Below are 55,358 nucleotides of genomic sequence, written 5' to 3'. Positions count from 1 at the left end.
GACGAGGGCGCACCCCAAAGGTCTTCCTCCTCGTGCACGACCTCCGGTGGCATGTCCTCGCCCCGGCGCGGCAGTGTGCCCAATCCCCCGCCTGCGTAGCGATCGCCGAACATCGCCGCGGCGTACTCGTCGTCGGTAGTCACCCGATCCGGAGCGGCCGCGGTGCTGTACGCGGCATCGGCGTCGCCGCTGAATCGGACGTCTTGCATCGCAAGAGATTCGTCGGACGCAAAGGGATCGGCCTTGTTGCGGCGTCGCAGCGCGATCGCGAGCACGACGGCTCCGATCACTGCCACCAACGGTACGAGCGCCAGCAGCCACCACACGTTCGGTTTCAACCACTTGTTGGTGTCGTTGGAATCTGACGCCTGGGGGCTGCCCGGCGCCTCGGCCGCCGGCTGCTGGCCCGGCACCTCGAGGCCGGCCAATTCGGCGGCCAGATTGGCCGGTTCGGTGCTGAAGGTGTCTTTCGCTCGGTCCCACGAGATGACGCCACCGGTGAAGCGCTGCGTGACGACGTCGCCGGCCTCCGTCTGGTCGGCCATCGGCGCACCCAGCTCGCCCTTGGCCCCGCCGAGCCGGTCCCAGGCTGCCGCCATCGCACCCCGCACGATCACCGCACCGTGATCAGGCGTCCAGAAGATGACCGGCTTGTCCTCGGCCGCGAAGCTGGACATGCGGCTGGCAGTGGGCAGGCCGCCGTCGACCTCGCTGGTGAGCGGGAACCCGAGATCGCCTTCGGGCCCGCCGACGCTCTCGTACTTGGCCAGCACCTGTCCGGTCACGACATTCGCACCGGTGGCAGGTGTGTAGAAGATCGCGCCACCGGCGAAGTTCTGCCTCAGTCCGTCCTTGCCGACCGGGAAGGGCGCTCCGTCGGCGGCGCCCAGCGGCCCGAGCGGTCCTCCGGCGGCGCGCCGGGCAGCATTGATTGCCGCAGTCGGATCCTCGGGAAACTGCAGGTCGCCCAACTGAGCGGCAAGTTCCGGCGGCACGGTGGTAAAGGTCTTCTTGCGAACGTCATACGACAACTCGCCACCGGTGAACTTCTGCGAGACGACGGCACCCCTGTAGACCTCGTCCTCCGCTGGTACGCCGAGTGTGCCCGACGAACCCCCGAGCTTGTCCCACGCGCTGTTGAGCGGCCCACGGACCACGCGTGCCCCGGTTGCAGGTGTGAAGAAGATGACCGGCTTGTCCGTCGCGCTGAACGTGACGTTTCGGCTGTCCGGCGCCCGTCCGGGCCCCTCATCGATGGTGGGGAAACCGAGATCGCTGTCAGCTGGCCCGCCGAGCGACTCGTACTTCTCCAGGATGGCACCCTGGACGAAGTGTGCGCCGGTCGCAGGCGTGAAGAACATCTTGCCGCCAGCGAAGTTTTGACCAAAACCGGGGCCGGCCGGGTAGACGTCGCCGTTTCTGGGTCCCAGCGTGCCCCCGTCACCGCCGCTGGCCTCCCACGCCGCAGTGATCGCTGCGTTCGCGTCGGCGTCCGGTTGCGCCGCCGTGATCGGTGCCAACAAGACAGCCATCGACGCTGTCAGCAAACTGATTCCGAGCCGAGTGCGCACCATGCGGCGCCGACTCTTCTGCCCGCTCATTGACCCTCCCACAGTCGGCGCAAATTCCATGAAACGTATCGCGCCCGTCAACTGTCCGTCAGAAGACGTTAATAACCAAGGAACACACGCAAACTCTGAAAGAGAAAATACCCCGGCGATGTGCAAAATCCTCGGATCTTGCGCAGCGAAGCGCCGAATCGAATTGCCCGACGACCGGATACACGAAACTTCACATCGGAATGAAATCGGGGATTATGCACACCCGACGTCGACGGTCACCATGCGCAGCCATTGCTCTTGACTCCCCGGCTCGTGAGTTCTGTTGCCGCGGCAGCTATACCGCGATCAATCAACGTCAGACGCAATGTGACCTCAGCCACCGTGGTGCGGAATGGGTTTAGCGAATAGCCCAACCGGGGAATTTATGGGCCCCCTGACCCTCAGCAAGGAGGACAACGAATGTCGGACAAGAACAGCGGACCCGAAGAAGCCATCAAGGGCGTCGTCGAGGGCGTGAAGGGCAAGGTCAAGGAGGTCGCAGGCGCGGTCGCCGGACGTGACGACCTGTACCGCGAAGGCCAGGCTCAGCAGGACAAGGCCGAGGCCCAGCGCAACGCCGCACAAAAGGAAGCCGAAGCCGAGAGTGCACGGGCGGCAGCCAAGACCGCCGAGAAGAAGCAAGAAGCCGAGCAGAACTAGCGCTCAATCGAAAGGGTCCCCGAATCCCATTGGTTCGGGGGCCCTTTCGGCTGTCATCACGCGATCATCTCGGCAACAACGACCGCGGGCGCGTCGAGCGTCAAAATGTGGCCGGCACTGGGGACAAGAAGCGCGTACGCATTCGGAATCAGCGTCTCGGCACGCGCGAGCGCGGCATGCGGTCCGTCGCGTGGATGACTTCCCGGTCGCCGAGTGAAACGGTCGTCGGTGCGCCGATTCCGCGCAACTCGTCATCGGTCAGCGCGGTCGGCGCCACGAAATCCAATGGACATCGCCATGCGCGGACCGGGACTGGCCAATTACGCATGACGGCGTCGTACTCATCGAACAGCTGCGCCCGTGCCTGCTGGCTGCGAAACGGATCAAGCTTCGCCATGTGCGAAAGCGTAGCGATGCCGCGGCCTAGAACGTTGAGTACTCGGTCAAGCTGGCAGCCAACGGAACCGGCACGCGCGCCTTGATCCTCGTGCCCTCGGCGGTGTGCTCGGTCGCATCGACCCGGCCGTCGGCATGCACCTTGTTGACCAGATCGCCGCGGTCATAGGGAATCGTCACATCCACCACGGCGTCCGTCGGAGCGATGAGTTCGGCCATCCGCTGCTGAAGTCGCCCCAAACCGTCACCCGTGTGCGCGGAGACGAACACCGCATCCGGGAGAGCCCGCCGAAGCTGCGCCAGCGCGAGGTCGTCGGCTGCGTCGATCTTGTTGACCACCACCAACTCTGGTATCGGTTTGCTGTCATGGTCGGCGATCACCTCGTTGACCACCTGGCGCACCGCGTTGATCTGTGCCAGCGGGTTGACGTCGGAACCGTCGACGACATGCACGAGCAGGTCGGCGTCGACGACCTCCTCCAGAGTGGACCGAAACGCCTCGACCAACTGGGTCGGCAGGTGCCGGACGAACCCCACCGTGTCGGTCATGACGAAAGGCCTGCCGTCGGCGAATTCCCCACGGCGCGTTGTCGGTTCGAGGGTGGCGAACAACGCGTTCTCCACGAGGACACCGGCGCCGGTCAGTGCGTTGAGAAGACTCGACTTGCCCGCGTTGGTGTAGCCGACGATCGCGATCGACGCCACGTCGCTGGCCAACCGGCGGCTGCGCTGGGTGTCGCGGATCCTCTTCATGTCCTTGATTTCTCGGCGCAGCTTGGACATTCGCTCACGGATGCGCCTGCGGTCCGTCTCGATCTTCGTCTCGCCGGGTCCGCGGGTACCCACACCGCCACCGGCGCCGCCGGCCCGGCCACCGGCCTGCCGAGACATCGACTCACCCCAGCCGCGCAGCCTGGGCAGCATGTACTCCATCTGCGCGTACGCCACCTGCGCTTTGCCTTCGCGGCTCGTGGCGTGCTGGGCGAAGATGTCGAGGATCAGCGCGGTCCGGTCTATCACCTTGACCTTGACGGCCTTCTCCAGCGCGTTGAGCTGCGCGGGGCTCAGCTCTCCGTCGCAGATCACCGTGTCGGCCCCGGTCGCAAGCACCACTTCACGCAGTTCTGCCGCCTTGCCCGAGCCGATGTACGTCGACGGGTCCGGCTTGTCGCGGCGCTGCACGAGACCTTCGAGCACCTGCGAGCCGGCGGTCTCGGCGAGCGCGGCCAGTTCGGCCATGCTGGCTTCGACGTCCGCGGCACTGCCCTCGGTCCACACGCCGACCAGCACGACGCGTTCCAGCCGAAGCTGGCGATACTCGACCTCGGATACGTCGGAGAGTTCGGTCGACAAACCCGCCACGCGGCGCAGCGCCGCGCGGTCTTCGAGGGCGAGCTCACCCGCGCTGGGTGTCTCGTTGACTGGGAATTTGGGATACGTCATAAGCGATTACAGACTGACACGTCCAAAGGTGCCGATGCACATGAATTAACGCTGGGCGCCACGCCACCATTCCTCGGATAGTTCGCCGTTGGCCACCAGGACGGACGGGCCACGGAGGTAGCTGGACGCATCGGTGATCGTGACGGCGACGGCGCCGCCGGGGATGTGCACCCGCAGTGAGCCGGTGCCCGCACCTCCGTATGCCAGCGCCGCGACGGCAGCAGCGACGGTTCCAGTGCCACAGGACCGCGTCTCGCCGACACCACGTTCGTGCACCCGCATCGACACGGCCCCGTCCACCGGAGCCGTCAGCACCTCGATGTTGACTCCTTCGGGAAATTGCCCACGGTCGAACGACACCGGCGCCGCGACGTCCAGCGCCGCCAGTTCGCCGAACGTCATGACGGGGTCGACGCACGCCAGATGCGGATTGCCGACATCGATGGCCAGGCCCGCGAACGGTCTGCCGCCCACGATCGCCTCGCCGACACCCAGTTGGTTGGTCTTGCCCATTTCGACGGTGACGTCCGCGGCCGTGGCGTCCCAGTCGTGCAGCACGACCGGCCGCGGTCCCGCCAGGGATCCGACGACGAACTCGTCGCGGCTCTCCAACCCAGACGCGCGCAGGTAGTGCGCGAACACCCGGACCCCGTTGCCGCACATCTGCGCGATCGACCCGTCGGCGTTGCGGTAGTCCATGTACCAGTCGTCTGGGGCCACACCCTCGGGAATCCGGTCGAAGACGCCCGCTGAATGCGCCGCGGCGGCCTTGGTGACCCGCAAGACGCCATCGGCGCCGAGACCCTGGCGGCGGTCGCACAGCGCGGCCACCGCGACCGGCGACAGCCGCAATTCGCCCTCGGGGTCGGGCAACACGACAAAGTCGTTCTGGGTGCCGTGCCCTTTGGCGAACTTCACCTGCTCAGGATACGTCCCGCCAGATGCGCAGCGTTTCCTCGACGGTGCCACCCGCTGCACCGTCGAGCCAGCTGATGCGGTGGTCGCGACGAAACCACGACCGCTGCCTGCGCACATAACGGCGGGTTCCGAAGAACGTCGGTTCGCGTGCCGCCGTCCCGTCGCCGCCGTCATCGAGGTCGGCGATCACCTGGGCGTACCCGAGTGCCCTCGCGGCTGTCACACCGTCGCGCAGGCCGCGGTCCAGAAGTGCGCGGACCTCCTCCACCAGTCCATCGCGGAACATCTTGTCGGTGCGCTGCATCAGACGTTCATCGAGAACCGTTGTCTCCCAGTCGAGTCCGACAATCGCGGTGTCCCACCGAGGAGCACCGATCGCCGGGAAGGATGCGGCGAACGGCTGGCCCGTCAACTCGACCACCTCCAGCGCGCGCACGATGCGGCGTCCGTCCGTGGGCAGGATCGACGCGGCGGCGTCGGCGTCCGCCGCGGCCAGCTCAGCGTGCAGGGCGCTGACACCGACCTCGGCGAGGCGTTGCTCGTACTTGGCGCGCACCGCCGGGTCTGTCGCGGGGAAGGTCCATTCGTCGAGCAGCGATTGGACGTACATCATCGACCCGCCGACGACGACCGGCACCGCGCCACGGTTGGCGATGGCCTCGATGTCGGCGGCGGCGGCCTGCTGGTAGCGCGCCACACTCGCGGTTTCGGTCACCTCGAGGACGTCGAGCTGATGATGCGGGATGCCGCGCCGCTCGGCGACCGTCAGTTTCGCGGTCCCGATGTCCATGCCGCGGTAGAGCTGCATGGCGTCGGCATTCACGATCTCGCCCCCGACGCGTTCGGCCACCGCCAGCGCAAGCTCGGATTTTCCGGTGCCGGTCGGGCCGACGATCGCGATCGGTCGCGTCATGGAAGCCAGACGCCGGCGAAGTATCCGACTCCATAGGGCGCGCCACGGTACAGCTCCTTGACCGACCGCGGCTCCGGCTCGAGGCCGGCCAGCACCTGATAGGCCACCCGGCCGACGATCGTGGCCGGCAGCCGAGTGAGCGCCGCCGCATCGCCCGTGGCCAGCGCGTCATCGAGGGCGGCCTGTACGGGGATCGAATCCGGGTCGTAACCGCCGGGCGCGGGCTGGGTCAGGGTGTTCGCGCCGTCGGCGACGACGAGAACCCCGGCGGGGTCGGCGGCTTCGTCGATCTCGGCGCGCAGCCGCCGACCGAGATCCAGCGCCGCGTCGACGCCGTGATCGTCGGCGAAGATCCGCACCTCGGTGGTCGCGTCGGGGTTGACCTGCCCGCGCAGCCAGCCGGCCGCCAACGCGCACAGCGGCAGTTCCGTCGGCGCGCCGGAGTCATCGGCCGACAACGCGACCCGCACGTCGACGCCGTACCCGGCGAACGTCCCCGTCTGCGGGGGTGTCACGACGCCGTCGGCGCGTCCGACTCCGACGGCGATCCACCGTGCGGGCAGTGCAGCCGCGGATGTGAACAGCGCCGCACGAAGCTCGGCCAGCTCGGCAGCGCCGCCCGAGGCCAGTTCGGGCACCATGACGGGCGCCGACGGGACGATCGCGATTGCGCTCAGCACGTTGCCACGCTAATGCCGCGTCGCGCGCTGCCCTGCGTCGGCCGCTTCGCCGCGGGCGAGCGCACCGGTCGCGAAGACCATCACCGCAAAGGCGGCGATCAGGGTGAACCAGCCCGCATCTCCCGGGCGCAGCGACTCGCCGAGGATCACCACTCCGAGGGCCGACGCCACCACCGGCTCGGTGACGGTCATGGTCGGCAGCGACGCGGTCAGCGAGCCCGCCCGGAAAGAGAACTGCTGCCACGCGGTGCCCGCAACCGCGACGATCGCCCACGCATAAAGCTCCGGTGTGCTGAGCAGGGCGAGAAGCCCGTCATCGAGCCGATCCACCACGCCCTTGGTCAGTACCGCGAACACCCCCCACAACGCGCCCGACACCACCGCCAACAGCACGGCACTGATCGGCCCCTCGAGCATGCTGCCGGCGATCACGCACACCACCAGCACCGGCCCGAGCACCGCGACCACCGCTCCCCAGGTTTCGAACGAGGCGCGGGAATGGCCTGCGGTCGGATTGCCGACGGTGACGATGACCGCGACCGAGGCGGCCAGCAGCGCCGCCCACGTCCACTCCCACCTCGTCACCCGGCGGTGTGACAGCCGCGCGTTGATCGGCAGGGCGAACAGCAGCGAGGTCACCAGCAGTGCCTGCACCAGCAGCACGGAACCGAGGCCCAGCGCCGCGGCCTGCAACGTGAAGCCGACCGCCGCGACCAGGCTGCCCAGCCACCACCGGCGATCGCGCAACAACTGCAGAAACAGTGCCGCGTGACTGACCTGCTCCTCGGTCACCTCGTGCGCCTGACGTTGGTGCATGACGTCACCGATCGCGATGAACAGAGCAGCGCCGAGGGCGAGCAGGACGGCGAAATCCGCCTTGACCATCGGGCTCCTTCCGTCGTCGTCGATCAGAGCGTAGGCAGATGCATCGTGAAAGCCGTGCGCACACGGCGGGGCGACCTGTTTGAATAGCGTGCGGAAGAGACAGCTATTGGGCGCCGCGTCGCGCGGCAGGTGCGCGGAACACCGCGCGGAGGGTACGAGAAACGAACATGACGATCAGCGAGCCAGGAGGCCAGGCCTCCTCCCCCGAATCCGCGTCCGGGCCTCTCCCGCCCAAACCCGCGCCCGGGGCTCTCCCGCCCAAACCCGCCCCGAGGCCGGGACCGCCGCGCCCGACCCCTCGCCCCGGCAAGCCGGCAGCGACGATCGCGGTGCCCGCCTCCAGCGACCCGCACCGGTTCGGCAGGGTCGACCCCGACGGAACGGTTTGGCTGATCACCGGTTCGGGTGAACGCGTCATCGGCTCGTGGCAGGCGGGCGACACAGAAGCGGCATTCGCGCATTTCGGCAGGCGCTTCGACGATCTGCACACCGAAGTCGCTCTCATGGAGAGCCGGCTCGAGTCCGGTACCGGCGACGCCCGCAAGATCAAGGCGGCGGCCGCCGCGCTGGCCGAGACGCTGGCCGACGCCCACGTGCTGGGCGATGTCGACGCCGTCGCAGCGAGGCTGGCCGCCATTGTCGAACATGCCGACGAAACCGCACAGGCCGACAAGGCCAAGCGCGAGGAGCATCGTGCCGCCCAGATCGCACGCAAGGAAGCGTTGGCGGCGGAGGCCGAGGAGCTCGCGGCCAATTCCACCCAATGGAAGGTCGCCGGCGACCGCTTGCGCGAGATTCTCGACGAGTGGCGCACCATCACCGGTCTCGACCGCAAAACCGACGACGCGCTGTGGAAGCGCTATTCAGCGGCCCGTGAGGCGTTCAACCGCAGGCGGGGCTCGCATTTCGCCGACCTCGACCGCGAACGTGCCGGCGCCCGGCAGGCCAAGGAAGCGCTCTGCGAACGCGCCGAGGCGTTGGCCGACTCCACGGACTGGGGTCCGACGGCTGCGGCGTTCCGCGACCTGCTGACCGAGTGGAAAGCCGCAGGGCGGGCGGCCAAGGACGTCGACGACGCGTTGTGGCAGCGGCTCAAAGCGGCCCAGGACACCTTCTTCTCGGCGCGCAACGCCGCCAACGCCGAGCGCGACACCGAGTTCCGCGCCAACGCCGAGGCGAAAGAAAGGCTGCTCGCCGAGGCCGAGAAAATCGACACCAGCGACCTCGACGCGGCCAGGGCTGCGCTGCGGGTTATCGGCGACAAGTGGGACGCGATCGGCAAGGTGCCGCGCGAGCGGGGCGCCGACCTGGAACGCCGACTGCGCGCGATCGAGAAGAAGGTGCGCGACGCTCCCACCAGCGGTGTGGATCCCGAAGCGAAGGCGCGCGCCGATCAATTCCGTGCTCGCGCAGAACAATACGAGCGTCAGGCTGAGAAGGCTGCGGCTGCCGGGCGGGAGAAGGATGCCGCCGAGGCGCGGGCCAACGCCGAGCAGTGGCGGCAGTGGGCCGACGCCGCGGCCGAAGCCCTGGGCAAGCGCTAGGGCACTCCAGCCCGCGCCACCGCTCGTTTCGGTATCACCCGCCGGAACAGAATTGGTTGTGCTGCAACACCGTTCGACTCGAAGGTGGCCAGTACGAAACGTCGGAACGACGGCCGCAGGATCAGGTGCGGCAGGAATGTCCGAAAGTTCGGCCAGCTCGCGTGATTGATGATGCCGTAGTCGTCGCATTCGCCGGGTAGCGGCTCGAAAACGGTCGAGTCGGGCAACGCGGTCTTGGCAACGAACCATCCCGCCGTGTCCTCCCACACGCGCAAGAGCCGGCGCGGATCGTCCGCGTAGAAGAAGTTGAACAGGAACACCGACGACTTGTCGTGGTCGACATCGGCGATTCGCCGGACGTTGTGAGCGGCTAGCTCGTAGGTCCTGGCCGCCGCCGAATCGAGCCGATCCTTCAACCGACGGTAAGAGTCACCGCCCTTTAGTGTCACCGCGGTTTCAGGGTCGAGAGTCTCTATGAGAACCACCACGTCGAATCGCGCAGGCGTGATCGCACGTGCGCGAAGAAGGTCATGGCCCATCCCGGGCGCGACCAATCGTGCGTCGAACAGGAGCGCCTGCGTCGCGCCGTGTATCTGCTCGAGCTGGGCGATGTCCTCGGAGAGCGCGGACAACAGCGCGGCCTTGCGTCGGCTGTTCGGCAAGAGCGGCAGCCGACGGTCCACGGTCGCCGCCAGCATCAGGTATCCGTGGTCGGTCGGTGGCACCAGCCGGGCCGGCATCGTTTCCGAGCGAACAGGCATTTCGAGTCCCTTCATCAGGTATTCAACGGTGATGAATTGAGATTAGATCGGCTGCGGCTATAATTCAACTGTGATGAATAAAGGGCCTGGGCGGCGCGGTCCCGGGCGTCGCGCAGGCGGCCCCGACACCAGAGCGCAGATCCTCAACGCCGCCCGGGCACGTTTCGTCGAGATCGGATTCCGCGCGGCGACGATGCGCATGATCGCCGCCGACGCGGGTGTGGATCCCGCCCTGATCAGCTACTTCTTCGGGTCCAAGCAAGAGCTTTTCGGGGAGGCGTTCGCGCTTCGGGCCAACCCGGTGACTGTCATCGAAGAGCAGATCGCCGGTCCGGTCACCGATCTGGCGCGTCGACTGCTGACCGCTTTGGTACGGACGTGGGACGACGCTGAGAACCGCGCGACTCTGGTGGCCATCGCGCACGCCGGCGGTGGCGGGGAAAGCCCGGCACTCACAAGGGGTTTCGTCGAAGCGGCACTCGATGCGCCGGTCGTGGCGCGGTTGACCGAGGAAGGCATGCCCACCGCTCAGGCGCAACGGTGCTCTGCCGTCCTCGTCACGCAATTGGTCGGCGTGATCTATGCGCGCTACGTGCTGGAGGTGGCGTCAGTCGCCGCACTGTCGACGGAGGAGTTCATCGACGCATACTCGCCCGCGGTGTCCGCCGCGCTGGAGGGAGACCTGCCTCGGCGCGACTGACGCTCGTCCAGGCCAGATGTGCGCCACTCGGCGGGTCAGTCCTTGGGGTCGTCGTCGAGTCCGTCGAGCAGACCTTTGCGCTGCTGTTCGGCGACATAGCGGCGGCGCTCTTCCTCGGCGGCGAGGTGAACGGCCGTGCGCACCCACACCGCGCGCGCCCAGTGGTACGTCACCACGATGACCGCCAGCCAGGCGACGATCAGCCCGATGCCGGGACCGGGATAGCCGCCGGGGGCGGTCTGGCGGGACCACACCGCCAACAGGCCGACTAGCGACGCCACCGTCGACCCCGCCAGGGCGATCCATGCCAGCGCCCACCGGCGCGTCAGCAGCGCCAGCATGGAGAATCCGACGCCGAACACCAGTGCCAGCCAGATGAACACCCGTGACGGAAGGGTGATCCCTTCGCGGACCGCCACATCGCTGCTGATGAGCACGTCGAGTCCCTTGGCGCCGCCGGTGTGCGGCAGGACGAACGACAGCAGCAGCACGAACACGCCGATGGCAATGACCAACGCCCTTGCGCCGGGGTCGATTTCACGCGCCACCCGGCGCTCGGCCGCCTCGATGTCGCCCTTGAAACTGTCGAACGCGCCGTTGTCTGGCTTGCTCACCGGCTGCACCCGGTCGACATCTGCGGCTCGACCGGGGCGCCGATACCGGGCATCCCCAGCCCGACTCCCGTGCGCGGCCGTACCCCCGCAGCGTGGGCGTCACCCGCGCGGGTACGCCGGTGGCTGCCGATAGCGGAATCGGCGATGAGGTGATGCGGCGCGGCGCCGGTGATCGTCGTCGTGACGACGTCTCCGGGCCGAATCGGCAGACCGCCGGGGTGGAAGTGCACCAGCCGGCCGTCGCGGGCCCGCCCTGACATTCGCGCGGTGGCGGCGTCCTTGCGTCCCTCTCCCGTGGCGACCAGCAGCTCGACGGTGCTCCCGATCAACGCGGTGTTCTCCTCGAGTGAGATCCGCTCCTGAAGTTCGATCAACCGCCGATACCGCTCGGCCACAACATGTTTGGGTATCTGTTCGTCGAGTTCGGCTGCCGGTGTGCCAGGCCTCTTCGAGTATTGGAAGGTAAACGCGCTGGCGAACCGTGCCCGCTCGACGACGTCGAGCGTGGCCTGGAAGTCCTCCTCGGTCTCGCCGGGGAAGCCGACGATGAGGTCGGTGGTGATCGCGGCGTGCGGGATGGCGGCGCGCACCCGGTCGATGATGCCGAGGTAGCGCTCGGCGCGATACGAGCGGCGCATCGCCTTCAATATCCGGTCGGAACCCGACTGCAGCGGCATGTGCAGTGTGGGGCAGACATTCGGTGTCTCGGCCATCGCCTCGATCACGTCGTCGGTGAACTCGGCGGGGTGCGGCGACGTGAACCGCACCCGTTCCAGTCCGTCGATGCGGCCGCAGGCGCGCAGCAGTTTGGCGAACGCTCCCCGATCGCGCGGTTCGTCAGTGTCAGCGAAGGAGACGCCGTACGCGTTGACGTTCTGGCCGAGCAGGGTGATTTCCAGGACTCCCTGGTCGACGATCGAGGTCACTTCGGCGAGCACGTCACCGGGCCTGCGATCGACCTCCTTGCCGCGCAACGCGGGGACGATGCAGAACGTGCAGGTGTTGTTGCAGCCGACGGACACCGACACCCATGCGGCATAGGCGGACTCGCGCGCTGCGGGCAACGCGGACGGGAACTCCTTCAGCGCATCGACGATTTCGACCTGGGCCACCCTGTTATGGCGCGCGCGGTCCAGCAACGCGGGCAGCGATCCGATGTTGTGGGTGCCGAACACGACGTCGACCCACGGCGCCCGCTTCAGCACCGCATCGCGGTCCTTCTGAGCCAGGCAGCCGCCCACGGCGATCTGCATCTCGGGGTCGGCGTTCTTGCGCGGCGCGAGGTGGCTGAGGTTGCCGTACAACTTGTTGTCGGCGTTTTCGCGGACCGCACAGGTGTTGAACACGACGACGTCGGCGTCCGAACCGTCGGCCGCCTTGCGATACCCGGCCGCCTCCAGCAACCCCGCCAGCCGCTCGGAGTCGTGGACGTTCATCTGGCACCCGTAGGTGCGGACCTGATACGTGCGCGCTGACGAGCGTTCACGTGTGGCGGTGAGCGCGGCCGTCTGGCGAACGGCACTGTCGGCCACCGCCTGTTGCGTCACCGTCGAAGTCACGCGCCCCATGGTACGGACTGGTCAGCATGGCGATCTGAGCGGATTGACGAGTTCTGAGCACGCACGGGTTTACCTGGGTAAGGTCTGCACCCATGGAAGCCAGCGGGCCGGAGGTGAAAGAGGTCGATCCGGGTCCGAGCGGCGTGCCGATGGTCTCGATGGAGGCCGTCAACAAGCACTTCGGCAGCCTCCATGTGCTCAAGGACATCAACCTCACCGTGGACCGCGGACAGGTGATCGTCGTGCTGGGACCGTCGGGCTCTGGAAAGTCGACGTTGTGTCGCACGATCAACCGGCTCGAGACCATCGACTCCGGAACCATCGCGATCGACGGCGAGGTGCTGCCCGCCGAGGGCAAGAAGCTGGCGCAGCTCCGTTCCGACGTAGGCATGGTATTCCAGTCCTTCAACCTGTTCGCGCACAAGACAATCCTCGATAACGTCACGCTGGCGCCGATGAAGGTGCGCAGGGCGTCCAAGGCGAAGGCCCGCGAGGCCGCAATGGCGCTCCTGGAGCGCGTGGGAGTGGCCAATCAGGCCGACAAGTACCCGGCGCAGCTGTCGGGCGGTCAACAGCAGCGGGTCGCGATCGCGCGGTCGCTGGCGATGAACCCGAAGGTCATGCTGTTCGACGAGCCGACCAGCGCACTGGATCCCGAAATGATCAACGAAGTCCTCAACGTCATGACCACCCTGGCCAAAGACGGGATGACGATGATCGTCGTGACCCACGAGATGGGTTTCGCACGGGGCGCGGCCAACCGCGTCGTGTTCATGGCCGACGGGGCGATCGTCGAAGCCGCCGAGCCGATGGAGTTCTTCACCAACCCGAAGTCCGACCGCGCCAAAGACTTTCTCGGCAAGATCCTCAAGCACTGACTCGAAAGGAACGACGAATGCCATCCATTTCGAAGCGAATCCTGGGGGCGATCGCGCTCGCCGTCACCATCCCCCTATCTCTGAGCGCCTGCGGCGGTGGCGATTCCGGCGGCAGCGCCGCATCGGGTGACAAGGAGAAGATCGCCATCGGGATCAAGTTCGATCAGCCGGGTCTGGGTCTGAAGAACCCGGACGGCACCTACAGCGGATTCGACGTCGACGTAGCGACGTTCGTCGCCGAGCAGCTGGGATACACACCCGACAAGATCGAGTGGAAGGAAGCAGTCTCCGCCCAGCGCGAGAACCTCATCGACAACAACCAGGTCGACTACATCGTCGCCACCTACTCGATCACCGACGAGCGTAAGAAGCGCGTCGACTTCGCGGGTCCCTACCTCGTCACCGGGCAGAGCCTGCTGGTGCAGGCGAACAACACCGACATCACCAGCAAGGATTCGCTGGCCGGCAAGATCCTCTGCTCCGTGAAGGGCTCGACCCCGGCGCAGAAGATCAAGGACGAGTTCCCCACGGTGCAGCTGCAGGAATACCCGAACTACTCGGCGTGCGTTGAGGCGCTCAAGACGGGCAAGGTTGCGGCAGTGACCACCGACGAGGTCATCCTCGCCGGTTACGCCGCGCAATCCCCCGGTGCGTTCAAGCTGGTAGGCGGCACGTTCTCCGAGGAGAACTACGGCATCGGCCTCAAGAAGGGCGACACCGAACTGCTGAACAAGATCAACGACGCGCTGAAGAAGATGGAGGCCGACGGCGCCTGGGCGGCCGCGTTCGAAAAGAACCTCGGCCCAGCCGGTGTCGCGACGCCGGCGCCGCCCGCTATCGCCGCCACCAACTGACCGGCGGTCTGCCAGCGGAGCGAGTATGGAGGTCTTCAGAGCCGACGCGTTCTTGAACGCGTTCTGGGTCACCATCCAGTTGACGATGTTCTCGGCGCTGTGGGCGCTGGTCATCGGCACGGCGCTGGCGGCGATGCGGTTGTCGCCGGTGCCGGTGCTGCGCTGGCTCGGCACCACTTATGTCAACATCGTGCGCAACACGCCGTTGACGCTGATCATCCTGTTCACCTCGCTGGGGCTCTACACATCGCTCGGTCTGGATTTGGCCGATCCAAATTCGCCAACATTCCTGGTGGACAACAACTTCCGGCTGGCGGTGCTCGGCTTGTCCGTGTACACGGCATCGTTCGTGTGCGAGACGCTGCGGTCGGGGATCAACACGATCCCGTTGGGACAGGCCGAGGCTGCCCGGTCACTGGGCTTCACGTTCAGTCAGAACCTGAGGGTGGTCCTGCTGCCCCAGGCCTTTCGGGCGACGATCATTCCGTTGGGTTCAGTGCTCATCGCGCTGACCAAGAACACGACGATCGCCTCGGTGATCGGCGTCGCGGAAGCGTCGCTGCTGATGTCGGAGTGGGTGGAGAATTCGTCGGCACTGCTACTCATCGGCAGCCTGTTCGCCGCCGGCTTCGTGGTGCTGACCCTGCCGATGGGTCTGTTGTTCGGATGGCTGGGTAAGCGATTGGCGGTTGCGCGATGATGAGCGCTCGCGCGGAGAAAAGAGGGCATCGGTGACGGGATCGTCCGTCCTCTTCGACGCGCCCGGTCCGCGCGCGAGAGTCCGCAATCACATCGCGACCGCCTTCACCGTGCTCGTCGTCATCCTCGTGCTCGTCTTCGTCGGTCTTGAACTGTGGGCCAAAGACCAACTGGAGTGGGCGAAGTGGGAACCTTTCATCACGCCCAACGTCTGGGAGAACTACATCCTTCCGGGTATCGAGGGCACCTTGAAGGCCGCCGGGCTGTCGATCGTTCTGGCGGGAATCCTCGGCGTCGCACTCGGGGTCGGACGTCTGTCCCCGCACAGGTGGATCAGTTCGCCATGCGCGGTGTTTGTCGAGTTCTTCCGGGCAGTGCCCGTGCTGATCATGATGATCTTCGCGTACTTCTTCTACTCGAGGTACGACGTTTTCGCCTCTGAATACTCGACCTTGGCCGGTGTCGTGACCGGCTTGACGCTGTACAACGGTGCCGTCATCGCGGAGATCGTCAGAGCGGGTGTCAACGCACTGCCCCGCGGACAGTCGGAGGCCGCGTCGTCACTCGGTATGCGGTGGGGTCAAACCATGCGGTCGATCCTGCTGCCACAAGCGATTACGTCGATGCTGCCGGTGCTGATATCGCAGTTGGTCGTTGTCCTCAAGGACACCGCGTTGGGTGTGGCCATCACGTATCCCGAACTGGTGTCGCAGGGCACGAACATCGGCGCGGCATTCACGAATCTCTTGCCGGCCCTCGTCGTCATCGCAGTACTGATGATCGTCGTCAACTTCGCGCTGTCATCGTTCGCGACATGGCTCGAGGCAAGGCTGCGCCGGTCACGCCGCGGCACGACGCCGCTGGACCCGGAAACGATCGAGCAGGAGGGTGCGCCCGGCGCGACGGTGAAGGTGGCAGAACCCGGCGCCGGCTAGATCAATTCCGCGCAACGCTCCAGCTGTGCCGACGACGGCGGTTGGTAAAACGAAAGCACCGCGTGGTCGCAGCCGCGGCCGGCCAGCTCGGGGAGACGGGCCAGCTGCTCCTCGAGGTGGCCGCCCTTGGCGGGTAGGACGAACAGTTGAATCGAGCGACGGATCTCGGCGGGATCGCGGCCGACCTCGGCGCACGCCTCGTCGAGCAGGGTACTGGTCTTCGCCCACATCTCGACGTCACCGTGGCTGGGGACGTTCCACTCGTCTGCGTGACGGGCGATGACGCGCAACATCTTCGGCTTCTCCCCGCCGATGACGATCGGCGGGTGCGGCCGCTGCAGCGGTTTCGGATTGGCCAGCGCGTCGGTCAGCTGATAATGGCGGCCCTCGAAGGTGACCGAGTCCTCGGTCCACAGTCGTCGAACGATGGTCAATGCCTCGTCGAGCTTCTCCACACGCACGCCCGCACTCGGAAACTCGATCCCGTATCCGCGGTGTTCTTCTTCATGCCAGCCCGCGCCGAGGCCGAAATCCAGTCTGCCGCCGCTGATGTGGTCAACCGTCACCGCCATCTTCGCCAGGATGGCCGGGTTGCGATAGGTCACACCGGAGACCATGCAGCCGATGCGGGCCCGCGACACCACGCCGGCCATAGCGGCCAGCGACGTCCACCCCTCGTACGTGGGATCCGATAGATCCGACAGCCCGTAGAAGTGGTCGTAGTTGGCGACCGAGTGGAAACCCAGCTCGTCGGCCTGCGACCAAAACTCCCGGAGCACGGGATAGTCGAACGTCGGGGCGATCTTCGCCGATAACAGCATGAGCGCAACGTACCCGGCGGGGCACGCCGCCTTCGACGTCTACACCCGCCGTCGCTCCCGCTCGCTGGCCAACTCGACACTGACCACGTCGAACGCCATCGTCTGGGGGTAACCACGGCGGGCCAGCATCCCGACCAGCCGGCGTGTCAGCTTGGTGTCGTCATCGTCGCCGAACCTTTCGCGACGCAGCTTGTCACGGACCAACTGCTCGGCGCGCTGACGTTCCGCACCCGCGTCGATGTCGGCCAGCGCAGCGGTGATCACCTCGTTGTCCACACCCTTGTTGCGTAACTCGGCAGCCAAGGCGCGCTTGCCTTTTCCGGCGTTCACGCGTCGCGAGCGGACCCACTGCTCGGCGAAGTCCACGTCATCGACCAATCCGACTTGGGACAGCCGGTCAAGCACCGTGGCGCTGACGTCGTCGGGGTAGCCCCGCTTGGTCAGTTGCGCCTCTAACTCGGCGCGCGTGCGTGCCCTCGCGGTGAGCAGGCGCAGACACAGTGCGCGCGCCTGCTCCTCGCGAGAAGCCTCAGAAGTCGACTGGGGCGGGCAGGACGTCATCGATCGAGCCGTCGGACAAGTCAGCGGTCACGTCGGCGCCGATACCGAGCTTCTCCTTGATCTTCTTCTCGATCTCGTTGGCGACATCGGGGTTCTCCAGCAGGAAGTTGCGCGCGTTTTCCTTGCCCTGGCCGAGTTGCTCACCCTCGTAGGTGAACCAGGAACCGGACTTGCGGACAAAGCCATGCTCGACACCCATGTCGATGAGCGAGCCCTCCTTGGAGATGCCCTTGCCGTAGAGGATGTCGAACTCGGCCTGCTTGAACGGCGGCGACACCTTGTTCTTGACGACCTTCACCCGGGTGCGGTTGCCGACCGCGTCGGTGCCGTCCTTGAGGGTCTCGATCCGCCTGACGTCCAACCGGACCGAAGCGTAGAACTTCAACGCCTTTCCGCCCGTTGTCGTTTCGGGCGAACCGAACATCACGCCGATCTTTTCTCGGAGCTGGTTGATGAAGATCGCGGTGGTGCCCGAGTTGCTCAGGGCGCCGGTGATCTTGCGCAGTGCCTGGCTCATCAGCCGGGCCTGTAGGCCGACGTGGCTGTCCCCCATCTCGCCTTCGATTTCGGCCCGCGGCACCAGCGCCGCCACCGAGTCGATGACCAGGATGTCCAGCGCGCCGGAGCGGATCAGCATGTCGGCGATCTCCAGCGCCTGCTCGCCGGTGTCCGGCTGAGAGACCAGCAGTGAATCGGTGTCCACGCCCAGCTTCTTGGCGTAGTCGGGATCCAGCGCGTGCTCGGCGTCGATGAACGCCGCGATGCCGCCTGCAGCCTGCGCGTTGGCGACCGCGTGCAACGCGACGGTGGTCTTACCCGAGGATTCCGGGCCGTAGATCTCGATGACCCGCCCGCGCGGCAGCCCGCCGATGCCGAGCGCCACATCCAGGGCGATCGAGCCGGTGGGGATGACGGAAATCGGCTGGCGGACCTCCTCGCCGAGCCGCATCACCGAGCCTTTGCCGTGGTTCTTCTCAATCTGTGCGAGCGCCAGTTCGAGGGCTTTCTCGCGGTCAGGGGCCTGCGCCATGGGGTTGATCTCCATCCTCGTCCGTGATCGGTTTTCGATCGGTTGGCCGTGACGCTAGGGGTCGGTACCGACAAGTCGGCGTGACCAGCATCCCGCGCTGTCACCACAGTAGACGAACACCTGTTCGATTCAAGCTGACACGCCGAGTGCTGATCAGTTGTGCCGAATCGAGGATTCTGCATCTTCCTCGCCGGAAGACGCACGCGCGCCTATGGTGGGGTCATCCCGGCCGAAACGGGGCAATCTTGCACGAAATGGCGATAACCCAGAGCGTCGTCGAGGCAGTGTGTGAGCACGCTGCGGGCCGTCGAGTGCACAGCGTCAAACTCGAAGTCGGTGCGCTGTGCGCCGTCGTCCCCGACGCGATGATGTTCTGTTTCGAACTCGCCACGGAGGGCACCGCCGCCGAAGGCGCCAGCCTCGAGGTCGAATTGCGTTCAGGCGAGGCACGATGCCGTACCTGCGACACCGATTTCGCACTGAACGACTTGATCTTGTTGTGTCCCTGCGGAAGTGCCGATGTCGACGTGGTCGCCGGCCGCGAACTGAAGATCCTGTCGATGGAAGTGAGTTGAGCATGTGTGCAACCTGCGGGTGCGGCGAGGACGGAGCAACAGTCACGCTGTCCGGCCACGATCACAGCCACTCCCATGACCACCCCCACGACCACCCGCACACTGAGACCATCTCGCTGGAGCAGAAGGTGCTCGCGAAGAACGACATGCTGGCCGAACACAACCGACAGTGGCTGGCCGACCGCGAAATCCTGGCGTTCAACATGACCAGTTCACCGGGCGCCGGGAAGACCACCCTGCTCGAGCGCACCATCCGCCACCTGGGCTCGCAGCATCAGGTTTCGGTGATCGAAGGTGATCAGGAGACGCTGCTCGACGCCGATCGGATCACCGCCGCCGGGGCACGCGCGGTGCAGGTCAACACAGGTGCGGGTTGCCACCTGGACGCCGAGATGATCGACCGTGCGCTTCATGTCCTCGAACCCGAGAGCGGTTCGTTGCTGTTCATCGAGAACGTCGGAAACCTGGTCTGCCCGGCGCTCTTCGACCTCGGCGAGCACAGCAAGGTCGTCGTCATCTCGGTGACCGAGGGAACAGACAAGCCGCTGAAGTATCCCCACATGTTCGCCGCGGCGGGACTTGTCCTCATCAACAAGATCGACCTGCTGCCGTACGTCGAATTCGATCTCGATCTTTGTGCGCAGCATGCGCGTTCGGTCAATCCGAACGTCGAGATCCTACCCGTCTCGGCTACCAAAGGAGACGGAATGGACGCCTGGTTCGAGTGGATTGACGCGCGCGCAAATGAACTGCATATGACCGTCGCTTGATGTGATTGACAACACACTTTCGCGGGAGTAGACCGAGAACTAGCGACGCGCAAGTGGGCCGAAGGGCGACTCCTGCGCCGCAGGGACCCCAGCCCGGTCCCGGAAAGCCGTAAGCATGCTAAGTGAAGCTGCCAAAAAAGCGGAAGACACATTGATCCATGTTCTGTGGATCAACGCCGGCCTCAGTTGTGACGGCGATTCCGTGGCATTGACAGGCGCCACCCAACCCAGCATCGAGGAGATCGCGCTCGGAGCACTTCCCGGTTTACCCCAAATCGCAGTGCACTGGCCGTTGATCGACTTCGAGTGCGGCCCGACGGGTGGCGCGGACGACTTCCTCGAATGGTTCTTCAAGGCCGACCGCGGCGAGTTGGAACCGTTCGTCCTGGTCGTCGAGGGGTCCATTCCCAACGAGGACCTCCATCAGGAGGGATATTGGTGTGGGTTCGGCAATGACCCGGCGACCAATCAGCCGATCACCACCAGCGAGTGGCTCGACCGGTTGGCGCCCAAGGCGACCGCGATCGTGGCCGTCGGCACGTGCGCGACGTACGGCGGCATCCACGCGATGGCAGGCAATCCGACCGGCGCGATGGGCGTACCGGACTACCTCGGCTGGGACTGGAAGAGCAAGGCGGGCATTCCCATCGTGTGCGTGCCGGGCTGCCCGATCCAAGGCGACAACCTCTCCGAGACGTTGACCTACCTGCTGTACATGGCCACCGGACAGGCGCCGATGATCCCGCTCGACGACGCGTTGCGGCCCCAATGGCTGTTCGGCAACACGGTGCACGAGGGGTGCGACCGCGCTGGGTACTATGAACAGGGCGATTTCGCCACCGAGTACGGCTCGCCGAAATGCATTGTGAAACTTGGCTGTTGGGGGCCGGTCGTCAAATGCAATGTCCCCAAGCGCGGCTGGATCAACGGCGTCGGCGGCTGCCCGAACGTCGGCGGCATATGCATCGGATGCACGATGCCGGGCTTCCCTGACAAGTTCATGCCCTTCATGGACGAGCCTCCTGGCGGAAAGCTCTCGACCGCCGCGTCCGGCCTGTACGGCTCGGTCATTCGCAATCTGCGCCACGTCACCGGAAAGACCGTCGACAAAGAACCGAAGTGGCGGCACCGGGGCAAGGAACTGACCACAGGAGCGAAGCGCACCTGGTAGGTGCGCAACGCAGGCGAAAGGCAAAACTCAATGACAACCACAGTTCCGGGCCCCCAGCACACCAAGAAGGACCCGAGCACGCTTGTCGACATGTCGTGGGATCCGATCACCCGCATCGTCGGCAGCCTCGGCATCTACACCAAGATCGACTTCGAGAATCGCGAGGTCGCCGAGTGTCACAGCACGTCCTCGATCTTCCGCGGCTACTCGATCTTCATGAAAGGCAAGGATCCCCGCGACGCGCACTTCATCACGAGCCGCATCTGCGGCATCTGCGGCGACAACCACGCCACCTGTTCGTGTTACACGCAGAACATGGCGTACGGCGTCAAACCGCCCAACCTCGGCGAGTGGATCGTCAACCTCGGCGAAGCCGCGGAATACATGTTCGACCACAACATCTTCCAAGAGAACCTCGTAGGCGTCGACTACTGCGAGAAGATGGTCTCCGAAACCAACCCCGGCGTGTTGGCCAAGGCCGAGAACACGTTGGCGCCGAACTCCGACGCGCACGGCTACCGCACGATCGCCGACATCATGCGGGCGCTGAACCCGTTCACGGGCGAGTTCTACAGGGAGGCCCTCGTCGTCAGCCGCTGGACGCGAGAGATGTTCTGCCTCATGGAGGGCAAGCACGTCCATCCCTCCACGCTGTATCCCGGTGGAGTGGGCACTGTGGCCACCATTCAGCTGATGACCGACTACATGACCCGGCTGATGCGCTACGTCGAGTTCATGAAGAAGGTCGTGCCGATGCACGACGATCTGTTCGACTTCTTCTACGAGGCGCTTCCCGGCTACGAGCAGGTCGGCTTGCGTCGCACCCTGCTCGGATGCTGGGGTTCGTTCCAGGATCCGGAGGTCTGCAACTTCGCCTACAAGGACATGGAGCGCTGGGGTAACGCGATGTTCGTCACTCCGGGTGTCGTGGTCGACGGAAAGCTGGTCACCCACTCGCTGGTGGACATCAATCTCGGCATCCGAATCCTCTTGGGCAGTTCGTATTACGACGACTGGACCGATCAGGAGATGTTCGTCCGCAACGACCCGCTGGGAAATCCCGTCGATCGCCGGCACCCGTGGAACCAGCACACCAACCCACGGCCCCAGAAGCGCGACATGGAAGACAAGTACAGCTGGGTGATGTCGCCGCGCTGGTTCGACGGCAAGGATCATCTCGCGCTCGACACCGGTGGCGGTCCGCTCGCCCGGTTGTGGAGTACAGCGCTGGCCGGGCTCGTCGACATCGGTTACGTGAAGGCGACCGGCGGCAGCGTGCAGATCAATCTGCCCAAAACGGCGCTCAAGGGCCCGGTTTCGCTGGAGTGGAAAATCCCGCAACACGGGAGCAACACCCTGGAACGCAACCGGGCGCGGACGTACTTCCAAGCCTACGCGGCGGCGTGCGCGCTGCACTTCGCCGAGCAGGCGCTGATCGAGATCAGGGCGGGCCGGACGAAGACGTGGGAGAAGTTCACGGTGCCGGACGAGGCCATCGGCTGCGGCTTCACCGAGGCGGTGCGTGGTGTCCTCAGCCACCACATGGTGATTCGGGACGGCAAGATCGCGAACTACCATCCCTATCCCCCGACGCCGTGGAACGCCAACCCTCGCGACAGCTACGGCACCCCTGGACCGTATGAAGACGCCGTTCAGGGGCAGCCGATCTTCGAAGAGAACGATCGGGAGAACTTCAAGGGCATCGACATCATGCGTACGGTGCGCAGCTTCGATCCGTGTCTGCCGTGCGGGGTGCACATGTATCTCGGTGAGGGCAAGACGCTCGAAAAGCTGCATTCACCGACCCAGTCCGTTACTGGGGAGTGATATATGGCCTCGACTGGACAACAGAGCCCGGAGGCACTCGACGACGAAACGCGATGGCGTTCAGCAGGTGATCGGATTCAGACCCTGCTGGACGCCAGTGCGGGCAGCGGAACGGTCGTGCGGGAGCGGACCGAACAACTCGCCGCCGAACTGACGGACCTCTACGGGGCCGCGCTCGAGCGGATCGTCGCCATGACTTCCGAATCGACACCGGAGCTGGTCGAACGGTTCGCCGCCGACGAACTCGTCGCCAGCCTCATGCTCGTGCACGGGCTGCACCCCCACGGCGTCGAGCGCAGGATCGAGGATGCCCTGGACAGTGTTCGACCGTATCTGGGCTCGCACGGTGGCGACGTCACGCTGCTCGGTGTGGTCGACGGCCAAGACGGGCCCGTAGTTCGCCTGCAGTTCGCGGGCAGCTGCAAGAGCTGCCCGTCATCGGCGGTCACCCTCGAGTTCGCCGTCGAGGACGCCGTGCGTGCCGCCGCGCCCGAGATCGCCTCGATCGAAGTCGTGGCTGCGGCGGAGAGCACGTCGGGCGTGATCTCGGTGGATTCGTTGATGAGCCGCGTCCACACCAAGGACACGGTGGACAGCGCAGGCGCCGCCTGGCACCCACTTCCCGAGATCGCGGATCTCGAGCCCGGCGAGGTCGGCGGCTTTCTGGTCGCCGGCGTGCCGATCCTGGCCTGCCGAATCGGTGACGACCTGTTCGCGTACCACGACCGGTGCGGTCGGTGTGAGGACTCGATGGCCGGGGCTGTGCTGCACCGTCCGATGGGCGCACCCATCGGCCAGGCGGTCCTCCGCTGTCCGCGCTGTCACGCACATTTCGATGTGGTGCACGCAGGTGCGGGGTTGGATGACACCGCGCGCGGTGCGCGCAATCGGGCCAACGCCGAAGCGTCCGCTCGAACGCACCTCGATCCGATTCCCCTGCTCCCTCGCGATGGCGTCCTGTCGATCGCGGTGCTCGCCGAGGCGACCGGAGTGACGTGATGGCAGATGCGAGCGCTTTCGACGTACTGACGCGCATCCGGGCCAACAAGCCTTCGGTGCAGCCGGCCGGTGAACGATGCGAGATGTGCGCCGAACCGATCGCCGACGAGCACCAGCACGTCGTCAATGTCTCAGCGCGCCAACTGATGTGCACGTGCCGCGGCTGCTATCTGTTGTTCACCGACCCACACGCCAAACTCCGGTACCGGGCGGTGCCCGATCGATATCTCAGCTTCGCCGATTTCTCGCTGGACCGTCGCGCGTGGGAAGCGCTCCAGATACCCGTCGGCTTGGCGTTCTTCTTCCACAACTCCGACTTGGACAAGACCGTGGCGTTCTACCCGGGCCCGGCCGGTGCCACCGAGTCGGAACTGGACCTCGACGCCTGGAGCGAGATCAGCGGCGCCGACGGTCGACTGGACATGCTTGCCGACGATGTCGAAGCGCTACTGGTGCGGGTGCCCGATCGAGACCACGTGGATCCGGAACTCAACGCCCCCGCCGAGTGCTACCTGGTCCCCATCGACGCATGCTATGAGTTCGTCGGCAGACTGCGAATGTTGTGGCGGGGCTTCGACGGCGGCCACGAGGTCCGAGAGTTCGTCGACGAGTTCTTCGAACGGGTCAAGGCCCGGAGCAAGGTGGCGTCCCCGTGAGCAGTTTGACGTTCACCGTCGTGGACGTGGTCGCAGAACAGTTCTCGGTCACGCCACGACTGACCGCGCGCGTCGGTATCACGGCCGGCGGGCCCGACTCAGATACCGAGCCGATTCAGGCGATCGCCTTGCGATGCCAGATCCGCATCGAACCGCTGCGCAGGCCCTACTCCGACGAAGAGGCCGCTGGCCTGCTCGACCTGTTCGGGCCGCGCGAGCGATGGGTCAACACTCAACGCACGTTCCTCTGGCAACACAGCACCGCGATGGTTCAAGGCTTCACCGGTGTCACCGAGGTGTCCCTGCCACTGGAGTGCACCTACGATTTCGAGGTTGCGGCGTCGAAATACCTGCATGCATTGCGCGACGGTGCCATTCCCCTGCTCTTCCTGTTCAGCGGAACGGTGTTCGTCCCAGGCGAACGTGGCTTCTCGGTTCGTCAGGTGTCCTGGGAATGCGAAGCCCAATACGAGATGCCGGTCGCGGTGTGGAACGACCTCGTTCGGATCCACTACCCCAACGCGGGGTGGGTGCGACTCGGGCACGACACCGTATCCGCACTGGCCGCGTACAAGTCAGCCCGCGGGATGCTCGACTTCGAGGACGCCGTCACCACCCTGCTTGCCGAAGCCCCGCAGCTGACCCCACCGACCCCTGCGCCCGAGGAGGTCCGGTGAAACCCACCTGGGATCGCGCGCGTGCCATCGCCGATGCGGTGCTCTATGAGGGGTATCTGCTCTACCCCTACCGGGCGACGTCGTCCAAGAACCAATCCCGCTGGCAGTTCGGGGTGGTCGGACCACCGGGCGCGTCGGAGGCGGGCATCGGCGAGGACGACAGCATGTCGGCGCAGTTCCTTATCGACGGTGTCAGCGAATTGACGCTTGTCGTGCGTTTCCTGCAGCTGCAGCACCGCCGCGCCGAACGCGATATCGGCGGCGGAACATTCGAACCGGTCGACGAACTGACCAGTGGCTCGCAGACCTGGGTCACGTGGGACGAGGCGGTGGAGCGCGAACTGTCGTTCGGGCCGTTCGACCTCACCGGCCTCGTGCGGCCGCGCACCCTGGCCATCGAGGTCGGCGAGGGCAGTGAGGCCGAGAATGTGGACGGCGGTCGACTGGTCCGCACCAGATCCGCCATCCGGGCCGATCTGACCGTCGCCGTCGAGAGCGAGGCCACCGACCTCTACCGGGTCAGCGTGACGGTGCACAATACCGGCGCGGCCGTCGGAGACAAGGCCTTGGACAAGGAACAAGCCATCGCCACATCAATGATCGGTACTCACATCATCGCCGAAGTGGTTGGCGGAGAGTTCATCTCACTGCTCGAACCGCCGGACTCCGCGGCGGACGCGGTTTCGCGCCTGGTCCAGCACCGCTGCTTTCCGGTGCTCGCCGGACGGCCCGGGGAACGTGACCTGCTGCTGATTTCGCCGATCATTCTCTACGACCACCCGGAGATCGCCGAACAGAGCGAGGGCGCGCTGTACGACTCGACCGAGATCGACGAAATCCTCACCCTTCGCGTGATGACGATGACCGATGAGGAGAAGGCGCAAGCACGTGCCACCGATCCACTGGCCGCGGCGATCATCGACAGGTGCGATTCGATGTCGCCGGAGGCACTGCAGCAGTTGCACGGCATCCTGCGCAACCCGCACGCGCAGGAGCCCGGGCTCCCTCCGGGACTCGATGCACTGGATGAGCAGATGAGGTCGGCCGGGCTGATCCCCGAGATTCCAGAAGGTGTCGATTGGTGGGATCCGGTAGCCGACAACGCTGTCCGCCCCGACGTCGATGCGGTACTGGTGAACGGCGTGCGCGTGTCCGCGGGCAGCAGAGTCCGCCTGCGGCCGTGTCGCCGCGCCGATGCGCAGGACATCTTCTTCGCGGGCAAGAGCGCCCGCGTCACTTCCGTCCATGAGGACGTCGACGGCCAGCAGTACGTCGGTGTCATCGTGGAGGACGATCCAGACGTCGAGATGCCCGACTCGTACGGCCGATACCTGTACTTCACGCCGGACGAGGTCGAACCGATCGACGCAAGAGTAGTCAGTCCAGATAGGAGTTCATGATGGATGTAATTGGTTGGTTGGCAACCGGTGTCGTGGCCGTCGTCATTGTCGGCGGGGTGGTGGTCGGACTCCGCTCCATCCCAGACGTGCGACGGTATATGAAGATACGCAACATGTAGTTGGGAGTTCGTCAACCAGATGACAGCCCGCATCCTGGTCGCCGGAATCGGCAACATCTTCCTCGGAGACGACGGCTTCGGCCCCGAGGTGATGCGTCATGTCGTCGGTCGGGGCCTAGGCGCCGATGTACACCCGGTGGACTATGGAATCAGGGGTATGCACCTCGCCTATGATCTCCTCGAGGAGTGGCACGCGCTCGTCCTCGTCGATGCACTGCCCAATCGCGGAACACCCGGGACACTCCACATATTCGAGGCTGATCACGAAACCCTCTCTGCCACAGCCGGTCTCGAAGCGCACAGCATGGACCCGGCGGCCGTCTTCGCCACACTCAGTGCGCTGGGCGGGACTGCACCCAAGACGATCGTCATCGGCTGCGAAGTCGAGAACATCGATGAGGGCATGAGTTTGTCGGAGGCGGTCGCCGCGGCGGTGCCGACTGCGGTCGCGGCCATCAACGAAGTGCTGGCCGACCTTGGCGTCCGCTCACCGGCACGTGCGGAGGGCTGAGGCGATGTGTCTCGGGATCCCAGGACAGGTGGTCCGAATGCTGGAGGGCTACGGTGATCAGCTGGCCTTGGTCAATGTCGCGGGCGAGAACCGCAAAGTGAACATCGGCATGCTGCCCGAGGAGACATTCGACGCGGGCGACTGGGTGATCATCCACATGGGATTCGTCGTCGAGAAAACCGACAAGGCAGGTGCTGATGCCGCGATGGCCGGCCTGGAGATGATGGGCAGGGGCGCTGAACCAGGGGAATTTCCCGGCCAGATAGACAGGGCGTCCCCATGACCGGCCGACGCAGGCTCCGTGTCTGCGTACACGGCGTCGTTCAAGGAGTCGGGTTCCGGCCGTTCGTCTACGCGTGCGCGGCCGCGTTCGGCCTGTCCGGATCCGTACGCAATGACAGTTCCGGTGCCGTGATCGAAGTAGAGGGTGGCGCCGACCAGATCGACGACTTCCTCACCCGACTACGTGACCGACCGCCGCCGCTGGCCGTGATCGAGTCGATCGAGACCGCCGATATCGCGGTTGTCGGCGGCACCGGCTTCACGATCGCGGATACGACCCGGTCCGCCGCGGGCCGCACGCTGGCCTCCCCCGACGTCGCGATGTGCGCCGAGTGCGCCGCCGAGCAGACTGATCCGACCAACAGGCGTTACCGGCACGCATTCGTCAACTGCACCAACTGCGGCCCCCGCTTCACCATCATCGCGTCGCTACCCTACGACCGCGCGTCCACGACCATGGCGCCCTTCATGATGTGCGCCGACTGTGCGGCCGAATACCACGATCCAGCTGATCGGCGATTCCACGCCCAACCCGTGTGCTGTCCGAAATGCGGGCCCGCGCTGCGCTACCGGGCCCGCGACGGCCGGTCTGCCGAATCCGAAGGCGCGCTGCGGCAGGCGCGGCGCCTGTTGAACGACGGCGGCATCCTTGCCGTCAAGGGACTCGGCGGATACCACCTCGCCTGCGATGCCGCCAACGAGCGTGCGGTGGCAGAGCTGCGCACGCGAAAGCGGCGGGGGGACAAACCGTTCGCCGTGATGGTCGCCGACATGGCGACCGCACGTACCATCGTCGAGATCGACGACGGATCGGCGCGGCTGCTGTCCGGTGCGCACCGGCCGATCGTGCTGATGCCGCGCCGGGAGGATGCCGCGGTCGCCGACGCCGTGGCCCCGCACAATCCGGACCTTGGCGTCATGCTCGCCTACACACCACTGCATGCGCTGCTGTTCGGCCTCCCCGGTGACGAACCGAGCCCCGCCACACTCGTGATGACATCGGGCAACCTTGGCGGAGAGCCGATCTGCTACACAGACGGCGATGCGCTGGAACGACTTTCGCAGTTGGCCGATGCATGGCTGATGCACGACCGGGAGATCCTGGTTCCGTGCGACGACTCCGTCGTACGGGTCGTCGACCAAGTCGAATTGCCGATCAGACGCTCCCGCGGATACGCACCGCTGCCCGTCGCGCTGCCGGTTGCGCTGCCGCCCACCCTCGCGGTCGGCGCCGACCTCAAGAACACACTGGCAGTGGCAGACGGGAAGTACGCGTGGCTCAGCCAGCACATCGGCGACATGGACGACCTGTCGACGTTGGCGGCCTTCGACTCGGCACGAGGCCACCTGCAGGCACTCACCGGTATCGAACCGGAAGTGCTTGTCGCCGACGCCCATCCGCTGTACCGGTCAACCGCATGGGCGCACCGAAACGCTGCGGGACGGCCCGTCCGGACGGTTCAGCACCACCACGCTCATATCGCCTCGGTCATGGCCGAACACGGCCTGGACGGGTCGCAGCCGGTACTCGGATTCGCCTTCGACGGAACCGGCTACGGGCCCGACAATGCCGTGTGGGGCGGCGAACTGCTGCTCGCCGATTACAAGGGATACCGGCGGCTTTCACACCTGCGGTATGCGCCGTTGCCCGGCGGAGACGTGAGCGTCCTGCGGCCGTATCGGATGGCGCTGGCGCACCTGTGGGCGGCGGGAATGGCCTGGGATGAGGACCTCGCGCCCGTGCGGGCATGCCCCACAGACGAGCTGCGCGTACTGGCACACCAGCTCGAGACCGGCCTGGGTTGCGCACCGACGTCCAGCATGGGGCGGCTCTTCGACACCGTCGCGTCGTTGGTCGACGTGCGCCAGGTGGTCGCCTACGAGGCACAGGCGGCCATCGAGCTGGAGGGGATGTCGCGCGACGCAGCCCGCGGCACAGCCACGTATGAGTTCGCCATCGACCTCGCTCAAGCGCCGACGGTGATCGATCCGACACCGGTGATTACCGCCGTCGTCGCCGACATCCGCTCCGGAGTGGCCGCAGGGGTGGTCGGCGCGCAGTTCCACCGCGCAGTGGCGGATCTGATCGTTCACCTGGCCACCGTTGCGGTGCCAGACACGCCGACCGTCGCGCTGTCGGGTGGAGTCTTTCAGAACGCACTGCTGCTACGCCTGGCCGTGTGCGGTCTGCAGACCAAAGGATTCAACGTGATCACTCACCGTTCGGTGCCACCGAACGACGGCGGGATCGCATTGGGCCAACTGATGGTGGGGAATGCCTCATGAGGAAGGGAGGCCGCTGATGTGCTTGGCGGTACCGGGAAGAATTGTCAGCATCGACGACCATGACGGCACCTTGATGTCGGTCGTCGACTTCGGCGGAATCAAGAAGGACGTCTGCCTGGAATACATCCCCGATGCGGAAGTCGGCCAATACGTGGTCGTCCATGTCGGTTTCGCGCTGCAGCGCCTCGACGAGGAATCAGCGATGCGAACACTCGCCGAATTCGAGCACCTCGGGGTGCTCAGGGAGGAGTTCAGTGATGGTTTCGAACTGGCTGCCCAACAGGCCGGCGTCGACAATCCCAACTCACCACCCAACGGAAACTCTGGAGTGAAACCATGAAGTACCTGGATGAGTTCAGCGACCCCCAGCTCGCCCGCCGCCTCGTCGACGAGATCAAGGCTGCCACCAGTCAGCGGTGGTCGATCATGGAAGTATGTGGCGGACAGACACATTCGATCATCCGGCACGGCATCGACCAACTGCTGCCGGACACCATCGAGATGATCCACGGCCCCGGGTGCCCGGTCTGCGTGACTCCGTTGGAGATCATCGACAAGGCGCTGGAGATCGCGTCACGTCCCGATGTGATCTTCTGTTCGTTCGGCGACATGCTGCGCGTGCCCGGCAGCGAAAAGGACCTGTTCCAGGTCAAAAGCCGCGGAGGAGACGTGCGGGTGGTCTACTCACCGCTGGACGCGCTGAAGATCGCGAAGGATAACCCCGCGAAACAGGTGGTGTTCTTCGGAATCGGCTTCGAGACCACGGCGCCGGCCAACGCGATGACGGTCTACCAAGCCAAGCGGCTTGGCATCGAGAACTTCTCACTGCTGGTATCCCACGTTCTCGTGCCCCCGGCGATCTCGGCGATCATGGAATCCCCGACCTGCCGGGTGCAGGCGTTCCTGGCGGCCGGTCATGTCTGCACAGTGATGGGGACAGAGGAGTATCCGCCGCTGTGCGACAAGTACAACATTCCGATCGTTGTCACAGGATTCGAGCCGCTGGACATCCTCGAGGGAATTCGCCGCACAGTGCTACAGCTGGAATCGGGTCGCCACGAGCTGGAGAACGCCTACCCGCGTGCCGTTCAATCCGACGGGAATTCCGCGGCCAAAGCCATGCTCCTCGACGTCTTCGAAGTGACCGACAGGGCATGGCGCGGCATCGGCACGATCCCCAGCAGCGGTTGGCGGCTCTCGTATGCGTACCGCGACTACGATGCGGAGCACCGTTTCTCTGTGACCGACATCCGCACCGAGGAATCGCCGGTATGCCGGTCAGGCGAAGTGCTCCAGGGCCTGATCAAGCCGCACGAGTGCGAGGCATTCGGCACACTGTGTACCCCGCGTAATCCCCTCGGGGCCACGATGGTCTCGTCGGAGGGGGCGTGCGCCGCCTACTACCTGTACCGGCGGCTGGAGGTGGCGAGTGCCTGATACGCCTGCGGATACCGGCGCCAAGATCGACATGGAATCGTGGGTTTGTCCCGCCCCCCTGCGGAACTCGCCCAACATCGTGATGGGACACGGCGGCGGCGGGGCGATGTCGGCCGAACTCATCGAGCACCTGTTCCTGCCGGCATTCGGCCCCGCGGCCGATGCGGCAATGGGCGATTCCGCGGTGCTGGAGGTCGGCAATGTGCGGCTGGCGTTCTCGACGGACTCCTTCGTCGTCAAACCGCTGGCCTTCCCGGGCGGCACGATCGGTGATCTGGCGGTGAACGGCACTGTCAACGATCTGGCGATGGCCGGGGCACGGCCGATGGTGCTCTCCACGGCGTTCATTCTGGAAGAGGGCACTTCCCTGGATGAGCTTGCACAGGTCGCCCAGGCGGTGGGAACTGCGGCGATGGCGGCAGGCGTCAAGTTGGTCACCGGTGATACCAAGGTGGTCGATGCCGGCCACGGGGACGGCGTCTACATCAACACGGCGGGCATCGGTCTGATCGACGAGCGCGCGGACATCCGGCCGCAGCGCGCCGCGGAGGGTGACGTCGTGATAGTCAGCGGCGACATCGGAGTACACGGTGTCGCGGTGATGAGCTGTCGAGAAGGGTTGGAGTTCGGCACCACCGTCGCGAGCGACACCGCCCCACTGCACGGGTTGGTCGCGGCGATGATCGACACCGGAGCCGACATCCACGTGCTGCGCGACCCGACCAGAGGTGGCGTCGCGGCGACGCTGAATGAGATCGCCAAGACGGCCCACGTGGGAATCTCCCTGGACGAGCGGGCATTCCCGATTCCGGCCGAGGTGCGCGACGCCTGCGGTCTGCTGGGTCTCGACCCGCTCTACGTGGCCAACGAAGGCAAGCTGCTCGCGTTCGTTCCACCGGCGGACGCCGATCGAGTACTCGCCGCCATGCAAACACATCCGCTCGGCGTCCATGCCACGGTGATCGGACGCTGTGTCGCCGAGCACCCCGGGATGGTGTCCGCCAAGACAGCACTGGGCGGCACCCGCGTCGTCGACCTGCCCATCGGCGAACAACTACCGCGGATCTGCTGAATGAGCGGGCACGAGACCTTCGCCTGCTACGCCTTCCCGCCGAACGAACTGGGCTACTGCGGACCCGCCGATGTTGCTCATACCGAGTTGGCCTCACATGCGCGCGAATTCGACGGCGCGTGGCCGTATCTGCAGGCCATTGCCGATGCAGCGGGGATCGCCGATCCGCTCGATGACGACGTCGTGCGCAGCTATTGGATCGGCGGACCCTTACTGGACAAGGTCGACCCCGCCGAGTTGTTGTCACGCCTGCGTAGCGCCTTCGCCGGCCAAGTCACCGGACTGCTGAACGATCTACCTGAGCACTCAGAAATATTGGCGCACCACAGTTTTCACGTATTGGTGGTCTACCCCTGGATCCGTTTCCTTGATCGCGATCCCACGACGCCGGTGCGGGTCATGCAGGATTGCCGAATTCGCTGGGGCATCGTCGACTCCGTCGCCGGCGAGGCGGCCGAGATAGTCTGTCGGCCCTTGTCGTTCGATACCGGCGAGCTGGCGCTGGCAGATCCGCGCGTCGAATCGGTGCGCTGGAGCAAGAACGGCGAATCCTTGGGCCCGGCGCCGGCTCCCGGAGACACGGTGTCGGCGCACTGGGACTGGGTGTGCGGGTCGCTGAGCGACGCTGACGCCGACGCACTGGCCGTCGCGACACAGGTGACACTCGACCTGGTCAACGCCGCCAGACGGGCCTGAGGGTCACCACTGGTCGCGCGGGACGTCGAAATCCGCGCACAGCGCGCGCCAGACATCGCGCGGGTCGACGCCATCCTCGATGGCCTGCGCGGGGGTGCGCCCGCCGAGACCAGTCAAAACGTGGTCAACGAGCAACGACGCGCCGCGTACCGAACCGAATTGTCCCTCGACGAGTTCGTTGAATTCCGTCAACCGCACGTCGCCCAACCTACGCGGTCGGCCCGACCGCTTCGTGGCACACCCGTACCGGATCGTCGACGTCGGCCAGGGTCGCGCCGGCGTCTCGCGCGGCCGCCCGATACGCCGGCGACGACAGCACCTCACGCACCGCGGCCGCCAATCCCTCGGCTGTCAATGGGCGAACCAGCACCCCACTACCTTGGCGCACAACGCGATTGGCGATCTCCCATTGATCGCCACCGCCGGGCACCGCCACGAGCGGTACGCCCGCGAGCAGTGACTTGGACACGATGCCGTGCCCGCCACCGCAGATCACCACGTCGGCGCTCGACAGCAGTACGTCCTGGCGGCCCAGCCCGACCGCGGCCCACGGCGGCACCGGCGCATCGGGGCCGCCCAGCCGCGACACCACGACCCGGGACCCCTCCGGCAGCGCCTCGCCGGGGATCAGGGTGTCCAGGGCAAGTTCGGCCAGGCCGCGGGCACCGGTCGTCGCCGTCGACGGTGCGACGACCACCACCGGGCCGGAGCCGGGCGGAATCGGCAGTTCCGACGACGTGGGCTCGAAGTGCAGGGGCCCGACGATCACCGCCTCGGACGGCCAGTCGGGGCGCGGCACCTCCAGGGCGGGCAGCGTGGCAATCAGCCGTCGCCGTGGACCCGGGTCGACTGCAGGCAAACCGATTTCGGCCCGCGCCGCCTGCCGCTGCCGCAGTCCCTCGCGCCATGAACGGGCGGACATCGCCCGTAACACCGTGTCACGGACCTTGCCGCGGATGCCGACGCCGGGCGCCAGCCCGCTGCCGATCGGCGGAAGACCCTTCGAGGGTCGATACAGCGGCTGGGGGTTCAGTTCGACCCAGGGCAGGCCCAGGAGGTCGGCGGCGAACGCGCCGGCGACGGTGATGACATCGGACACCACCAGGTCCGGTGCCAACTTTGTCAGCTGCGGTCCGTTGAGCACCGCCATCCGAGCCGCCCGCTGGTTGATCTTGGCGCCCGCGTCGGCGTCATCGTCGGTTTCGGTCGCGTCCAGACCCACGAGTTCCACCGCGTCGACGCCTGCCGCTGCAGCCACGGCCAGCCGCTGCGTGCCGCTCAACAGTGTCGGCGAATCCCCGTTGGCCAGGAAGCGAAGGCACAGCGCAATGGCCGGAAAGGCGTGCCCGGGATCGGGTCCGGCAACGACCGCGACGCGCATTGGGCCTACCATGCCACAGCGCTGCCCCATAGTCTGAGGACATGACCGACCAGGCATCCGGAGTAAGACCCGACCTCGACAACGTCCGTATCGTCGAGACGTTCCTCTACGCACTTCAGGACGAGGACTTCGACACCGTCGACCGCTCGCTGGCGGACACCATCGAATGGCAGAACGTCGGATTTCCGACGATCAGGGGCCGCGAACGCATCGTCGGCATGATGAGACGAGGCGAGGGCCGCATGGGCTTCGAGGTGAAGATCCACCGGATCGCCGCCGAGGGCAATGCGGTGCTGACCGAGCGCACCGACGCGTTGGTGTTCGGACCGCTGCGCATCCAGTTCTGGGTGTGCGGGGTCTTCGAGGTGCATGCGGGGCGGATCACCCTGTGGCGAGACTATTTCGACACGCTGGACTTCCTGAAGGGAACCGTCCGGGGAGTCGCCGCAACGGTGTTCCCGTCTCTGCGTGCGACCATGTAGCCTGCCGCATTGCTATCATTCGGGCTCGATATGAGCACCGAATCCGCGCGTACACGGCCGAACTTCGTCGAATACATTGGCTACTGCTACGGCAGAGCGCTGCCGGCGTCCATGCACGACTGGGTGCGCAACGACCTGGCGGGCAAGGGCGCCACGGTCCGCATGATGGTTCGCGTATTCATTCCCGCGTTCGTCATCCTGATCCCGTTCTGGTTCATCCCGACGACATTGGACGTGCATCTGTCGATGACGCTGCCGATCCTGATCCCATTCGTGTTCTTCTCACACGCGCTCAACAAGGTCTGGCGACGACACATGCTGCGAAAGCACGGTCTGGACCCGAACCTCGTCGACGCACTCTCCCGCCAGAAGAACGCCCACGTCCACGAGGCGTATATCGAGCGCTACGGGCCGCGCTCAGGACCGGCGAGCTCGCACGACGTCTAAGCCCGGCGCAGGTGGCCGAGTTCGTCGAAGGCCTGTGCCCATCCGAGCAGCCGATCGGTCGCATTCGACAGCTCGTTGCGGTAGCGCTGTTGGGTCATCGGTGAGCTCGACATCGACCCGGTGTTGGCCGCTGACACCAATTGCGCTGCCGCGGTTACCATTTCGTCGTACTGACGGCTACCCTGCTGCAGCTGAGCGGTGAAGGCCTGAATCGTCGGCGCCAAATGCGCGCGCGACTGCGGCGCGGAACTCATTGTGCGCTCCATCGACACCACCTCGTTCGCGGTCGCGGTCATCGTGGCGGCGGTCTGGTTGGCCGCGACCGTCAGCTCACGAAGCTCGTCGGCGGGCAGCAGTCGACCGCGCTCCATCACCCCGAGAAGCGAGAACAGACCGCGCTCTGAGGCCGCCAGCGCGGCCATCGGCTGACGGGCGGCCGAACCCCACGCCAGCAGCCGTCGAGCGGTACGGGAACGCTGCGGCGGCAACGGTTCACCGCGCAGCCAGCGGTAGCGGAGGAAGGACAGCGTCGCCAGGAATGCGGCGCCGACAGCGATGGGAGCCGGGATGAACAGTGCCCAGAACGGGGTCTCCCACGCCGACAGCAGTCCGGTGACACCGATCCAGAACAGCGACGACACCGTGAAGAACACGCCGAGCCGCAGGGCCCAGCGTCGCTTGCGCAACAGTTTGGCGCGCGGATCCGCTGCGGCGTTGAGCTTTTCGGCCAGCACATCGGACCACTCCGCGGCGGTGTCCACACCGCGTTGCACCACCGAGCGCCAAGCCTCCGGTCTACTGGCTCGCGAATTCACACCTGTTCCTCACGGACGTTACTGCGACAGTGGGTTTTCCGGTGCCGCCTGCGGGTTGGCGGCAGGCGCGGCAGGCGCGGCTGCGGCGTTACCGCCCGCCGGCAACTGCTCACCCCGCATGGACGCGCGGATCTGCTCGAGCCGCGAGTGGCCGGCCATCTGCACGCTGGCCGACTGCACCTCCATCATCCGGCCCTGCACGGAGTTCTGGGCCAGCTCCGCGGACCCGATCGCGTTGGCGTAGCGCCGTTCGATCTTGTCGCGGACCTCGTCGAGGCTCGGCGTGCTGCCGGGCGCGGCCAGCTCGCTCATCGACCGCAGCGATGCACTGACCTGTTCCTGCATCTTGGCCTGCTCGAGTTGGCTGAGCAGCTTGGTGCGCTCGGCGATCTTCTGCTGCAGCATCATCGCGTTCTGCTCGACCGCCTTCTTGGCCTGCCCGGCGGCCTGCAGCGCCTGATCGTGCAGAGACTTGAGGTCCTCGACGCTCTGCTCCGAGGTCACCAGCTGCGCGGCGAACGCCTCGGCGGCATTGGTGTACTCGGTGGCTTTCGCGGCATCCCCGGCCGCGGTCGCCTGGTCGGCCAGCGTCAGGGCCTGGCGGACGTTGACTTGAAGCTTCTCGATATCAGCGAGCTGGCGGTTGAGCCGCATCTCCAGCTGACGCTGATTACCGATGACCTGGGCGGCCTGCTGGGTCAGCGCCTGGTGCTGGCGCTGGGCCTCCTCGATGGCCTGCTGGATCTGCACCTTCGGATCGGCGTACTCATCGACCTTGGAGCTGAAGAGCGCCATCAGGTACTTCCACGCCTTGGTGAACGGATTGGCCATCGGTTCATTCCGCCTTCGTGTCTGTCGTTGTCTCGGCCCTGGGCCGCCGGCTTACCGTGCTGCCCAATCTATCGGGTCGGTGACTGTTGTCGCACCTACACCGGCTTGAGCCTTTTCAGGCGACCGCCATTGACACGACCTGCGGAATGACGACCTTGGTCGCGGCGTCGATGTTGGCCGAACCGATCGATTCGCGCTCGAACGCCGCGAGTTCCTGGCGACCCATCTCGTCGCCCGCGTCGGACAGCACCCGCGACAGCGGCACGTCCAGCGCACTGCAGATGGCGCTGAGCAACTCGCTCGACGCCTCCTTGCGGCCACGCTCGACCTCGGAGAGGTAACCCAGGCTGACCCGGGCGGAGTCGGACACCTCGCGCAGGGTGCGGCCCTGCTCGGTGCGGGCGCGGCGCAGCACGTCGCCGATCACCTCGCGCAGCAATGCCGTCATACGTGCTCCCCTTTCGAGAGGTCCGTCTCTGGGTCGCCGGAGCCGCCCCGGCGGCGACATTGGATCTTTGTATTAGGGCAACGCCGCGGGCATGCGGGTGGTTCCCGGATGGCGCAAATAGCCGCCGTTCGAGGCGAAACCGCTGTACAACGGACTGAACTCAGTGCGCGGCGGGGCGTGCGCGCGAATCGCGAATGGCCGAGACGACGTAGTCGATGCCGGTGATCACCGTCAGGATGACGGCCGCCCCCATCACCACCCAGGCCCCGGTGAGCCAGGGACCCGACAGGGGCAGCACGAACAGACCGATCGCCACGCCCTGGACGAGGGTTTTCAGCTTTCCGCCGCGACTGGCCGGAATGACACCATGCCGCAGCACCGCGAAGCGCAGAACTGTGATGCCGATCTCGCGCGTCATGATCACGATGGTCACCCACCACGGCATCTCGCCGAGGATCGAAAGGCCGATCAAAGCCGCACCGATGAGAGCTTTGTCGGCGATCGGGTCGATCAAAGTGCCGAATTCGGTGACCATCCCATAGCTGCGGGCCAGTGCACCGTCGAACCGATCCGTGATCACCGCAACCGTGAACACGATGAATGCGGCTATCCGCCAGAACGTTTCGTGGCCGTCAGCGACGAACAGGACAACCAGGAACACCGGGACCAACGCCAGCCGGATACCGGTGAGCACATTGGCGATGTTCGCGACGCGGGCACGTGGCACCACGGGATCAGTCGTGGGTTCGCCTGGCACCGCAACAGAATATCCGTTGCTGTGACGGATACCCTCCACGTGTGAGCGCAGATCCCGCACAGGTCGCCATCCGGCGGGCCAGAACATCGGATGTGCCTGCGATCAAGGCTCTGGTCGACATCTACTCCGGCAAGATCCTGCTGGAGAAGAATCTGGTGACGCTTTACGAGGCTGTCCAGGAGTTCTGGGTCGCCGAGCTCGACGGCGAACTGATCGGGTGTGGCGCCCTGCACGTGCTGTGGTCGGACCTCGGCGAAGTGCGCACGGTCGCAGTGCACCCGAAGGTCAGGGGTCAAGGGGTCGGGCACGCGATCGTCGACCGGCTGCTGGACGTGGCCAGAGATCTGCATCTGGAGCGCATCTTCGTCCTGACCTTCGAAGTCGCATTCTTCAGCCGACACGGCTTCCAGGAGATCGACGGCACCCCGGTCACGGCTGAGGTCTTCGAGGAGATGTGCCGCTCGTATGACACCGGCGTGGCAGAGTTCCTCGACCTGTCCTACGTCAAGCCGAACATCCTCGGCAACACCCGAATGCTGCTCACCCTGTAGCGAATTGGGCGCGCTGACGATCGCTTCAGCGACGGTTTGCGCGCCGAAATCGCTCACCCCTCGTCGTCGTCGCCCGCCGAGTCGCCCGAGCCGCCGCGGATCAACATGAGCGTGCCCGCCAACTCGTCGGGCTTGACCAACACCTCGCGCGCCTTGGATCCCTCGCTGGGGCCGACGATGTTGCGGGTCTCCATCAGGTCCATCAGCCGGCCCGCCTTGGCGAAGCCCACGCGCAGCTTGCGCTGCAGCATCGACGTCGAACCGAACTGACTGGACACGACCAGCTCGACCGCCTGCAGGAACACGTCCATGTCATCGCCGATGTCGGGGTCGACGTCGGTGCGCTCGCTGGTGGTCTTGGCGGCGGTGACGCCCTCGGTGTATTCCGGCTCGGCCTGGGACTTTGTGGCTTCGACGACGGCGTGGATCTCCTCGTCGGTGATGAACGCGCCCTGCAGACGGATCGGCTTGTTCGCGCCCATCGGCAGGAACAGCCCGTCACCCATACCGATGAGCTTCTCGGCGCCCTGCTGGTCGAGGATCACGCGGCTGTCGGTCAGCGACGACGTCGCGAACGCCAGTCGCGACGGAACGTTGGTCTTGATGAGCCCGGTGACGACGTCCACCGACGGCCGCTGAGTGGCGAGCACCAAGTGGATGCCCGCGGCGCGGGCCTTCTGCGTGATGCGCACGATGGCGTCCTCGACGTCACGTGGTGCGGTCATCATCAGGTCGGCGAGCTCGTCGACGATCGCGAGAATGTAGGGGTACGGCTTGTACTCACGCTGGCTGCCCAGCGGCGCGGTGATCTCCCCCGACCGAACCTTCTTGTTGAAGTCGTCGATGTGGCGCACACGCGACGCCTGCATGTCCTGGTAGCGCTGCTCCATCTCCTCGACCAGCCATGCCAGCGCCGCGGCCGCCTTCTTCGGCTGCGTGATGATGGGGGTGATCAGATGCGGAATACCTTCGTAGGGCGTCAGTTCCACCATCTTCGGGTCGATCAGGATCATCCTGACTTCCTCGGGAGTCGCGCGCGCCAGCAGCGACACGAGCATCGAGTTGACGAAGCTCGACTTGCCCGAGCCGGTCGATCCGGCCACCAGCAGGTGCGGCATCTTGGCGAGGTTGGCCGAGATGTACTCGCCCTCGATGTCCTTTCCGAGGCCGATCACCAAGGGGTGGTGGTCGGCACGGGTACCCGGGTCGGTCAAAACGTCTGCCAGCCGGACCATCTCTCGGTCGGTGTTGGGCACCTCGATGCCCACGGCGGACTTGCCCGGGATCGGCGCGAGCATGCGGACGCTCTCGGTCGCGACGGCGTAGGCGATATTGCGTTGTAGCGCGGTGATCTTCTCGACCTTGACGCCGGGGCCCAGCTCGACCTCGTAGCGGGTGACGGTCGGCCCGCGTGTGCAGCCGGTCACCGTGGCGTTCACCTTGAATTGCTCGAGCACCTCGGTGATCGCCTCGATCATCCGGTCGTTGCCCGCGCTGCGCCGTTTCGGGGGATCGCCCGCGATCAGCAGGTCGAGCGACGGCAGCGTGTACGGCCCCTCGACGACCCGGTCGACGATCTTGGGCTTGGCCGTCTTCTTCTTGCGCGCCCTGGCGGCGGGCTCGGGAATGGTCGGTGTCTCGTCCTCGATCGGGTAGTTCTCCATCGGCGTGCCGCCGTTGAAAGTCGCCGGCCCCCCGGCTCCGGAAGGCCAGGCCGTCGCCTCGTCGTCGCCGTAACCGGCGGGGTCGTCGTAGTACCCGTCGGAGAAATCGTCGGAGCCGGCGGCGACAGCAGGGTTTTCTTCGTCGTAGTACTCGTCATCGTCGTAGTACTCACCGCGGAACGAACGCGTCGACAGCATGCTCCGAACCGCTTCGGGCACTTCGCGAATCGTTGTGCCGGTCACCAACAGCAGACCGAAGAGTGCACCGATCACCAGCAGCGGCATGGCGATCCACACGGTCAGCCCGTCGGACAACGGGCCGCCGATGGCGAACCCGATGAAGCCGGCGGCGTGCTGTCGCGCGACGGGTTCGGCAGGGGATCCCGCCCACAGATGCCACAGCCCCAGGACGGGCAGCACGATCATCGCCGTGCCGAGTATCAGGCGCGGCCGGGAGTCGGGGTTGGGCTCGGTGCGCATCAGCACGACGGCGGCCGCGGCGAGTGCGATCGGCACCAATGCGACCGAGGAGCCGATGAGCACCCGCAGGAAGGTGTCGATCCACGCGCCGACGGGACGGGCCGCGTCGAACCATGAGCTCGCGGCGATCACCACGGCGATGCCGAGCAGGGCCAGCGCGATGCCGTCGCGACGGTGACCGGGCTCGAGCTCGCGGGCCCGGCCGACGGACCGCGCCGTCGACCCGGCGCCCTTGGCCAGCATCAGCCAGCCCGCACGCACCCCACGTCCCACGGTGGCGCCGGCCGACGACACCGGTGACGGGCCCCGCCGCGGCGCCGGCTTGCGCTTCTGGGTGGTCCGCGCGCCGGACTTTGACCTGCTAGAGCGGCTGCCGGAACGCGCGGCGGTCTTACTGGGCATGCCTGTAAGACTAGTCGCAATAGCCCCACAATCACCATCTGCCACACGGGTCACAGAACGGTATCAATCGCTGACCTGGATCAACATCGCATATCACCTGCTCAGGCACCCGCACGTGGGTCGACCTGGCCTGAGCACCGGGTAGGCGCGATTTAGTTAGGTTCGCTGAGTAGGGTGATCTCACATCTGGCCAGCACTCACCGAGGAGTTCACCGCCCATGCCCATCGTCGTCGTCGCAACCATGAAGGCAAAACCCGAGTCGGTGGACGCCGTCCGGGAAGCATGCAAGCAGGCCATCGAGGCGGTGCATTCCGAACCCGGCTGTGACCTCTACGCACTGCACGAGGCTGACGGCACCTTCGTCTTCGTCGAGCAGTGGGCCGACGCCGATGCGTTGACGGCCCACAGCCAGGCGCCGGCCGTCGCGACGCTGTTCGGCACCGTCGGCGAGCTCCTCGACGGCGCACCTGACATCAAGATGCTGCAGCCGGTCGTCGGCGGCGATCCCTCGAAGGGTGCACTGCGTCCGTAATGCGCGCCCTCGACGGCAAGGTCGCGTTCATCACCGGTGCCGCCCGGGGTCAGGGCCGCGCCGAGGCGGTCAGGCTGGCCGCCGACGGCGCGAGCATCATCGCCGTCGACATCTGCGCCCAGATCGCGTCGGTGCCCTATCCCCTGGCCACTCCCGACGATCTGGCGCTCACGGTCAAGCTCGTCGAGGACACCGGCGCGCGAATCGTGGCGCAGCGGGCCGATGTTCGCGACCAAAACGCGCTGAAGAGCGCGCTGCAGACCGGCGTCGACGAATTCGGCCGGCTGGACATCGTCATCGCCAACGCCGGTATCGCACCGATGCAATCAGCCGAGGACGCCTGGCGTGACGTGATCGACGTCAATCTCACGGGCGTCCATCACACCGTGGAGGTGGCGATACCCACGCTGAAAGAGCAGGGCGACGGCGGGTCGATCGTGCTGACCAGTTCGGTCGTGGGTCTCGTCGGGATGGGCAGCGACGACCCCGGCGCCATCGGATACGTCGCGGCCAAACACGGCATCGTCGGGTTGATGCGGCTCTACGCCAATCTGCTTGCCCCGCACAGCATTCGGGTCAATTCGGTACATCCGGCCGGTGTCGACACCCCGATGATCAACAACGAGGCCACCCGGCAGTGGCTGGGGAGCATCGCGGAGAAGAGCCCACAGGATATGGGTAACGCGCTGCCCGTTCAGGTTCTGCAGCCGGAGGACATCGCCAACGCCGTCGCGTGGCTGGTTTCCGACGAAGCTCGCTACATCACCGGCGTGGCGCTGCCCGTGGATGCCGGATCGGTCAACAAGCGCTGATGGCCGACAACGGGCCCGCGCAAACGGCTTTCGGCCCCATGGTGCTGGCCGCCGTCGAACAGTACGAGGCACCAGAACGCCGGCTCGTCGACGACGACTTGGCTCTTGCGTTCCTGCCCGCCGGTCTGCGCGGTCTCGTGAAAGCGACCCGGCTCGCTACGCTGCGGCGGCTGATGATCGGCGCCACGGAGCGAGCGGGCCAGGGGTTGTGGGCCAATCTGGCGTGTCGCAAGCGATTCATCGACGAGACGCTCGACGACGCGCTGCCCGATATCGATGCGGTGGTCATCCTGGGCGCCGGCATGGACACCAGGCCGTATCGCCTCGCCCGGCGATCCGATGTCCCGGTGTACGAAGTCGACCTGCCGGTGAACATCGAACGCAAGAAGGCTGCTGCCCGCCGGGTGTTGGGTGAGGCGCCTGCGTCGGTTCGGTTGGTGCCGGTGGATTTTGAGCGTGACGATCTGGCCGCCGAACTGACCAGGGCGGGACACCGCAGCGGCGATCGAGCCTTCTTCGTGTGGGAGGGCGTGACGCAGTACCTGACCGCAGATGCGGTGCATGCCACGTTCGAGTACCTGCGGAGCGCCGCGCCGTCGAGCCGGCTGGTGTTCACCTACGTGCGACAGGATTTCATCGACGGCAGGAACCTGTACGGCGCCCGGTCGGCGTATCGCCGGTTCCGCGAGAAGCAGCAGCTGTGGAAGTTCGGATTGGAAACAGACGACATCGCGGCGTTCGTCGCGCAGTACGGATGGCGGCTGATCGAACAGGCGGGGCCGGACTACTTTTTACGTCACTACGTCGAACCGTCGGGCCGCAAGCTCACGGCGTCGCAACTGGAGTGGACGGCGTACGCCGAGAAGACCTGACCGCCGCTAGATCTCGATGACCGTCGGTACGATCATCGGCTGGCGGCGATAGGACTCGCCGACCCACTTGCCGACCGCCCGCCGTACCGCCTGGGCGATGCGGTTGATATCGGTCACCCGTTCGGCGGCAAGGGCTTCCAGCGCTTCCTCGACCTTCCGCGTCGCGGGTTCCAGCGACTTCGGGTCCTCCGAGAAACCGCGCGAGTGCAGTTGCGGCGCCGACGCCAGCTTACCGGTGCCGCTTCGCAGCACGACGGTGATTCCGATGAAACCCGAAGACAGCGTGAGCCGTTCACCGATAACCGTCTCGCCGACATCCCCGAGGACGAGTCCGTCGACGAACATCTTGCCCGTCGACACCGCACCGGAGACCGATGCCCGGCCCGCCACCAGATCGACGCTGACACCGTTCTCGGCCAGCACGATGTTTTCCTCGGGCACCCCGGTGCGTGTCGCCAGCGCCGCGTTGGCCCGAAGCATCCGCCAGGTTCCGTGCACTGGCATCACATTGCGCGGCCGGACGCCGTTGTAGAGGAAGAGCAGTTCCCCGGCGTAGGCGTGGCCGGTGACATGCACGCGCACATGGGCATTCGTCACCACGCGGGCACCGATCTTGGCCAGGGCATCCAGGACGCCGAAGATCGCTTCCTCATTGCCCGGTATCTGCGATGACGACATGATGATGAGATCGCCGGCCGTCAGCGTGATGCTGCGATGCTCACCGCGCGACATCCGCGACAGCGCGGCCATCGTTTCGCCCTGCGTGCCCGTGGTCACGAGCACCACGCGTTCGGGAGCCATCATCTCCGCGGCGCCGATGTCGATGATGTCGTCATCGTTGGCGAGCGTGAGGTAGCCCAGCTCCTTGGCGATCCCCATGTTGCGGACCATCGACCGGCCCACGAACGACACCTTGCGGCCCAGCGCCACTGCCGCATCGATGATCTGTTGCACGCGACCGACATTCGATGCGAAGCAGGCCACGATGACGCGCCCCTGTGCCCCACGCATCAGCCGGTGAATGTTCGGGCCGATCTCGCTCTCCGAGGGCCCCACTCCGGGGATCTCGGCGTTCGTCGAGTCGCACAGGAACAGGTCCACTCCGGAATCACCGAGTCGTGACATGCCCGGCAGATCGGTCGGCTTGCCGTCGGGCGGCGACTGGTCGAGCTTGATGTCGCCGGTATGCAGCACGGTGCCCGCACCGGTGTGGATCGCGATGGCCAGACAGCCCGGGATGGAGTGGTTGACGGCGAAGTACTCGCATTCGAACACGCCGTGCCTCGAGCTCTGACCCTCGTCCACCTCCTCGAACACCGGCTTGATGCGGTGTTCGCGGCATTTCTCGTTCACCAGCGCCAGCGTGAACTTCGATCCGACCACCGGAATGTCGGGACGCAGCTTGAGCAGGAACGGGATGGCACCGATGTGGTCCTCGTGCGCGTGGGTGAGCACCAGTGCCTCGACGTCGTCCAGACGATCCTGGATCAGGCGAAGGTCGGGCAGGATCAGATCGACCCCGGGCTCATCGTGCGTCGGGAACAGGACACCGCAGTCGACGATCAGGAGCCGGCCCAGATGCTCGAAAACCGTCATGTTGCGGCCGATTTCGCTGATGCCGCCCAGCGCGGTGACCCGAAGTCCCCCGGGGGCCAGTGGCCCCGGCGGTGCGAGTTCTCCGTTCACTAGCGCAGCACCGTGGCGGCCCGCATATCTGCGGCTAGTTCGTCGATCTGGTTCGGTGTCGCCGGTATCTGCGGCAGCCGCGGGTTACCCGCCTCGAAACCCTGCAGCCTCAGCCCCTCCTTGGCCAGCGTCACACCGCCCAGACGTGCCTGTGCGGCGGCCAGCGGTCCCAGCGTGACGTTGATCTTGCGTGCCGTCGCGACATCGCCGGAGTTGAACGCCGACAACATGTCCCGCAGCTGACTCGCGGCGACGTGGCCCCACACACTGATGAACCCGACAGCGCCCATCACCAGCCACGGCAGGTTCAGCGCGTCGTCGCCGGAGTAGTAGGCCAGCCCCGTCTCGGCGATGATCTGCCCGCCGCCGTGCAGATCTCCCTTGGCATCCTTGATCGCCACGATGTTGGGATGGGTGGCCAGCGTCCGGATGGTGTCCCATTCGATCGGGATGGCCGAGCGCGGCGGAATGTCGTACAGCACCATCGGCAGAGGCGTGGCGTCGGCGACCGCGGTGAAATGCGCGACCAGCCCGGCCTGTGGCGGACGCGAGTAATACGGCGTCACCACCAGCAGGCCGTGTGCACCCTCGCCGTGGCAGGCCCTGGCGAGCTCAATGCTGTGCTCGGTGTCGTACGTTCCGGCGCCGGCGATGATACGGGCACGGTCCCCGACCGCCTCGAGTACCGCCCGCAGCAACGTCAGTTTCTCGCCGTCGGTCGTCGTCGGCGACTCACCGGTGGTGCCGGACAGCACCAGGCCATCGCAGCCCGCGTCGACCAGGCGGGTCGCCAGCCGGACCGCGGTGTCGGTGTCCAGGGTGCCGTCAGGCTTGAACGGGGTAGCCATCGCGGTCAGCACGGTGCCCAACTGGGCTGTCACGTCGAATCCGCCGGTACTCACGAACAGTGAGATTACTCGCTCGGGATCACGCCTCTGTGGCTAGCGGGCTGGTTGCCACCTCCGTGCCGTCAGCCAGCGCATAGATCTCGAAGTCCGAGAACGCCTGCGGTGCGACCTCGATAAGTTGGCGCAGACACTCGATGGCCAGCCGGCGAATCTCGATATCGGCGTGCTCGCTGGCGCGCATCGCGATGAAATGCCGCCACGCGCGATAATTGCCGGTGACGACGATGCGGGTCTCGGTGGCGTTGGGCAGCACCGCCCGGGCAGCCTGTCGGGCCTGCTTACGTCGAAGGACGGCGTTGGGCTCGTCCGCGAACCGAGCCTCCAGCCTGCCCAGCAGTTCGGTGTACGTCGCGCGACTGGCGTCGGCGGCGGCGGTGAGGATCTCTTCGAGTTCGGGATCGTTCTCGATACCGGGTGGCAGGACGACCTGGGCCTCGTGCTCGGGGACATAGCGCTGCGACAGTTGCGAATAGGAGAAATGGCGGTGCCGAATCAACTCGTGGGTGCACGACCGCGAGACCCCGGTGATGTAGAAGGACACCGACGCGTGTTCGAGCACCGAGAAGTGGCCGACATCGATGATGTGCCGCAGATAGGCGGCATTGGTCGCGGTCCGCGGATTGGGCTTTGACCAGCTCTGATAGCACGCACGTCCGGCGAACTCCACCAGCGCGGGCCCGCCCTCGGCGTCGGTACTCCACGGCACATCAGGCGGCGCCGCGAACTCCGTCCTGGCGATCAGCTGTACACGCAACGGCGCGATCTCGGCCACGGCTCACCCTAGCGCGAGCGCCTCGTCACGGTTGGGACTGACGTGCGGGTTTGGGCTGCGGATCGGAAGGGAATTATGCGGTCCTCGGTCGGCGTTTAACGCAGCACCGGACTTGGAGGGAGAGTGGCCGATGCCCACTGATTACGACGCGCCCCGTACCCAGAACACGGACGAAGGCGACCAGTCTCTGGAGGAGATCGCCGCGCGCCGGCGAGACAAGGTCGACGTGGCGGTACTCGATGTCGACGACGGCGATGCCGTCGACGCGATCGACCTGCCCGACATCGACCTGTCGGGTGAAGAGCTCACCGTTCGGGTGATCCCGAAGCAGGCCAACGAATTCACCTGCTCCAGTTGCTTCCTGGTGCAGCACCGCAACCGGCTCGCGCTGCAGTCTGGCGACAGACTGGTGTGCGCGGACTGCGTCTGACCTTCTGGCGCCGCCATCGGCGCTAGGGTGACGCCGTGGGAGGACCGACCGTGGCATCGCGTCTGCTCGATGTGATGGAGCGCGACATCCTGCCGATGACCGAGCGTGGCGTCGCGGCGGGCAACAAGGTGTTCGGCGCCGCGCTGCTCCGCAAATCCGATATGTCGCTGGTGCTGTGCGGCACGAACAGCGAGACCGACAACCCGCTGCTGCACGGCGAGATCAGCACCCTCAACCGGTTCTACGAACTGCCAGACCGGCCGGCCACGCGCGACCTGGTGTTCTTATCCACCCACGAACCCTGCCCCCTGTGCCTGTCGGCCATCACATGGGCCGGGTTCGACAATTTCTACTACTTCTTCACGTATCAGGATTCGCGCGACGCATTCGGCATCCCCCACGACCTGAGAATCCTCCAAGAGGTGTTCGGCGTCGAGGACGGCAACTACCGGCACACCAACGCGTTCTGGACCGGCCGTTCGATCCGCGACCTCGTCGACGCCGAACCCGAACCGCTGCGCAGCCGGCTGCTCGAGCAGGACCGGTGCATCCGCGATGTCTACGCCGGACTGTCGCAGCGGTATCAAGACTCCAAATCCGACAACGACATTCCGTTCAACTGACGGATTCGGTGACTCGCGCGTCGAGCCATGCCAACACCGGGGGCGCGACCTGAGGTAGCGCCGAGTCCGCGACGATCCAGTGAGGCAGGTCCGGGTGGTGGTGATGCTGGGCCGAATACCTGCGCGCGATGCGACGTGAAATCCACGTGGCGACGTTGCGATCGGCACCGCCGCTGACGCACAACACCGGGCAGTGCACAGCGCGCGGATCGACGCGGGTGTCGCGGCTGCCCAGGCTCATCGAGCGGAACACATGTGCGGAATCGGGAACAAACCCGGCGATGACCTCCTGCTGCTCCGCCCCGGGCAGCCCGAATAGCGGGACCGCGCGAAACGTTTCCACCGACGGCTTCACCGGTCGGCCCTTGAGGAGACTCGGCATGATCGGAAACAGGTGGGGCAACGAGCGCAACTGCGGCCACAACACACCGGGCGGCACCGGCGCCAGCAGCACCACCGCCCTTGGCTCACGAGCCGCCGCCACATGCTGGGCGACCAGACCCCCGATGCTGTGCCCGATCACGATCGGCGCTTCGTCCAACTCGTCGTAGGCCGCGAGCGCGGCAGCGATGTAGTCGGACAACGTAACCCGCGACAGGACCGCCATGTCGACCGGATCGTGGCCGGGATACGCAGGTGCGTGGACTCGGTAGCCGGCCGACTCGAGCAGGCTCACCCAGCCCGACAGCAGCTTCGGGGTGCTGAACATGCCGTGTAGGAGCAGAATCGGTGGTCTGGACATGCCCTCATACTGGCGATGATTGGGCGTCGAATCGATTACTCGCGAGGTAATGGTTCAGCGGGTGAGGGCTCGCTTCAGGGGCGTCACCAGGTCACCCCGCTTGCCCACCGTGACGTCGGTCAACCCCAGCCACGCCGCCATGGTCTGCAATTCCGCCGCCAACGGCGCCGCCAATCGTGCCGGCTGCTCCCCCACTTCGGCGAATGCACCGACCACGTAGAGCGTCCCCTGCGAACGATCGGCCTTGAGGTCGACGCGGCCGACGAGCCTGCCGTCGAGCAGAAACGGCCACACGTAGTACCCGAACTGGCGCTTGGGGGCGGGCGTGTAAATCTCGATGCGGTAATGGAATTGCCACAGCCGCTCCACGCGCGGGCGGAAGAAGATCAACGGGTCGAACGGGCACAGCAGCGCCGTGCCACGGTCGCGCCGGGGCACGATCTGACCCGCACGCAGGTACGCCGGCGCCGCCCAACCGTCGACCTCGACCTGCTCCAGTTCCCCGTCGGCGACGAGCTTGGCGAGCGCCGGCTTGGACAGTTTCGGCGACAGCCGGAAGTAGTCGCGGATGTCGGCTTCCGTGCCGATGCCTAGCGCACCCGCGGCCCGCCGCGTCAGCTCTCGCAGCGCCTCCTCGTCATCGACCTCCCTGGCCACGACCTCCGGCGGCAACACCCGCTCGGTGAGGTCGTAGTGGCGGGCGAACCCGATGCGGGTGGCGGTGGTCAGGACGCCGGCCGACCACAACGCCTCCGTCACCCACTTCGTGTCGCTGCGGTCCCACCACGGGCCCTTTCGGCCGCGCTGGTCGGCACCGAGGTGGGCTTCGATTTGTCCGGCGGTCGACGGTCCGAGTTCGGCGATGGCGGTGACGATGTCGTCGGCCAGCCGTCCGTTCTTCTTGACGATCTCCTTGCCCCAGCGGCCATGCGTGTACTCGCGCATGCGCCACCGCATCAGCGGCCAGTCGTCCACCGCCATCAGAGCGGCCTCGTGCGCCCAGTATTCGACGAGCAGGCGTGGCGAGCGGGCGCTGTGGCTCCACGCCGCACGATCCAGCACGTCGCGGTCGTAGGGGCCGAGCCTGCTGAACACCGGCGCGTAGTGCGCGCGCACCGCCACCGACACCGAATCCAGTTGCAGCACTTGGATCCGCGAGATCAGCCGACGCAGGTGTGCGCGCGTCACCGCCCCACTCGGTCGCGGTTCGGCGAAGCCCTGGGCCGCAACGGCGATTCTGCGCGCCTGCGCCGAGGTCAGCATGCTCACGGGCGAACGTAGCTGAAGAACCGATAGCGCAGACCGGAGGAACTGGTGAGCCACTCCCCTTCGGTGCCTATCCACTGTTCGTCCAGCGTGGGCGCCACCGCATCGCCGTCGTCGCGGGGCAGGTCGATCTCCACCTCGGTGACCTCGCACCGCGTCGCGAGCGGGAGCGCCAGCGTGTAGATCTGTTCGCCGCCGATCACCCAGGTGATGTCGTCGGTCAGAGCGTCCTGAAGCAGGGGAACCACGTGCGCACCGTCGGCCATGTAGTCAGCTTGCCGGGTCAGTACGACATTTCTGCGGCCCGGCAGCGGCCGCACCTTGGCGGGCAGGGACTCCCAGGTCAGTCTCCCCATCACGACGGTGCGTCCCATCGTGAGCTCTTTGAAGCGGGCCTGGTCCTCGGGCAGCCGCCACGGAATACCTCCCCGGCGACCGATGACACCGGAAGTCGACTGGGCCCAGATCAGCCCCACCGTCGTCACGGCTGTCCGTTCCGGCCCTGCAAGCAGGCCGTCATACAGCCACGGGCGCCTTGATCGCCGGGTGCGGGTCGTAATTCTTGATCACGACGTCGTCGTAGGTGTAGTCGAAGATCGAATCACGCGGTGCAAGAACAAGTTCCGGATAAGGCCGCGCTTTGCGGCTCAGCTGTTCGGTGACCTGCTCGACGTGATTGTCGTAGATATGGCAGTCACCACCGGTCCAGATGAACTCTCCCACCTCGAGCCCGGCCTGGGCGGCCATCATGTGGGTGAGCAGCGCGTAGCTGGCGATGTTGAAGGGAACGCCGAGGAACAGGTCGGCGCTGCGCTGGTAGAGCTGACAGCTCAGCCGGCCGTCGGCCACGTAGAACTGGAAGAACGCGTGACATGGAGGCAGGGCCATCTGCGGGATCTCGCCGACGTTCCAGGCCGACACGATGTTGCGGCGCGAATCCGGATCCGACCTGAGCAGCTCGAGCGCCGCGCTGATCTGGTCGATGTGCTCACCCGACGGAGTGGGCCACGACCGCCACTGCACGCCGTATACGGGCCCCAGATCGCCTGTCGGAGAAGCCCATTCGTCCCAGATCGTGACGCCGTGCTCCTGCAGCCAGCGCACGTTCGAGTCGCCGCGCAGGAACCACAACAGCTCGTAGATGATCGACTTCGTGTGCACTTTCTTGGTGGTGAGCAGCGGGAAGCCGGCCGCCAGGTCGTAGCGCATCTGGTGACCGAACAGGCTGCGGGTGCCGGTGCCGGTGCGGTCCGATTTCGCTGTCCCACGCTCGAAAACCAGGCGAAGGAGGTCCTCATACGGCGTGCTTATAGACCCAGTGACCGGCACTCGGTCAGCTTACGTCCAGAGGGCAGGAGTAGAACCGAAGGCATGCCGACAATCACCGACTCCATCACGACCGCCGACGGGACCTGCCCGGTGACGCTGCACACTCCCGAGGGCGACGGACCGTGGCCGGGAATCGTCATGTATCCCGACGCCGGCGGGACGCGCCAAACCTTTCGCGAGATGGGCGACCAGCTGGCCGCCTACGGCTATGCCGTCCTGGTGCCCGATGTGTACTACCGCGACGGCGACTGGGCCCCGTTCGAGATGGCGTCGGTATTCAGCGACGAGAACGAGCGCAAGCGCCTGTTCTCGATGATCTCGAAGGTGACGCCGGACATCATGGCCGCCGACGCGGCGGCATTCTTCGACTACCTGTCCGCACGGCCGGAGGTCGTCGGCGAGGCGTATGGCACCACCGGATACTGCATGGGCGGGCGGACGTCGCTGATGGTCGCGGGTCGTGTGCCGGAGCGTGTCGCGGCGGCGATGTCATTCCACGGCGGCGGTCTGGCGGCCGACGACCCCGGCAGCCCGCACCTGCTCGCCGATCAGATGACAGCGGCCGTCTACGTCGGCGGCGCGGAGAACGACGCGTCCTTCACCCCGGAAGCAGCTGAAACCCTGGACAAGGCGCTCACCGCCGCCGACGTCGAGCACACGATCGAGTGGTACGCAGCCGCGCACGGCTTCGCCGTACCGGACAACGGGCCCTATGACCAGGCGGCGGCCAAACGGCACTGGGACGCCATGCAGTCGTTCTTCGGCGCGCACCTGGGCTGACCCCCGTAGCGCCGGTGGTGACGGGTGCGCCACGATGAACGCATGGACCATGCGACGGCAGAACACTCGGATTCCGGCGACGGATCGCGCATCGATCCGGTACTGGCCCGCAGTTGGCTGTTGGTCAACGGCGCGCAGTACGACCGCTTCGCACCCGCGGCGGCGTCGCGCGCCGACATCGTCGTCCTCGACATCGAGGATGCGGTCGCCCCGAAGGACAAGCTGAGCGCGCGGGAAAACGTGATCCGGTGGCTCAGCGAGGGCAACAGTGACTGGGTCCGCGTCAACGGGTTCGGTACGCCGTGGTGGGCCGACGATCTCGACGCGTTGAGCAAGTTGTCGCCCGGCGGGGTGATGCTCGCGATGGTGGAGTCCGTCGACCACGTGACCGAAACCGCCAAGCGGCTGCCGAACGTGCCGATCGTGGCGCTGGTGGAGACGGCGCGCGGTCTCGAGCGCATCACCGAGATCGCGGCCACCAAGGGCACATTCCGGCTGGCGTTCGGCATCGGTGACTTCCGAAGGGATACCGGCTTCGGGGACAACCCGACGACGCTGGCGTATGCGCGTTCGCGGTTCACGATCGCGGCCAAGGCCGCGCATCTCCCGAGCGCGATCGACGGCCCGACGGTCGGTTCGAGTGCGCTGAAGCTCAGTGAGGCGACCGCGGTGTCCGCCGAGTTCGGGATGACGGGCAAGATCTGCCTGACACCCGATCAATGCCCGACTGTGAACGAGGGACTGTCACCGTCGGCAGAGGAGATCAGTTGGGCCAAGGAGTTTTTCACCGAGTTCGAACGTGACGGCGGCGAGATCCGCAACGGCTCCGATCTGCCGCGTATCGCGCGGGCCAACAAGATCCTCGACCTCGCTCGGTCCTACGGCATTCACGAATCGGAGTTCGACGACGTCGACGACCCGGCACACATCCCCGCGCCGTCGGACACCTACCACTACTGAGCTTTTCCTCGTCTCTGGACGGCCGTACTTGTCGGACCCCTCTGTTTTGATGGGGTCATGTCTTCGATCGCCGCCTCCGACGGGGCGGTCGTGCGTCCGAAGGACCGGCTGGAGGTGTTGTTCGGCGAATTGGGTGAGTTGATGGGTCAGCGCAACGCCATCGACGCGCGCATCGTGGACATCGTGGCCGAGATGGACCACGACAACCTGGTCGGCATGACCGGGTGTCGCTCGCTCTCGGCTTTGGTGGCGTGGAAGACCGGCTCCTCGACCAGAAACGCCGGGAAGATCGCCGCGATTGCGCACCGGGCCCGACAGTTTCCGCTGTGCATGGCGGGCCTGCGCGAAGGCCGGTTGTCACTGGACCAGGTCGCCATCATCGCCGAGAAAGCCGGCGCAGGTTCTGATGGGCACTACGTGACGTTGGCCGAGGTCGCCACCGTCAGCCAACTCAACACCGCCCTCAAGGCCGAACCACCCCTGCCATCTGAACCCGACCCCTGGCGCGACACCCCACCCGAGGCCGAACCCGCACCCGAGCCGCCGCCGCGGCCCACGATCACCACCACCCACAGCGACGAGCAGACCACCACCTGGAAGATCACCCTGTCACACCTGGACGCCGCAACCTTCGACGCCGCCGTGCAGTCCCATCTGGATGCTGCGGTCGCCGCGTGGAAACGCGACCACGACACCGACACCCTGCCCGCCGCGGTAGCGTCGCCGTTTCCCACCAAGGGTGAGGCGTTCATGAGCCTGGTCGAAGCCGGCTGGGACGCCGACGCTACCCGCCGCCCCCACGGCCAGCACACCACCGTCGTGGTGCACCTCGACATCAAAGAACAGGTGGCTGCCCTGCACCTGGGGCCGTTGCTCACCGACGCCGACCGCCGATACCTCACCTGCGACGCCACCTGTGAGGTGTGGTTCCACCGCGACGGACAACCCCTCGGTGCCGGGCGCAGCACGCGCACCATCGGCCGCCGGCTACGCCGCGCCCTAGAACACCGCCACCCCACGTGTGCGGTGCCCGGCTGCGGGGCCACCCGCGGACTGCACGCCCACCACATCCAGCACTGGGAAGACGGCGGCCCCACCGACCTGGACAACCTCGTCCTGCTGTGCCCCTACCACCACCGCGCCCACCACCGCGGCGTCATCACCATCACCGGACCCGCCCCCAACATCACCGTCACCGACAGCGATGGCCGAACCCTGAGCCCGGGATCACTCGCCCGCCCACCCACCCGACCCCCACCCGACGCCGCGCCCTACCGCGGACCCACCGGCGAACGCGCCCAATGGTGGTGCTACACCCCCTTCCAACCCACACCACAGAGCGACAACTAACGTGGCTCAAACAGGTTGGCGCGTCGAGCAATTGATGTACTACCTGCTGGACCGCACGCACTGATCACGGCGATTGTTGAGCTTTTTCGTCGTTCCGGTGTAGGTAGCTGCCGATGGCGCGCGCAATCCCCCGGCCCGCATAGATGGCCGCGACCACGGACAAGATGATCATCGCGATGAACATCACGAGCCAGTTGGAGCGGCTGTGGCTGACGTTCCACCAGACGATCGTGAACAGGACGGCGCAGATGAACACCACGATGTCGCGCCAATTTCCGCTGTAGGACATCGCAGCTTCGCGTATCGCCCGCGAACGCTCCGTTCCTTCGACCAGATCGTTGATGCGCTCGTTGATGCTCGCCTTCAGACGTTCTTTGAGTTCTGGCTGGTCGTCGGGAATACGTTCCAGCAAGTCCATGTCTTTGGCGATCATGCCGCGGACGTCAGGACCCTTGAAGCTGCCCGCCGCGGCACCCAGCAGGGCACCGCCGGCGATCGGCGCTGCACCCAAAGCAAGGTCGGCTATCCCTGGCATCGCTCGTCCTCCTCCGATTCGTGCGAAAAGTGTTGCGGCGAGCGCTTCGCCAACGGTCCGTGTCGAGGGGCAATAGTAGTTCGCCCCGGCGGCCACCGGACTGTTTCAAGGCCCGACCGGGTTCAGGACGATGACCGGTATCTGCCGCGTTGTCCGCCTTTCGTAGTCTGCGAAATACGGGTACATCTGAACCAGCCGACGCCAGAGTTCCGGCCTGTCGTCCGAACTCGCCTCGGTAGCTTCGACTTGACTCGCCTCGGTAGCTTCGACTTGCATGGTTGAGCCCATGACCTGCACCTCGGCCCGTGGATTGGCCCGCAAGTTGAGCCACCATGCGGGGTCGGTGTCACTGCCCGAATAGGCCGCGGCGATCACGAATCGATCGCCGTCCTTGATATAGATCACCGGCACGGTTCGTGGTTTGCCGGACTTTCGCCCGGTGACGGTCAACAGCATGGTCGGATATTTCGCGTTCTGGGCCCTGCCGGCGGTGGCCCGATACGCCAGGGCGTGCATCGTGGACTACCCCAGGTTTTGTTCCTACTCGGGTGCGAGGGCCGGGGTTGGCTGAC

The 55,358-nt window shown here is 66.0% G+C and carries 63 protein-coding genes (1 of these 63 running past the window's edge); 34 read left to right on the top strand and 29 right to left on the bottom strand.

All coding sequences use genetic code 11. The features are described from left to right. Window positions 1–1,601, bottom strand: partial view of a hypothetical protein gene (locus M1248_RS29100; RefSeq protein ID WP_317150501.1) — the 5' portion only. It extends 445 nt beyond the left edge of the window; the window shows 1,601 of its 2,046 coding nt (coding positions 1–1,601); it begins with the start codon at window positions 1,599–1,601; the stop codon falls past the left edge of the window. A 420-nt stretch (window positions 1,602–2,021) separates the two neighbouring features. Between M1248_RS29100 and M1248_RS29095 the strand changes: the two genes are divergently transcribed. Next, window positions 2,022–2,261 carry a CsbD family protein gene (locus M1248_RS29095; protein WP_163726624.1) on the top strand — a complete coding sequence of 80 codons (240 nt, stop codon included), beginning with the start codon at window positions 2,022–2,024 and terminating at the stop codon, window positions 2,259–2,261. A gap of 148 nt (window positions 2,262–2,409) precedes the next feature. On the opposite strand, the gene M1248_RS29090 is transcribed toward M1248_RS29095, so the two are convergent. Genes M1248_RS29090 through M1248_RS29065 form a run of 6 tightly spaced genes read right to left on the bottom strand, consistent with a single transcriptional unit; the run spans window position 2,410 to window position 7,496 of the window. Beyond that, window positions 2,410–2,658 (bottom strand): hypothetical protein, encoded by a 249-nt coding sequence (locus tag M1248_RS29090; protein WP_317150500.1) that lies wholly within the window; start codon window positions 2,656–2,658, stop codon window positions 2,410–2,412. Window positions 2,659–2,684: 26 nt separating this feature from the next. After that, a complete protein-coding gene (hflX, locus tag M1248_RS29085; protein ID WP_317150499.1) occupies window positions 2,685–4,100 on the bottom strand; it encodes a GTPase HflX in 1,416 nt (471 codons plus the stop codon). A 45-nt stretch (window positions 4,101–4,145) separates the two neighbouring features. Further along, window positions 4,146–5,018, bottom strand: coding sequence for a diaminopimelate epimerase (gene dapF, locus M1248_RS29080; protein WP_317150498.1), 873 nt, complete (start codon window positions 5,016–5,018; stop codon window positions 4,146–4,148). 4 nt (window positions 5,019–5,022) lie between these two features. After that, a complete protein-coding gene (gene miaA, locus M1248_RS29075; RefSeq protein WP_163726613.1) occupies window positions 5,023–5,931 on the bottom strand; it encodes a tRNA (adenosine(37)-N6)-dimethylallyltransferase MiaA in 909 nt (302 codons plus the stop codon). Next, on the bottom strand, window positions 5,928–6,611 hold the full coding sequence (locus tag M1248_RS29070) for a hypothetical protein (RefSeq protein ID WP_163726610.1): 684 nt from the start codon (window positions 6,609–6,611) through the stop codon (window positions 5,928–5,930). The genes miaA and M1248_RS29070 overlap by 4 nt, the downstream gene beginning before the upstream one ends. Before the next feature lie 9 nt (window positions 6,612–6,620). Beyond that, window positions 6,621–7,496, bottom strand: a complete 876-nt coding sequence (locus M1248_RS29065) for a DMT family transporter (protein ID WP_163726607.1) — start codon at window positions 7,494–7,496, stop codon at window positions 6,621–6,623. Window positions 7,497–7,663: 167 nt separating this feature from the next. Here M1248_RS29065 and M1248_RS29060 point away from each other — a divergent pair, with 167 nt between their 5' ends. Beyond that, window positions 7,664–9,040: a DUF349 domain-containing protein gene (locus M1248_RS29060; RefSeq protein ID WP_317150497.1), complete on the top strand. Its 1,377-nt coding sequence runs from the start codon at window positions 7,664–7,666 to the stop codon at window positions 9,038–9,040. On the opposite strand, the gene M1248_RS29055 is transcribed toward M1248_RS29060, so the two are convergent. Beyond that, on the bottom strand, window positions 9,037–9,801 hold the full coding sequence (locus M1248_RS29055; RefSeq protein WP_317150496.1) for a hypothetical protein: 765 nt from the start codon (window positions 9,799–9,801) through the stop codon (window positions 9,037–9,039). The genes M1248_RS29060 and M1248_RS29055 overlap by 4 nt on opposite strands. A 73-nt stretch (window positions 9,802–9,874) precedes the next feature. Between M1248_RS29055 and M1248_RS29050 the strand changes: the two genes are divergently transcribed. Then, entirely contained in the window at window positions 9,875–10,501 is a 627-nt protein-coding gene (locus M1248_RS29050) for a TetR/AcrR family transcriptional regulator (protein ID WP_232076070.1), read from the top strand. Between the two features lie 35 nt (window positions 10,502–10,536). Here the strand turns inward: M1248_RS29050 and M1248_RS29045 are convergent, their stop codons facing one another. Together M1248_RS29045 and miaB are read right to left on the bottom strand one after the other, a co-directional pair. Continuing rightward, on the bottom strand, window positions 10,537–11,124 hold the full coding sequence (locus M1248_RS29045) for a hypothetical protein (RefSeq protein ID WP_317150495.1): 588 nt from the start codon (window positions 11,122–11,124) through the stop codon (window positions 10,537–10,539). Then, window positions 11,112–12,674: a tRNA (N6-isopentenyl adenosine(37)-C2)-methylthiotransferase MiaB gene (miaB, locus tag M1248_RS29040; RefSeq protein WP_410506751.1), complete on the bottom strand. Its 1,563-nt coding sequence runs from the start codon at window positions 12,672–12,674 to the stop codon at window positions 11,112–11,114. Before miaB ends, M1248_RS29045 begins: the two co-directional genes overlap by 13 nt. 149 nt (window positions 12,675–12,823) lie before the next feature. On the opposite strand from miaB, the gene M1248_RS29035 reads away from it, so the two are divergent. From M1248_RS29035 to M1248_RS29020, 4 genes are read left to right on the top strand one after another with little or no spacing between them, the layout of a single operon-like run. Next, window positions 12,824–13,552 carry an amino acid ABC transporter ATP-binding protein gene (locus M1248_RS29035; RefSeq protein WP_163736960.1) on the top strand — a complete coding sequence of 243 codons (729 nt, stop codon included), beginning with the start codon at window positions 12,824–12,826 and terminating at the stop codon, window positions 13,550–13,552. A gap of 17 nt (window positions 13,553–13,569) precedes the next feature. Beyond that, the gene (locus M1248_RS29030) at window positions 13,570–14,406 is read left to right on the top strand and encodes a glutamate ABC transporter substrate-binding protein (protein ID WP_317150494.1); all 837 of its coding nucleotides are present in this window, start codon (window positions 13,570–13,572) and stop codon (window positions 14,404–14,406) included. 25 nt (window positions 14,407–14,431) lie between these two features. Beyond that, entirely contained in the window at window positions 14,432–15,106 is a 675-nt protein-coding gene (locus M1248_RS29025; protein ID WP_163726591.1) for an amino acid ABC transporter permease, read from the top strand. Between the two features lie 31 nt (window positions 15,107–15,137). Further along, window positions 15,138–16,040, top strand: a complete 903-nt coding sequence (locus M1248_RS29020) for an amino acid ABC transporter permease (protein WP_163726588.1) — start codon at window positions 15,138–15,140, stop codon at window positions 16,038–16,040. On the opposite strand, the gene M1248_RS29015 is transcribed toward M1248_RS29020, so the two are convergent. From M1248_RS29015 to recA, 3 genes are read right to left on the bottom strand one after another with little or no spacing between them, the layout of a single operon-like run. Further along, window positions 16,037–16,861 carry an LLM class F420-dependent oxidoreductase gene (locus M1248_RS29015; RefSeq protein WP_163726585.1) on the bottom strand — a complete coding sequence of 275 codons (825 nt, stop codon included), beginning with the start codon at window positions 16,859–16,861 and terminating at the stop codon, window positions 16,037–16,039. The two genes, M1248_RS29020 and M1248_RS29015, sit on opposite strands and share 4 nt — an antisense overlap. A 39-nt stretch (window positions 16,862–16,900) precedes the next feature. Then, on the bottom strand, window positions 16,901–17,422 hold the full coding sequence (gene recX, locus M1248_RS29010) for a recombination regulator RecX (protein WP_163726583.1): 522 nt from the start codon (window positions 17,420–17,422) through the stop codon (window positions 16,901–16,903). Then, a complete protein-coding gene (gene recA, locus M1248_RS29005) occupies window positions 17,391–18,452 on the bottom strand; it encodes a recombinase RecA (protein ID WP_163690533.1) in 1,062 nt (353 codons plus the stop codon). The genes recX and recA overlap by 32 nt, the downstream gene beginning before the upstream one ends. 245 nt (window positions 18,453–18,697) lie before the next feature. On the opposite strand from recA, the gene M1248_RS29000 reads away from it, so the two are divergent. The 16 genes from M1248_RS29000 to M1248_RS28930 all read left to right on the top strand — a co-directional run bounded on the left by M1248_RS29000 (window position 18,698) and on the right by M1248_RS28930 (window position 32,930). Beyond that, window positions 18,698–19,027 (top strand): hydrogenase maturation nickel metallochaperone HypA, encoded by a 330-nt coding sequence (locus tag M1248_RS29000; protein WP_163726580.1) that lies wholly within the window; start codon window positions 18,698–18,700, stop codon window positions 19,025–19,027. Between the two features lie 2 nt (window positions 19,028–19,029). Continuing rightward, window positions 19,030–19,797, top strand: a complete 768-nt coding sequence (hypB, locus tag M1248_RS28995) for a hydrogenase nickel incorporation protein HypB (RefSeq protein ID WP_163726577.1) — start codon at window positions 19,030–19,032, stop codon at window positions 19,795–19,797. A gap of 115 nt (window positions 19,798–19,912) precedes the next feature. Beyond that, on the top strand, window positions 19,913–20,968 hold the full coding sequence (locus M1248_RS28990; RefSeq protein ID WP_163726574.1) for a hydrogenase expression protein HypE: 1,056 nt from the start codon (window positions 19,913–19,915) through the stop codon (window positions 20,966–20,968). A gap of 30 nt (window positions 20,969–20,998) precedes the next feature. After that, complete coding sequence (locus tag M1248_RS28985; RefSeq protein ID WP_317150493.1) at window positions 20,999–22,795, top strand: nickel-dependent hydrogenase large subunit; 1,797 nt, start codon at window positions 20,999–21,001, stop codon at window positions 22,793–22,795. A 3-nt stretch (window positions 22,796–22,798) separates the two neighbouring features. Further along, entirely contained in the window at window positions 22,799–23,794 is a 996-nt protein-coding gene (locus M1248_RS28980; RefSeq protein ID WP_317150492.1) for a NifU family protein, read from the top strand. Then, window positions 23,794–24,450 carry a DUF5947 family protein gene (locus M1248_RS28975; protein ID WP_163726566.1) on the top strand — a complete coding sequence of 219 codons (657 nt, stop codon included), beginning with the start codon at window positions 23,794–23,796 and terminating at the stop codon, window positions 24,448–24,450. Before M1248_RS28980 ends, M1248_RS28975 begins: the two co-directional genes overlap by 1 nt. Beyond that, window positions 24,447–25,127, top strand: coding sequence for a DUF6084 family protein (locus tag M1248_RS28970; RefSeq protein ID WP_163726563.1), 681 nt, complete (start codon window positions 24,447–24,449; stop codon window positions 25,125–25,127). Before M1248_RS28975 ends, M1248_RS28970 begins: the two co-directional genes overlap by 4 nt. Further along, window positions 25,124–26,527: a hypothetical protein gene (locus M1248_RS28965; protein ID WP_163726558.1), complete on the top strand. Its 1,404-nt coding sequence runs from the start codon at window positions 25,124–25,126 to the stop codon at window positions 26,525–26,527. The genes M1248_RS28970 and M1248_RS28965 overlap by 4 nt, the downstream gene beginning before the upstream one ends. Beyond that, the gene (locus tag M1248_RS33465) at window positions 26,524–26,646 is read left to right on the top strand and encodes a DUF6893 family small protein (protein WP_410506750.1); all 123 of its coding nucleotides are present in this window, start codon (window positions 26,524–26,526) and stop codon (window positions 26,644–26,646) included. Before M1248_RS28965 ends, M1248_RS33465 begins: the two co-directional genes overlap by 4 nt. A 19-nt stretch (window positions 26,647–26,665) precedes the next feature. Beyond that, window positions 26,666–27,157: a hydrogenase maturation protease gene (locus M1248_RS28960; RefSeq protein ID WP_317150491.1), complete on the top strand. Its 492-nt coding sequence runs from the start codon at window positions 26,666–26,668 to the stop codon at window positions 27,155–27,157. A gap of 4 nt (window positions 27,158–27,161) precedes the next feature. Then, window positions 27,162–27,440 (top strand): HypC/HybG/HupF family hydrogenase formation chaperone, encoded by a 279-nt coding sequence (locus M1248_RS28955; RefSeq protein ID WP_317150490.1) that lies wholly within the window; start codon window positions 27,162–27,164, stop codon window positions 27,438–27,440. Continuing rightward, a complete protein-coding gene (gene hypF / locus M1248_RS28950) occupies window positions 27,437–29,725 on the top strand; it encodes a carbamoyltransferase HypF (RefSeq protein ID WP_317150489.1) in 2,289 nt (762 codons plus the stop codon). Before M1248_RS28955 ends, hypF begins: the two co-directional genes overlap by 4 nt. Window positions 29,726–29,741: 16 nt before the next feature. Beyond that, entirely contained in the window at window positions 29,742–30,065 is a 324-nt protein-coding gene (locus M1248_RS28945) for a HypC/HybG/HupF family hydrogenase formation chaperone (protein WP_163726546.1), read from the top strand. Continuing rightward, window positions 30,062–31,162, top strand: a complete 1,101-nt coding sequence (gene hypD, locus M1248_RS28940; RefSeq protein ID WP_163726543.1) for a hydrogenase formation protein HypD — start codon at window positions 30,062–30,064, stop codon at window positions 31,160–31,162. Before M1248_RS28945 ends, hypD begins: the two co-directional genes overlap by 4 nt. A 31-nt stretch (window positions 31,163–31,193) precedes the next feature. Beyond that, entirely contained in the window at window positions 31,194–32,234 is a 1,041-nt protein-coding gene (gene hypE / locus M1248_RS28935) for a hydrogenase expression/formation protein HypE (RefSeq protein ID WP_163736957.1), read from the top strand. Next, the gene (locus M1248_RS28930; RefSeq protein WP_163726540.1) at window positions 32,235–32,930 is read left to right on the top strand and encodes a DUF6390 family protein; all 696 of its coding nucleotides are present in this window, start codon (window positions 32,235–32,237) and stop codon (window positions 32,928–32,930) included. It begins immediately after the preceding gene. Between the two features lie 3 nt (window positions 32,931–32,933). Here the strand turns inward: M1248_RS28930 and M1248_RS28925 are convergent, their stop codons facing one another. Together M1248_RS28925 and M1248_RS28920 are read right to left on the bottom strand one after the other, a co-directional pair. Further along, entirely contained in the window at window positions 32,934–33,128 is a 195-nt protein-coding gene (locus M1248_RS28925; RefSeq protein ID WP_083127638.1) for a DUF3046 domain-containing protein, read from the bottom strand. A gap of 10 nt (window positions 33,129–33,138) precedes the next feature. Next, the gene (locus M1248_RS28920; protein WP_163726538.1) at window positions 33,139–34,311 is read right to left on the bottom strand and encodes a glycosyltransferase; all 1,173 of its coding nucleotides are present in this window, start codon (window positions 34,309–34,311) and stop codon (window positions 33,139–33,141) included. A gap of 41 nt (window positions 34,312–34,352) precedes the next feature. Here M1248_RS28920 and M1248_RS28915 point away from each other — a divergent pair, with 41 nt between their 5' ends. Both M1248_RS28915 and M1248_RS28910 read left to right on the top strand, forming a co-directional pair. Next, window positions 34,353–34,793, top strand: a complete 441-nt coding sequence (locus M1248_RS28915; RefSeq protein ID WP_163726535.1) for a limonene-1,2-epoxide hydrolase family protein — start codon at window positions 34,353–34,355, stop codon at window positions 34,791–34,793. A gap of 30 nt (window positions 34,794–34,823) precedes the next feature. Then, on the top strand, window positions 34,824–35,240 hold the full coding sequence (locus M1248_RS28910) for a DUF5313 domain-containing protein (protein WP_163726532.1): 417 nt from the start codon (window positions 34,824–34,826) through the stop codon (window positions 35,238–35,240). Here M1248_RS28910 and pspM read toward each other — a convergent pair. From pspM to pgsA, 4 genes are all read right to left on the bottom strand, one after another. Then, window positions 35,237–36,055: a phage shock envelope stress response protein PspM gene (gene pspM, locus M1248_RS28905; RefSeq protein ID WP_317150488.1), complete on the bottom strand. Its 819-nt coding sequence runs from the start codon at window positions 36,053–36,055 to the stop codon at window positions 35,237–35,239. The genes M1248_RS28910 and pspM overlap by 4 nt on opposite strands. Before the next feature lie 18 nt (window positions 36,056–36,073). Further along, the gene (gene pspA, locus M1248_RS28900; RefSeq protein ID WP_163726527.1) at window positions 36,074–36,886 is read right to left on the bottom strand and encodes a phage shock protein PspA; all 813 of its coding nucleotides are present in this window, start codon (window positions 36,884–36,886) and stop codon (window positions 36,074–36,076) included. Between the two features lie 115 nt (window positions 36,887–37,001). Beyond that, on the bottom strand, window positions 37,002–37,334 hold the full coding sequence (clgR, locus tag M1248_RS28895; protein ID WP_163726523.1) for a transcriptional regulator ClgR: 333 nt from the start codon (window positions 37,332–37,334) through the stop codon (window positions 37,002–37,004). 160 nt (window positions 37,335–37,494) lie between these two features. Continuing rightward, a complete protein-coding gene (gene pgsA, locus M1248_RS28890; RefSeq protein ID WP_163726521.1) occupies window positions 37,495–38,091 on the bottom strand; it encodes a CDP-diacylglycerol--glycerol-3-phosphate 3-phosphatidyltransferase in 597 nt (198 codons plus the stop codon). A gap of 41 nt (window positions 38,092–38,132) precedes the next feature. Here pgsA and M1248_RS28885 point away from each other — a divergent pair, with 41 nt between their 5' ends. Then, window positions 38,133–38,642: an amino-acid N-acetyltransferase gene (locus M1248_RS28885; protein WP_174262010.1), complete on the top strand. Its 510-nt coding sequence runs from the start codon at window positions 38,133–38,135 to the stop codon at window positions 38,640–38,642. 53 nt (window positions 38,643–38,695) lie between these two features. Here the strand turns inward: M1248_RS28885 and M1248_RS28880 are convergent, their stop codons facing one another. Further along, window positions 38,696–41,188 (bottom strand): FtsK/SpoIIIE family DNA translocase, encoded by a 2,493-nt coding sequence (locus tag M1248_RS28880; RefSeq protein ID WP_174262009.1) that lies wholly within the window; start codon window positions 41,186–41,188, stop codon window positions 38,696–38,698. A 218-nt stretch (window positions 41,189–41,406) separates the two neighbouring features. Here M1248_RS28880 and M1248_RS28875 point away from each other — a divergent pair, with 218 nt between their 5' ends. The 3 genes from M1248_RS28875 to M1248_RS28865 are packed head-to-tail and all read left to right on the top strand — an operon-like array spanning window position 41,407 to window position 43,405. Next, window positions 41,407–41,721: a putative quinol monooxygenase gene (locus M1248_RS28875; protein WP_163726515.1), complete on the top strand. Its 315-nt coding sequence runs from the start codon at window positions 41,407–41,409 to the stop codon at window positions 41,719–41,721. Further along, window positions 41,721–42,533 (top strand): mycofactocin-coupled SDR family oxidoreductase, encoded by an 813-nt coding sequence (locus M1248_RS28870; RefSeq protein ID WP_163726492.1) that lies wholly within the window; start codon window positions 41,721–41,723, stop codon window positions 42,531–42,533. Before M1248_RS28875 ends, M1248_RS28870 begins: the two co-directional genes overlap by 1 nt. Further along, on the top strand, window positions 42,533–43,405 hold the full coding sequence (locus M1248_RS28865; protein ID WP_317150487.1) for an SAM-dependent methyltransferase: 873 nt from the start codon (window positions 42,533–42,535) through the stop codon (window positions 43,403–43,405). Before M1248_RS28870 ends, M1248_RS28865 begins: the two co-directional genes overlap by 1 nt. 6 nt (window positions 43,406–43,411) lie before the next feature. On the opposite strand, the gene M1248_RS28860 is transcribed toward M1248_RS28865, so the two are convergent. Genes M1248_RS28860 through thyX form a run of 3 tightly spaced genes read right to left on the bottom strand, consistent with a single transcriptional unit; the run spans window position 43,412 to window position 46,771 of the window. Next, complete coding sequence (locus M1248_RS28860) at window positions 43,412–45,091, bottom strand: ribonuclease J (protein WP_317150486.1); 1,680 nt, start codon at window positions 45,089–45,091, stop codon at window positions 43,412–43,414. Beyond that, window positions 45,091–45,993: a 4-hydroxy-tetrahydrodipicolinate synthase gene (gene dapA, locus M1248_RS28855; protein WP_163726482.1), complete on the bottom strand. Its 903-nt coding sequence runs from the start codon at window positions 45,991–45,993 to the stop codon at window positions 45,091–45,093. Before dapA ends, M1248_RS28860 begins: the two co-directional genes overlap by 1 nt. Window positions 45,994–46,018: 25 nt before the next feature. Beyond that, the gene (gene thyX / locus M1248_RS28850) at window positions 46,019–46,771 is read right to left on the bottom strand and encodes an FAD-dependent thymidylate synthase (RefSeq protein WP_163726479.1); all 753 of its coding nucleotides are present in this window, start codon (window positions 46,769–46,771) and stop codon (window positions 46,019–46,021) included. Between the two features lie 130 nt (window positions 46,772–46,901). Between thyX and M1248_RS28845 the strand changes: the two genes are divergently transcribed. Together M1248_RS28845 and M1248_RS28840 are read left to right on the top strand one after the other, a co-directional pair. Next, window positions 46,902–47,201: a DUF4193 domain-containing protein gene (locus tag M1248_RS28845; RefSeq protein WP_083127576.1), complete on the top strand. Its 300-nt coding sequence runs from the start codon at window positions 46,902–46,904 to the stop codon at window positions 47,199–47,201. A 35-nt stretch (window positions 47,202–47,236) separates the two neighbouring features. Next, on the top strand, window positions 47,237–47,824 hold the full coding sequence (locus tag M1248_RS28840) for a nucleoside deaminase (protein ID WP_317150485.1): 588 nt from the start codon (window positions 47,237–47,239) through the stop codon (window positions 47,822–47,824). On the opposite strand, the gene M1248_RS28835 is transcribed toward M1248_RS28840, so the two are convergent. From M1248_RS28835 to M1248_RS28820, 4 genes are read right to left on the bottom strand one after another with little or no spacing between them, the layout of a single operon-like run. Continuing rightward, window positions 47,817–48,566: an alpha/beta hydrolase gene (locus M1248_RS28835; protein WP_317150484.1), complete on the bottom strand. Its 750-nt coding sequence runs from the start codon at window positions 48,564–48,566 to the stop codon at window positions 47,817–47,819. The genes M1248_RS28840 and M1248_RS28835 overlap by 8 nt on opposite strands. Window positions 48,567–48,620: 54 nt before the next feature. Next, a complete protein-coding gene (locus tag M1248_RS28830) occupies window positions 48,621–49,829 on the bottom strand; it encodes a winged helix-turn-helix domain-containing protein (RefSeq protein WP_410506752.1) in 1,209 nt (402 codons plus the stop codon). A 2-nt stretch (window positions 49,830–49,831) separates the two neighbouring features. Next, on the bottom strand, window positions 49,832–50,317 hold the full coding sequence (locus M1248_RS28825; protein ID WP_163726470.1) for a dihydrofolate reductase: 486 nt from the start codon (window positions 50,315–50,317) through the stop codon (window positions 49,832–49,834). A 31-nt stretch (window positions 50,318–50,348) separates the two neighbouring features. Next, the gene (locus M1248_RS28820) at window positions 50,349–51,143 is read right to left on the bottom strand and encodes a thymidylate synthase (RefSeq protein WP_317150505.1); all 795 of its coding nucleotides are present in this window, start codon (window positions 51,141–51,143) and stop codon (window positions 50,349–50,351) included. Between the two features lie 60 nt (window positions 51,144–51,203). Between M1248_RS28820 and M1248_RS28815 the strand changes: the two genes are divergently transcribed. From M1248_RS28815 to M1248_RS28805, 3 genes are read left to right on the top strand one after another with little or no spacing between them, the layout of a single operon-like run. After that, complete coding sequence (locus M1248_RS28815; protein ID WP_317150482.1) at window positions 51,204–51,941, top strand: dienelactone hydrolase family protein; 738 nt, start codon at window positions 51,204–51,206, stop codon at window positions 51,939–51,941. 42 nt (window positions 51,942–51,983) lie between these two features. Then, complete coding sequence (locus M1248_RS28810; protein WP_163726464.1) at window positions 51,984–52,901, top strand: HpcH/HpaI aldolase/citrate lyase family protein; 918 nt, start codon at window positions 51,984–51,986, stop codon at window positions 52,899–52,901. Between the two features lie 57 nt (window positions 52,902–52,958). Then, window positions 52,959–54,251, top strand: coding sequence for an HNH endonuclease signature motif containing protein (locus M1248_RS28805; RefSeq protein WP_317150481.1), 1,293 nt, complete (start codon window positions 52,959–52,961; stop codon window positions 54,249–54,251). A 64-nt stretch (window positions 54,252–54,315) separates the two neighbouring features. Here M1248_RS28805 and M1248_RS28800 read toward each other — a convergent pair whose 3' ends face one another. Both M1248_RS28800 and M1248_RS28795 read right to left on the bottom strand, forming a co-directional pair. Next, window positions 54,316–54,786 (bottom strand): hypothetical protein, encoded by a 471-nt coding sequence (locus M1248_RS28800; RefSeq protein ID WP_163736954.1) that lies wholly within the window; start codon window positions 54,784–54,786, stop codon window positions 54,316–54,318. A 105-nt stretch (window positions 54,787–54,891) separates the two neighbouring features. Further along, window positions 54,892–55,302 (bottom strand): nitroreductase/quinone reductase family protein, encoded by a 411-nt coding sequence (locus M1248_RS28795; RefSeq protein WP_317150480.1) that lies wholly within the window; start codon window positions 55,300–55,302, stop codon window positions 54,892–54,894. Window positions 55,303–55,358: the final 56 nt, after the last annotated feature.

It is taken from the genome of Mycobacterium sp. 29Ha (assembly GCF_032883055.1).
In the GTDB taxonomy this organism is placed as follows: domain Bacteria; phylum Actinomycetota; class Actinomycetes; order Mycobacteriales; family Mycobacteriaceae; genus Mycobacterium; species Mycobacterium gallinarum.
The sequence above is the reverse complement of the archived record's forward strand: the minus strand, read 5'-3'. Positions and strand labels throughout refer to the sequence as shown.

Bases quoted from the DNA above. Each gene is read 5' to 3' on its own strand.
- M1248_RS29095 (WP_163726624.1), top strand. From the start codon at position 2,022: ATGTCGGACAAGAACAGCGGACCCGAAGAAGCCATCAAGGGCGTCGTC.
- M1248_RS29090 (WP_317150500.1), bottom strand. From the start codon at position 2,658: ATGGCGAAGCTTGATCCGTTTCGCAGCCAGCAGGCACGGGCGCAGCTG.
- hflX (WP_317150499.1), bottom strand. From the start codon at position 4,100: ATGACGTATCCCAAATTCCCAGTCAACGAGACACCCAGCGCGGGTGAG.
- miaA (WP_163726613.1), bottom strand. From the start codon at position 5,931: ATGACGCGACCGATCGCGATCGTCGGCCCGACCGGCACCGGAAAATCC.
- M1248_RS29065 (WP_163726607.1), bottom strand. From the start codon at position 7,496: ATGGTCAAGGCGGATTTCGCCGTCCTGCTCGCCCTCGGCGCTGCTCTG.
- M1248_RS29060 (WP_317150497.1), top strand. From the start codon at position 7,664: ATGACGATCAGCGAGCCAGGAGGCCAGGCCTCCTCCCCCGAATCCGCG.
- M1248_RS29055 (WP_317150496.1), bottom strand. From the start codon at position 9,801: ATGCCTGTTCGCTCGGAAACGATGCCGGCCCGGCTGGTGCCACCGACC.
- M1248_RS29050 (WP_232076070.1), top strand. From the start codon at position 9,875: ATGAATAAAGGGCCTGGGCGGCGCGGTCCCGGGCGTCGCGCAGGCGGC.
- M1248_RS29035 (WP_163736960.1), top strand. From the start codon at position 12,824: ATGGTCTCGATGGAGGCCGTCAACAAGCACTTCGGCAGCCTCCATGTG.
- M1248_RS29030 (WP_317150494.1), top strand. From the start codon at position 13,570: ATGCCATCCATTTCGAAGCGAATCCTGGGGGCGATCGCGCTCGCCGTC.
- M1248_RS29025 (WP_163726591.1), top strand. From the start codon at position 14,432: ATGGAGGTCTTCAGAGCCGACGCGTTCTTGAACGCGTTCTGGGTCACC.
- M1248_RS29015 (WP_163726585.1), bottom strand. From the start codon at position 16,861: ATGCTGTTATCGGCGAAGATCGCCCCGACGTTCGACTATCCCGTGCTC.
- recX (WP_163726583.1), bottom strand. From the start codon at position 17,422: ATGACGTCCTGCCCGCCCCAGTCGACTTCTGAGGCTTCTCGCGAGGAG.
- recA (WP_163690533.1), bottom strand. From the start codon at position 18,452: ATGGCGCAGGCCCCTGACCGCGAGAAAGCCCTCGAACTGGCGCTCGCA.
- hypB (WP_163726577.1), top strand. From the start codon at position 19,030: ATGTGTGCAACCTGCGGGTGCGGCGAGGACGGAGCAACAGTCACGCTG.
- M1248_RS28990 (WP_163726574.1), top strand. From the start codon at position 19,913: ATGCTAAGTGAAGCTGCCAAAAAAGCGGAAGACACATTGATCCATGTT.
- M1248_RS28985 (WP_317150493.1), top strand. From the start codon at position 20,999: ATGACAACCACAGTTCCGGGCCCCCAGCACACCAAGAAGGACCCGAGC.
- M1248_RS28980 (WP_317150492.1), top strand. From the start codon at position 22,799: ATGGCCTCGACTGGACAACAGAGCCCGGAGGCACTCGACGACGAAACG.
- M1248_RS28975 (WP_163726566.1), top strand. From the start codon at position 23,794: ATGGCAGATGCGAGCGCTTTCGACGTACTGACGCGCATCCGGGCCAAC.
- M1248_RS33465 (WP_410506750.1), top strand. From the start codon at position 26,524: ATGATGGATGTAATTGGTTGGTTGGCAACCGGTGTCGTGGCCGTCGTC.
- M1248_RS28960 (WP_317150491.1), top strand. From the start codon at position 26,666: ATGACAGCCCGCATCCTGGTCGCCGGAATCGGCAACATCTTCCTCGGA.
- M1248_RS28955 (WP_317150490.1), top strand. From the start codon at position 27,162: ATGTGTCTCGGGATCCCAGGACAGGTGGTCCGAATGCTGGAGGGCTAC.
- hypF (WP_317150489.1), top strand. From the start codon at position 27,437: ATGACCGGCCGACGCAGGCTCCGTGTCTGCGTACACGGCGTCGTTCAA.
- M1248_RS28945 (WP_163726546.1), top strand. From the start codon at position 29,742: ATGTGCTTGGCGGTACCGGGAAGAATTGTCAGCATCGACGACCATGAC.
- hypD (WP_163726543.1), top strand. From the start codon at position 30,062: ATGAAGTACCTGGATGAGTTCAGCGACCCCCAGCTCGCCCGCCGCCTC.
- hypE (WP_163736957.1), top strand. From the start codon at position 31,194: ATGGAATCGTGGGTTTGTCCCGCCCCCCTGCGGAACTCGCCCAACATC.
- M1248_RS28930 (WP_163726540.1), top strand. From the start codon at position 32,235: ATGAGCGGGCACGAGACCTTCGCCTGCTACGCCTTCCCGCCGAACGAA.
- M1248_RS28920 (WP_163726538.1), bottom strand. From the start codon at position 34,311: ATGCGCGTCGCGGTCGTTGCCGGACCCGATCCCGGGCACGCCTTTCCG.
- M1248_RS28915 (WP_163726535.1), top strand. From the start codon at position 34,353: ATGACCGACCAGGCATCCGGAGTAAGACCCGACCTCGACAACGTCCGT.
- M1248_RS28910 (WP_163726532.1), top strand. From the start codon at position 34,824: ATGAGCACCGAATCCGCGCGTACACGGCCGAACTTCGTCGAATACATT.
- pspA (WP_163726527.1), bottom strand. From the start codon at position 36,886: ATGGCCAATCCGTTCACCAAGGCGTGGAAGTACCTGATGGCGCTCTTC.
- clgR (WP_163726523.1), bottom strand. From the start codon at position 37,334: ATGACGGCATTGCTGCGCGAGGTGATCGGCGACGTGCTGCGCCGCGCC.
- M1248_RS28880 (WP_174262009.1), bottom strand. From the start codon at position 41,188: ATGCCCAGTAAGACCGCCGCGCGTTCCGGCAGCCGCTCTAGCAGGTCA.
- M1248_RS28875 (WP_163726515.1), top strand. From the start codon at position 41,407: ATGCCCATCGTCGTCGTCGCAACCATGAAGGCAAAACCCGAGTCGGTG.
- M1248_RS28870 (WP_163726492.1), top strand. From the start codon at position 41,721: ATGCGCGCCCTCGACGGCAAGGTCGCGTTCATCACCGGTGCCGCCCGG.
- M1248_RS28865 (WP_317150487.1), top strand. From the start codon at position 42,533: ATGGCCGACAACGGGCCCGCGCAAACGGCTTTCGGCCCCATGGTGCTG.
- M1248_RS28845 (WP_083127576.1), top strand. From the start codon at position 46,902: ATGCCCACTGATTACGACGCGCCCCGTACCCAGAACACGGACGAAGGC.
- M1248_RS28835 (WP_317150484.1), bottom strand. From the start codon at position 48,566: ATGTCCAGACCACCGATTCTGCTCCTACACGGCATGTTCAGCACCCCG.
- M1248_RS28830 (WP_410506752.1), bottom strand. From the start codon at position 49,829: ATGCTGACCTCGGCGCAGGCGCGCAGAATCGCCGTTGCGGCCCAGGGC.
- M1248_RS28815 (WP_317150482.1), top strand. From the start codon at position 51,204: ATGCCGACAATCACCGACTCCATCACGACCGCCGACGGGACCTGCCCG.
- M1248_RS28810 (WP_163726464.1), top strand. From the start codon at position 51,984: ATGGACCATGCGACGGCAGAACACTCGGATTCCGGCGACGGATCGCGC.
- M1248_RS28805 (WP_317150481.1), top strand. From the start codon at position 52,959: ATGTCTTCGATCGCCGCCTCCGACGGGGCGGTCGTGCGTCCGAAGGAC.
- M1248_RS28800 (WP_163736954.1), bottom strand. From the start codon at position 54,786: ATGCCAGGGATAGCCGACCTTGCTTTGGGTGCAGCGCCGATCGCCGGC.
- M1248_RS28795 (WP_317150480.1), bottom strand. From the start codon at position 55,302: ATGCACGCCCTGGCGTATCGGGCCACCGCCGGCAGGGCCCAGAACGCG.